The sequence below is a fragment of the Actinomyces sp. HMSC075C01 genome (genome assembly GCF_001812965.1).
Lineage (GTDB): Bacteria > Actinomycetota > Actinomycetes > Actinomycetales > Actinomycetaceae > Actinomyces > Actinomyces acetigenes.
Genome location: NZ_KV810987.1, coordinates 122237 through 170441 on the forward strand (window position 1 = coordinate 122237; position 48205 = coordinate 170441).

The 48205-nt window shown below is 66.9% G+C and carries 46 protein-coding genes and 1 tRNA gene; 26 read left to right on the forward strand and 21 right to left on the reverse strand.

Features of this window, described 5'->3' with window-relative positions; genetic code table 11:
- Positions 1-12: 12 nt before the first annotated feature.
- The 6 genes from HMPREF2883_RS06155 to HMPREF2883_RS14735 all read left to right on the forward strand — a co-directional run bounded on the left by HMPREF2883_RS06155 (position 13) and on the right by HMPREF2883_RS14735 (position 10345).
- Positions 13-2130, forward strand: coding sequence for a PQQ-binding-like beta-propeller repeat protein (locus tag HMPREF2883_RS06155; RefSeq protein WP_070659742.1), 2118 nt, complete (start codon positions 13-15; stop codon positions 2128-2130).
- Positions 2127-3344, forward strand: a complete 1218-nt coding sequence (locus HMPREF2883_RS06160; protein WP_070659744.1) for a hypothetical protein — start codon at positions 2127-2129, stop codon at positions 3342-3344. Before HMPREF2883_RS06155 ends, HMPREF2883_RS06160 begins: the two co-directional genes overlap by 4 nt.
- Positions 3345-3368: 24 nt before the next feature.
- The gene (locus tag HMPREF2883_RS06165; RefSeq protein WP_070659746.1) at positions 3369-5576 is read left to right on the forward strand and encodes a hypothetical protein; all 2208 of its coding nucleotides are present in this window, start codon (positions 3369-3371) and stop codon (positions 5574-5576) included.
- Between the two features lie 405 nt (positions 5577-5981).
- Positions 5982-6782 carry a hypothetical protein gene (locus HMPREF2883_RS06170; protein WP_256277363.1) on the forward strand — a complete coding sequence of 267 codons (801 nt, stop codon included), beginning with the start codon at positions 5982-5984 and terminating at the stop codon, positions 6780-6782.
- Between the two features lie 150 nt (positions 6783-6932).
- Positions 6933-9113, forward strand: a complete 2181-nt coding sequence (locus HMPREF2883_RS14730; RefSeq protein ID WP_176747156.1) for a hypothetical protein — start codon at positions 6933-6935, stop codon at positions 9111-9113.
- Positions 9110-10345, forward strand: coding sequence for a hypothetical protein (locus tag HMPREF2883_RS14735; protein ID WP_141759049.1), 1236 nt, complete (start codon positions 9110-9112; stop codon positions 10343-10345). The genes HMPREF2883_RS14730 and HMPREF2883_RS14735 overlap by 4 nt, the downstream gene beginning before the upstream one ends.
- A gap of 107 nt (positions 10346-10452) precedes the next feature.
- On the opposite strand, the gene HMPREF2883_RS06180 is transcribed toward HMPREF2883_RS14735, so the two are convergent.
- The 5 genes from HMPREF2883_RS06180 to HMPREF2883_RS06200 form a co-directional block, all read right to left on the reverse strand.
- On the reverse strand, positions 10453-11436 hold the full coding sequence (locus HMPREF2883_RS06180; protein ID WP_070659748.1) for a ribokinase: 984 nt from the start codon (positions 11434-11436) through the stop codon (positions 10453-10455).
- A 29-nt stretch (positions 11437-11465) separates the two neighbouring features.
- Positions 11466-12458, reverse strand: a complete 993-nt coding sequence (locus HMPREF2883_RS06185; RefSeq protein ID WP_070659749.1) for a LacI family DNA-binding transcriptional regulator — start codon at positions 12456-12458, stop codon at positions 11466-11468.
- A gap of 51 nt (positions 12459-12509) precedes the next feature.
- A complete protein-coding gene (locus tag HMPREF2883_RS06190; protein ID WP_070659750.1) occupies positions 12510-13961 on the reverse strand; it encodes a uridine transporter UriT in 1452 nt (483 codons plus the stop codon).
- Positions 13958-14908 carry a uridine-preferring nucleoside hydrolase UriH gene (locus HMPREF2883_RS06195; protein WP_070659752.1) on the reverse strand — a complete coding sequence of 317 codons (951 nt, stop codon included), beginning with the start codon at positions 14906-14908 and terminating at the stop codon, positions 13958-13960. The genes HMPREF2883_RS06190 and HMPREF2883_RS06195 overlap by 4 nt, the downstream gene beginning before the upstream one ends.
- A gap of 114 nt (positions 14909-15022) precedes the next feature.
- Positions 15023-15934: a LysR family transcriptional regulator gene (locus tag HMPREF2883_RS06200; protein WP_070659754.1), complete on the reverse strand. Its 912-nt coding sequence runs from the start codon at positions 15932-15934 to the stop codon at positions 15023-15025.
- Between the two features lie 82 nt (positions 15935-16016).
- Here HMPREF2883_RS06200 and HMPREF2883_RS06205 point away from each other — a divergent pair, with 82 nt between their 5' ends.
- Together HMPREF2883_RS06205 and HMPREF2883_RS06210 are read left to right on the forward strand one after the other, a co-directional pair.
- Positions 16017-17042, forward strand: a complete 1026-nt coding sequence (locus HMPREF2883_RS06205; RefSeq protein WP_070659756.1) for a threonine ammonia-lyase — start codon at positions 16017-16019, stop codon at positions 17040-17042.
- Between the two features lie 390 nt (positions 17043-17432).
- Positions 17433-18269, forward strand: a complete 837-nt coding sequence (locus HMPREF2883_RS06210) for a DUF559 domain-containing protein (RefSeq protein WP_070659757.1) — start codon at positions 17433-17435, stop codon at positions 18267-18269.
- Positions 18270-18443: 174 nt separating this feature from the next.
- Here HMPREF2883_RS06210 and HMPREF2883_RS06215 read toward each other — a convergent pair whose 3' ends face one another.
- From HMPREF2883_RS06215 to HMPREF2883_RS06240, 6 genes are all read right to left on the reverse strand, one after another.
- Positions 18444-18950 carry a DUF3995 domain-containing protein gene (locus tag HMPREF2883_RS06215; protein ID WP_070659758.1) on the reverse strand — a complete coding sequence of 169 codons (507 nt, stop codon included), beginning with the start codon at positions 18948-18950 and terminating at the stop codon, positions 18444-18446.
- Between the two features lie 188 nt (positions 18951-19138).
- Positions 19139-19567, reverse strand: a complete 429-nt coding sequence (gene dtd, locus HMPREF2883_RS06220) for a D-aminoacyl-tRNA deacylase (protein WP_070659759.1) — start codon at positions 19565-19567, stop codon at positions 19139-19141.
- Positions 19567-19998: a DUF2516 family protein gene (locus HMPREF2883_RS06225; RefSeq protein ID WP_070659760.1), complete on the reverse strand. Its 432-nt coding sequence runs from the start codon at positions 19996-19998 to the stop codon at positions 19567-19569. The genes dtd and HMPREF2883_RS06225 overlap by 1 nt, the downstream gene beginning before the upstream one ends.
- Before the next feature lie 231 nt (positions 19999-20229).
- Entirely contained in the window at positions 20230-21459 is a 1230-nt protein-coding gene (locus HMPREF2883_RS06230) for a CAF17-like 4Fe-4S cluster assembly/insertion protein YgfZ (protein ID WP_070659761.1), read from the reverse strand.
- Positions 21459-22205, reverse strand: a complete 747-nt coding sequence (locus tag HMPREF2883_RS06235) for a heme-binding beta-barrel domain-containing protein (protein WP_070659762.1) — start codon at positions 22203-22205, stop codon at positions 21459-21461. Before HMPREF2883_RS06235 ends, HMPREF2883_RS06230 begins: the two co-directional genes overlap by 1 nt.
- Before the next feature lie 303 nt (positions 22206-22508).
- Complete coding sequence (locus HMPREF2883_RS06240) at positions 22509-23630, reverse strand: hypothetical protein (RefSeq protein ID WP_070659764.1); 1122 nt, start codon at positions 23628-23630, stop codon at positions 22509-22511.
- A 196-nt stretch (positions 23631-23826) separates the two neighbouring features.
- On the opposite strand from HMPREF2883_RS06240, the gene HMPREF2883_RS06245 reads away from it, so the two are divergent.
- A complete protein-coding gene (locus HMPREF2883_RS06245; protein ID WP_070659766.1) occupies positions 23827-24498 on the forward strand; it encodes a winged helix-turn-helix domain-containing protein in 672 nt (223 codons plus the stop codon).
- 438 nt (positions 24499-24936) lie between these two features.
- Here HMPREF2883_RS06245 and pstB read toward each other — a convergent pair whose 3' ends face one another.
- The 4 genes from pstB to pstS all read right to left on the reverse strand — a co-directional run bounded on the left by pstB (position 24937) and on the right by pstS (position 29197).
- Positions 24937-25716, reverse strand: coding sequence for a phosphate ABC transporter ATP-binding protein PstB (pstB, locus tag HMPREF2883_RS06250; protein ID WP_003781705.1), 780 nt, complete (start codon positions 25714-25716; stop codon positions 24937-24939).
- A gap of 79 nt (positions 25717-25795) precedes the next feature.
- Positions 25796-27004 (reverse strand): phosphate ABC transporter permease PstA, encoded by a 1209-nt coding sequence (gene pstA, locus HMPREF2883_RS06255; RefSeq protein WP_176747157.1) that lies wholly within the window; start codon positions 27002-27004, stop codon positions 25796-25798.
- A gap of 1 nt (position 27005) precedes the next feature.
- The gene (gene pstC, locus HMPREF2883_RS06260; protein WP_070659768.1) at positions 27006-28022 is read right to left on the reverse strand and encodes a phosphate ABC transporter permease subunit PstC; all 1017 of its coding nucleotides are present in this window, start codon (positions 28020-28022) and stop codon (positions 27006-27008) included.
- A gap of 101 nt (positions 28023-28123) precedes the next feature.
- A complete protein-coding gene (pstS, locus tag HMPREF2883_RS06265) occupies positions 28124-29197 on the reverse strand; it encodes a phosphate ABC transporter substrate-binding protein PstS (protein WP_070659770.1) in 1074 nt (357 codons plus the stop codon).
- A gap of 196 nt (positions 29198-29393) precedes the next feature.
- On the opposite strand from pstS, the gene HMPREF2883_RS06270 reads away from it, so the two are divergent.
- Positions 29394-29669, forward strand: a complete 276-nt coding sequence (locus HMPREF2883_RS06270; protein ID WP_256277364.1) for a cell surface protein — start codon at positions 29394-29396, stop codon at positions 29667-29669.
- Between the two features lie 110 nt (positions 29670-29779).
- Here HMPREF2883_RS06270 and HMPREF2883_RS06275 read toward each other — a convergent pair whose 3' ends face one another.
- Complete coding sequence (locus tag HMPREF2883_RS06275; RefSeq protein WP_256277367.1) at positions 29780-30736, reverse strand: carotenoid 1,2-hydratase; 957 nt, start codon at positions 30734-30736, stop codon at positions 29780-29782.
- 312 nt (positions 30737-31048) lie between these two features.
- Here HMPREF2883_RS06275 and HMPREF2883_RS06280 point away from each other — a divergent pair, with 312 nt between their 5' ends.
- Positions 31049-31525: a hypothetical protein gene (locus HMPREF2883_RS06280; protein WP_141759050.1), complete on the forward strand. Its 477-nt coding sequence runs from the start codon at positions 31049-31051 to the stop codon at positions 31523-31525.
- 12 nt (positions 31526-31537) lie between these two features.
- Here HMPREF2883_RS06280 and HMPREF2883_RS06285 read toward each other — a convergent pair whose 3' ends face one another.
- The 3 genes from HMPREF2883_RS06285 to HMPREF2883_RS06295 all read right to left on the reverse strand — a co-directional run bounded on the left by HMPREF2883_RS06285 (position 31538) and on the right by HMPREF2883_RS06295 (position 36476).
- Positions 31538-32566 (reverse strand): NUDIX hydrolase, encoded by a 1029-nt coding sequence (locus HMPREF2883_RS06285; RefSeq protein ID WP_070659778.1) that lies wholly within the window; start codon positions 32564-32566, stop codon positions 31538-31540.
- A 12-nt stretch (positions 32567-32578) separates the two neighbouring features.
- On the reverse strand, positions 32579-35356 hold the full coding sequence (locus HMPREF2883_RS06290; protein ID WP_070659780.1) for an RNA degradosome polyphosphate kinase: 2778 nt from the start codon (positions 35354-35356) through the stop codon (positions 32579-32581).
- Positions 35357-35813: 457 nt separating this feature from the next.
- Complete coding sequence (locus HMPREF2883_RS06295) at positions 35814-36476, reverse strand: hypothetical protein (RefSeq protein WP_070659782.1); 663 nt, start codon at positions 36474-36476, stop codon at positions 35814-35816.
- Between the two features lie 187 nt (positions 36477-36663).
- Here HMPREF2883_RS06295 and HMPREF2883_RS06300 point away from each other — a divergent pair.
- The 3 genes from HMPREF2883_RS06300 (at position 36664) to HMPREF2883_RS06310 (ending at position 38773) form a co-directional block, all read left to right on the forward strand.
- Positions 36664-36740: transfer RNA gene (locus HMPREF2883_RS06300), tRNA-Lys, on the forward strand.
- Positions 36741-36869: 129 nt separating this feature from the next.
- Positions 36870-38099, forward strand: coding sequence for a tyrosine-type recombinase/integrase (locus HMPREF2883_RS06305; RefSeq protein ID WP_070659784.1), 1230 nt, complete (start codon positions 36870-36872; stop codon positions 38097-38099).
- Positions 38100-38203: 104 nt separating this feature from the next.
- Positions 38204-38773: a DUF2335 domain-containing protein gene (locus HMPREF2883_RS06310; RefSeq protein ID WP_176747159.1), complete on the forward strand. Its 570-nt coding sequence runs from the start codon at positions 38204-38206 to the stop codon at positions 38771-38773.
- A gap of 66 nt (positions 38774-38839) precedes the next feature.
- Here HMPREF2883_RS06310 and HMPREF2883_RS06315 read toward each other — a convergent pair whose 3' ends face one another.
- The gene (locus tag HMPREF2883_RS06315) at positions 38840-39274 is read right to left on the reverse strand and encodes a hypothetical protein (protein WP_070659788.1); all 435 of its coding nucleotides are present in this window, start codon (positions 39272-39274) and stop codon (positions 38840-38842) included.
- Between the two features lie 719 nt (positions 39275-39993).
- Between HMPREF2883_RS06315 and HMPREF2883_RS06320 the strand changes: the two genes are divergently transcribed.
- Positions 39994-40323 carry a helix-turn-helix domain-containing protein gene (locus HMPREF2883_RS06320; protein WP_141759051.1) on the forward strand — a complete coding sequence of 110 codons (330 nt, stop codon included), beginning with the start codon at positions 39994-39996 and terminating at the stop codon, positions 40321-40323.
- 257 nt (positions 40324-40580) lie between these two features.
- Here HMPREF2883_RS06320 and HMPREF2883_RS06325 read toward each other — a convergent pair whose 3' ends face one another.
- Positions 40581-41219 carry a hypothetical protein gene (locus HMPREF2883_RS06325; protein ID WP_070659792.1) on the reverse strand — a complete coding sequence of 213 codons (639 nt, stop codon included), beginning with the start codon at positions 41217-41219 and terminating at the stop codon, positions 40581-40583.
- A 146-nt stretch (positions 41220-41365) separates the two neighbouring features.
- On the opposite strand from HMPREF2883_RS06325, the gene HMPREF2883_RS06330 reads away from it, so the two are divergent.
- The 11 genes from HMPREF2883_RS06330 to HMPREF2883_RS06385 form a co-directional block, all read left to right on the forward strand.
- The gene (locus HMPREF2883_RS06330; RefSeq protein ID WP_141759052.1) at positions 41366-41620 is read left to right on the forward strand and encodes a helix-turn-helix transcriptional regulator; all 255 of its coding nucleotides are present in this window, start codon (positions 41366-41368) and stop codon (positions 41618-41620) included.
- Between the two features lie 96 nt (positions 41621-41716).
- Positions 41717-42139 (forward strand): hypothetical protein, encoded by a 423-nt coding sequence (locus tag HMPREF2883_RS06335; RefSeq protein WP_070659796.1) that lies wholly within the window; start codon positions 41717-41719, stop codon positions 42137-42139.
- Positions 42136-42615 (forward strand): hypothetical protein, encoded by a 480-nt coding sequence (locus HMPREF2883_RS06340; protein ID WP_070659799.1) that lies wholly within the window; start codon positions 42136-42138, stop codon positions 42613-42615. The genes HMPREF2883_RS06335 and HMPREF2883_RS06340 overlap by 4 nt, the downstream gene beginning before the upstream one ends.
- Before the next feature lie 319 nt (positions 42616-42934).
- On the forward strand, positions 42935-44776 hold the full coding sequence (locus HMPREF2883_RS06350) for a ParB N-terminal domain-containing protein (RefSeq protein WP_141759053.1): 1842 nt from the start codon (positions 42935-42937) through the stop codon (positions 44774-44776).
- A complete protein-coding gene (locus tag HMPREF2883_RS06355) occupies positions 44773-45696 on the forward strand; it encodes a hypothetical protein (protein ID WP_141759054.1) in 924 nt (307 codons plus the stop codon). Before HMPREF2883_RS06350 ends, HMPREF2883_RS06355 begins: the two co-directional genes overlap by 4 nt.
- On the forward strand, positions 45693-46331 hold the full coding sequence (locus HMPREF2883_RS06360) for a hypothetical protein (RefSeq protein ID WP_141759055.1): 639 nt from the start codon (positions 45693-45695) through the stop codon (positions 46329-46331). The genes HMPREF2883_RS06355 and HMPREF2883_RS06360 overlap by 4 nt, the downstream gene beginning before the upstream one ends.
- On the forward strand, positions 46328-46615 hold the full coding sequence (locus HMPREF2883_RS06365; RefSeq protein ID WP_070659814.1) for a hypothetical protein: 288 nt from the start codon (positions 46328-46330) through the stop codon (positions 46613-46615). Before HMPREF2883_RS06360 ends, HMPREF2883_RS06365 begins: the two co-directional genes overlap by 4 nt.
- The gene (locus tag HMPREF2883_RS06370) at positions 46612-47016 is read left to right on the forward strand and encodes a hypothetical protein (RefSeq protein ID WP_070659816.1); all 405 of its coding nucleotides are present in this window, start codon (positions 46612-46614) and stop codon (positions 47014-47016) included. The genes HMPREF2883_RS06365 and HMPREF2883_RS06370 overlap by 4 nt, the downstream gene beginning before the upstream one ends.
- The gene (locus tag HMPREF2883_RS06375; RefSeq protein WP_141759056.1) at positions 47013-47402 is read left to right on the forward strand and encodes a hypothetical protein; all 390 of its coding nucleotides are present in this window, start codon (positions 47013-47015) and stop codon (positions 47400-47402) included. Before HMPREF2883_RS06370 ends, HMPREF2883_RS06375 begins: the two co-directional genes overlap by 4 nt.
- Before the next feature lie 18 nt (positions 47403-47420).
- Positions 47421-47816, forward strand: a complete 396-nt coding sequence (locus HMPREF2883_RS06380; protein ID WP_070659822.1) for a hypothetical protein — start codon at positions 47421-47423, stop codon at positions 47814-47816.
- Between the two features lie 76 nt (positions 47817-47892).
- The coding region (locus HMPREF2883_RS06385) for a single-stranded DNA-binding protein (protein WP_141759059.1) at positions 47893-48205 on the forward strand (313 nt) is incomplete at its 3' end.

A 48205-nucleotide genomic window follows, 5' to 3' on the forward strand; every position in this document is an offset into this window, starting at 1 on the left:
CACAATAGGCTCATGCCTCCCACGCCCGACGCCGCCGAGAACAGCACCGATCAGCCTGACACCGATCCCGGCACTCAGCCAGGAGCTGCCACCTCCAGCGACGATGCCTCGACGGCGCCGGACACGGGTGAGGCCGAGGGCAAGAGCGAGGGCGAGCCCTTCCCACCACGCGGCACCCTCACGCTGCGCGCCCTGCGCTGGAGCGGACTCATCGGCACCGTCGTGCTCGCGGCGACCGCACTGGTGCTGCGCCGAGAGCTCAAGACGGCCAGCGGCCTCATCCCGAGCAAAGTCTCAGTACTGACAAGTTGCATGATCGTCGGAGGGGTGCTGGTCTGGCCGTGCCTCACCTTAAGGGGGAAGAAGGGCCCCATCCTGACGACGGTCATGATCACGGTCATGGCGGCCTTGGGCGTGACGATGTCGGCGTCTCTGATAATGGCGTGGTGGAGTACCTACCAGGAGACAGGGTTCTCCGTCCTGTTCCTGCTGGCGCTGGCTGGAGTGGCGCTCTCAGCCACGCTCTTCCTCAACGTTGTCCCACTGCAGCACTACCTGCGCATGCGCACCACCGCGGTCGGTAACAGCGATCCCGATGACCCAAGCCGCTGGGGCCACCTCCAGCGCAAGACCGGAGAGAAGACCGACAAGGGACTCCCCCGCTACGAGCGCATTCGGGTACCTCGACGCACGCGTGCCTACTTCACGGCTTTGGTCATTGCCCCAGCACTAACCCTTGGTTCAGCCCTCGCGGGAACATGGGCACTGGCCAACCCGGTCCACCACGTCATGGCCACCGCCCCCGCCGACACCTCGCTCACACCTCCCACGTCGCTGGCGCCGAACGCCTCCTGGAGCAAGGAGATCTCCTCCACCAAGTTGACCACCGTCGCGGGCGCCGGCGGTCCCATCTTCCTCACCGACGATGGCATCATGGCGCTCAACTCCAAGGACGGCAGCGTCCTGTGGAGCTACAGCCGCAAGCACATGACCTACGCCCCCGCCGGCTGGAACTCAAACCGAGGCGAGCTGGTCACCAGCCCTGACGGCAAGTACGTGGCCGCCCGGGTCCAGCTGCCCACATTCGTCGCATCTCCTCACGCCATCACCCTGGTCTTCGACGCTCTGACCGGCAGGATCGTCGTAGAGCATCAGGGTTCCGGCGGCTATCTTCAGCTGACCGACTCCGCAGTCCTCGACGACGACACCGCCTTCTCCCTGACCGACGGGTCCCAGATGTGGTCTCTCCCGGAGAGCGCCGACGCTCCTTATTCCGGTCCGGCCGGGCACTCCTCATTCCTCCTGAGGATGTCTGAGGACCGCTCCACCGAGGATGCCTCCTCCAACTCAATGATGTCAGCGGTAAACATCACGGTCTGTCCACAGAACGACCCTAGCGCCAAGGTTGAGGTTCAGCACATTCTGTCAGAACCTCCTTTTGGATCAGACCGGACCGATTACCTACTCAGTGTCTTCATCAACGGGTGGGCAGCCCGCTACACCGGCGAGGTTGATTCCTCGGGTAACCCTGTGGCTGAAACGATCAGCCTGGACGCACTGGCCAAGGTCGACGGCGCCGACACCTCAACCTTCCCACTAGGGGCGACTTCGGGGATCAACGCAGAGGCATCACGCATCTCTGGCAGTATCGTCACCTATCCCGTCATCAGTCGGGACGCGGACCTCCTCTACCCCGCAGAGAACTCACGAGCCGCGACAGTCTTCGACCCAGTCACCCGCACGGTCACCCCCGTGTCACAGGATCGGAGCCTTGCTGGCGCGCGCACTGGGATCGTTGAGACACCTGCCGAAGACGGCTCATCCTCCGCAGCACTCGTCATTCGTCCCGGTGACGGTTCACCCGGCACCACCATCCCCATCACACCCGGTTCCACATATCAGCCATCCCAGAAACTGACCGACACCAAGAACGCTCCAGCCCAGCCGCTCAGCCCTCAGGGCGTCAACCCCGAGAGTCGCACAAAGGCTGTCAGGACACCCGGAGCCGTCATCGCCATTCTCAACGCAACCGATACGTTGTACACCAGCTGTGGTGTCGATTCAGATCACCAAGACCAGACCTGCCGCAGCACATATCGGATCTTCGGCATCACCGGAGGACAGAAATGAGAGCCGCACATCCCCTGACTCCCCGCACATCCTCCACGCTCCGGCGGCTGACAGCACTCGTCGCAACCGCGACGCTCGCGCTCACCATCAGTTCATGCAGCATCGGGGAAGGCACTCAAAGCCTCGTCATCACCTCCCTCACCGCGCAGGAAGCAGATGCGTCCAAGACGCAGGATTCAAGCAGCCATATTGACAACGGACCAGCGTCAACCGCCAGCGGCACCGTCACCATGAGCACATCATACGTAGCTGGGGGGATAGGCTCCACTGCCAAAGAACTGACGACCATCGTAGTGAGTCGAGAACGTTCCACTGATAAGTTCCAGTGGGCGGTTTCGATCAAACCTGCAGTCGCCGACCAAGAGAGAACCGAATACACCAACAGCGCCCAAAGTGCGATGAATAACGCCATGGGCCGTTCGCCGTCGGGGAGCGCCGTCGTCAGTCCTGACGGTCGACACCTGTCGCTGATCCTCCTTCCCGCCGAGCAGCAGACGGGAGAGACGGCAGCCGATCTACGCACGCATGTCGTCGTCCTTGACACCAAGACCGGCAAGACGGTCAGGGACGCCAAGGTCTCTGGGGTTGTCCTAGGGCAGGCGCTCACCAACGGCACCCTCGCCGTCGAGACCGCCCAAAACTACTTCCCGGCCGGCTCCGGGAAGGGAACCATCACCATCTTCTCCCTGACAGAGACAAGCGCTCAGCCCTCTTCCTTCCCCACCGATAAGTGGCTGGTGGGCGCCACCCGGGAGAACCTCGTGCTCGCACCCGACCTTCTCCCGGACGACTGCTTCGACGAGTGCTCGATAACGACCGTCTCCCTCCTCAACACCGATGGGAGCACGGCCGGAAGCATCTCTGGAGTTACTTCAGTCCACCCCGGCGGCTGGATCCGCCGGTTCGCGAACCCCAAAGCAGCTAGCGATTATCAGCAACGCTCAAAGACAGCGTCAGAGGATGAACGGAAGTCCCTCAGCCCTTCTCGGGAGGCAGTTGAGCAGCAACTCGTCAATCCCAGCATTAAGAAGACAATCGACATCACGGGAAAGACCGCCGTTGAAAGCGGCGTGCCGACTGGCCCTGGACTGCTCGTCGAGCAGAAGGTCCCCAACGGGAAGGGCTCAACGGAGTTCAAGCCCGCATTCTGGCTCAGTTCCGCCGACGACGGCCACCCACACACCGAGAACCTCGAGCAGTTCGAGAACAACTGACATCACCACGATCGACGCACCATCATGGAATCCACACCTTCTCCGCCCACCTCGCTCTCCCCTTCCGAAGCCGAGGAGACCGTCGGCACCGACACCGAGATGTCTCCGGCGCACCTCGATCACGACGATGCCGTGCTCAGCGATCACCCACGCCTACTGGCATGCATGCGCGCCCTGCTCGCCGGCAGCGTCATCGCCTTGATCATGGCAGTCGCTCTGTTCTTCGCCTGGAACAGCGGCATCAAAGGCGTGGGTCGGGTAGCGATCACCCAGTCATGGAAACGATGCGCGCTGCTGCTGGTGCTGTGGCTCGTGGGCGCATCCGTGTGGCCCACGCCTTACTACCGCACCACCGGGGCGAACAGAATTCGGACGGGTGTCATCACCGCCCTCAAGCTCCTGCCTGTGGCCGGGGTTGCAGCAGGCACCGCCTACGCCTGCCTTCCGGTTCTGCAGCTGTGGCGGGAGACCGCATCCGCCTTCGGTGTCCGTCTGGGCGAGCTCCTGGCTTTCGCGATGGGGATCGCCGCATTCGGACTGATCGCGATGGCGCATATCGGGCTCTGGGCGGCTCGGTCAGTCGTTCTCCCCTCCGAGGAGCCACACGGTGACGAGCCGTCCCCCGAGGCTCTGGATCTCTGGTTCAGCCGCCCTCGGGGCGTCGGGTTACGGCAGCTATGGTCCCGTGCCGTTCAGATCCATCCCTTCCGCCGCCTCAGCACGGCCGCCATCGCACTCCTGCCCGCAATTGCCTTGGTGGCCGGCTTCGGCATCCCCTATCGCATGGTGAAGAGCACGCATGCCGACGCCCCCACGATCACGCAGACCACAGCACCCGCTGTCGATACCGCCCAACTACCCGCCTATCCCACATCCTTCGGAGCGCAGAAGACGTGGGTGAAGGATGTCGACGACTTCCTCGACATCGCTGGCGGGGCCGCGGGCCCGATCCTCCTCACCAGGGACACGATTACTGGGATCGACCCCGCCAACGACTCGGCGCGCTGGCAATACCGCCGTGCCGGCGCTGAGTTCCGCAGCCAGCTACTCGAGACGGATCCCGTCGCGTCAGGAGATCTGGGACTCATCACCAGTCCGAACGGGCGATACGTGGCAGTCGTTGCCACAGATCCGACGATCTACTCGTCCATGAGCCCAGAATGGCGTGAACTCGACGGCACGTCACCGGTTACGACGCTGGTTCTCGACGCCGTCACCGGGAAGGTCATTCTGGAGCATCCCCGTCAGACCGAGGACCACGAAGACACATTTCAACTCAGCGATTCAGCTCTTCTTGACGGTACCGTCGCCTACTCCCTGACTGACGGCTCACGGATGTGGGACCTCAAGGACATCCACCTCTACAAAGATACTGGACCGAATCCCGTCGCCGCCTACGCGGGCACGGCAGGACACGCGAGCTTCATTTATGGATACGATAGCGGTAGCGACTCTCTCATAGTTCTACCTCAGGCTGACCCCTCCCAGCCCAGGAAGGTTACCGGCGTCCTTCAGGAGCAGGAATTCGGCGACATCATCACTGCCAGAGGGTGGATCGGCGTCTACGACGATCGCACCCCAACACAGCATCATGAGAACGACGACCTGAAGGCACGACGAGCCCACGCCATCAGCCTGGACGCCCTCAGCGAGGCGCCCGGTGCGGACACCCGCACCTTCGATCTGGGCACAACGCTGGGCATCAACGCCCCAGCCTTTCTCTCCACCGGCACGATCTCGGTCTTTCCGGCGACGACACCGGACGGACGACCTGTGGAGACCAGAAGCCTTAATTACTCTTCAACATGGAAAGACTCAAGCAGCATCGGAACGGTCTTCAATCCTGCCACCATGACGGTGGCACCGCTCAACCAGTTTCCGCACTATGTCACAGCAGTGGGGATCGCGGCAACGAACATTGAAAACGGCACACCTGCCACCAACACAACAGATGGAAATAGCTCCGTTATCACCACAGGCGACGGCCACATCACGATCAAAACGGGTGACAGCAGGATCATTCCGCTCGCAGAAGTTGAGCCCGGATCAACCTACTACCCGCTAAAGTCAGGAGAATATAACTCCACCATGAAGGACACCGCTGTCAGCCGGGACGATTATCACTACATCTCCTCATTGAGTACTCCCGGAGCCACTCTCGCCATCGTCAACAATACCCCTAATCTCCCCATAGCATCACAGTCTTTCCGAATCTACGGGTTCCCCGGGTAGGTTGACGTGAAATCTAAGTTCCCACACAGCATTGCCTTCATAAGCCATCGAAGCACAGCGCTCATGGTGGCGCTTCCGCTGCTGCTGTCACTCACGGTGACCGCCTGCCACTCCAATTCACGTGCGTCATCTTCGAGCACGGCACCACCCATGTCACCGACGTCTCTCACAGCGGAACAGATGAAGGACTGCCAAGACAAGACGAGCGATTGGATAAGCAATCCTGGATCTCAGGATCCCTCCTACCTTCCCGCGCAGGGAGCGGACATCTGCGTCATCCAGTCATTCAACACCAAGAACCAGGAATCGACACTCATTGCACGATACGAGGCCTCTGACAAAGAGCCCGTGTGGGCTATGTCCCTGACGCCGAGGATTGCAGCCTACAGACGTCACGACAACGGCATGGATGTTCAGTCAGCGCAGAAGCTGGCCCGAGACGTCCTCAACTCCCGTACCGCAGGCTATGCAACCGTGAGCCCGAACGGGAAGTACCTCTCCCTGGTGCTGCGTCCACCGGAAGTCGCCGACGACAGCCCCCGCCCCGCTCGGCAGACACCTGTCGTCCCCGCCGAGCAGCGGACGACCGTTGTCGTTCTTGACGCAGTTTCCGGGAAGCCGGTGCGCACGGTGGAGGTCGACGGGCTGGTCCTGGGCCAGGCCCTGACCAGCGACTCACTCGCCGTCGAGACAGCTGACGCCTACTACCCCGCTGGTGCGGGCAAGGGACGTATCAGCGTCTTCTCACTGAAGGACACAACGTCGTCTCCGACGTCTTTCAACACAAGCCTGTGGCTTGCAGGCTCCGGGAAGAGCACTCTTCTCCTGTCCTCACAGCCCATCCACTTTCACGACTCCACCACCACGTCGACCGTGACGCAGGTCGATCTTCACGGCAAGCACCTGGCCTCCTTCACCAACTCCAGCGAGATCCTTCTCGGAGGGTGGATCAGGCGGTGCACCTATCTTCCCGATGAGGGTCGAATTCACTGGGAGGTCGTCGACACCAACTCAGGCACGGTCTACAACGAGGACACCGATAGCGCCGTGGCGCGACGAGTCCCCACTGGGCCGGGGCTAGTCATGAGCGAGGTTGTCATCAACGACAAGGGATACCGGGAGGCAGGCGCACCACGCTTCTGGCTCAGCGCCGCCGACGACGGCCACCGCCACACCGAGGACCTCGAGCAGTTCACGAACAACTGAGGCGCGGGCCAGGGCACGCCGACCGGAAGCACTGGGAACGACCGAAGCAACGCTAGACCGCCCCCTGGGGCGCTTTCCCTTGTACGTTCAACCGCGCGATGGCCCCGCAAACACCTGACATAGTCACGGATGGGTCACCACAATAGGCTCATGCCTCCCATGCATGACGCCGACGAGCACGGCACCGATCCCGGCAACCAGAGGGTCGGCACCCAGACAGACGCTGCTGCCTCCGGCGACGAACCCTCGACGGACCTGGACACGAGAGAAGCCGAGAGAGGTCCCGGCCGCGAAGTCTCCGAGGCCGCCCAGGCGGCAACCGACGCCGGCGACAGCGAGGGCAAGAGCGGGGGCGAGCCCTTCCCACCACGCGGTGTCCTTACCCTGCGCGCCCTGCGCTGGGGCGGAGTGTTAGCGATGTTTGCCTCGTCGAGTATCGCAAAATTACTGAGTTCGACCTACAAGATCGACATCGACGTCCTTCACACAAAATCAGTGCGCCCTTTTTCCGACTTGGAAGTAGAGGCTACCGTCGCAATGTTCGCACTACAGCTCCTCTTATGGTTCTTCGCCGCGGTCGCCAATCAGTTGAGGCGAACGGCGATGATCGTCATCGTCAGCCTCATTGCACTACTTGGTGCCGCGACAGCAGGCATCAATATTCACCACTGGATGACAGTATACGAGCGATCGGGAATCTCCATCCCCATTTTCCTGTGCCACGCAGCAGAGACCCTTGGCTTCACAACACTCATCTGCACGAGCATCATCCTGCATCGCGTGCGAACCCTACTTTCCATGCACCCTAGGCAGCTCAGCAATCCGGCCCGCTGGCGCAAGCTGTATCTCCCGGCACGTCCTCAGCCAGGCGAGAGCAGCGTCAAGGCAACCAAGCAAGCATTATTAAAACTCCAACCGATCACAAAGATAAAACTTGCTGCCATATCACTCACGCCAATCATCGCACTCTCATTGCTGACATCAACGGCACACTATTTCGTGACACCTTTTATACACAGTACCTCTGCCGGACCTCACAAGACAGCACCCATCGCAACAACAATCAACACCAAAACGAGTTGGGTCAAAGATATGGTGGGGGTCGATCACGTCATCGCCGGTTCGGCAGGACCTATTGTGATCAGCAGCGAGGGGATCACAGCATTAGAGCCAGCCCACGGCAGTACCTTATGGACATACGGAGCAACCCTTAACACACTATATGCCTTTACAAGCCCCAACAGAGACTACCTCGCTCTCAGGGTAAGAATCCCAGATGATCTGGGCATCAATTCTGATGAATACTTGTCAGCATCCGACCCACCAGAGACGACACTGGTATTTGACACTCGAACAGGCACTCCCGTCATAAGACACATGAGCCACGGCGGCAGCTTACAGCTCACAGATTCCGCCCTTCTCGACGGGGATACAGCATACTCCTTGAAGGACGGGAGGAAGTTGTGGAGCGACAGCAACGCCATTGATACCACCTTCATGGGAGCAGCCGGCCACAGTACCTTCATTGTCTCAACCTTCGAACAAGACAATGAGGACACAGATGAAGAAAAATGGGCAGGAACCTCAAGTATCGCTGTGGCTCCCGACACCAACCCGTCCGCAAGCGCCCGGATCGACAATCTCCTCATTGATCCGATGGTCGTCGATAACTTACGGTCGCGAAGCTACAGCGATGACATAGGAGCAAATCCGGTCATCATTTCTGGATGGGCCGCCCAGTTCACCAATCAGAGCGACAAGAACGGGAACCCTACCGCACAGGCCATCAACATCGATCAGGCCTCTATGAGTGATTCCAGCAACATGGACAGAATTCCTCTTGGCGCAGCATCAGGTATTAACGAAGTCGCCTCCACCGCATCTCAGACTTTGGCGACATACCCTTACTACGGTTCCGACAAGTCCATATATGACGTCATGACTGCCTGGGACACTCCACGAGTCGCCACAGTATTCACGCCCAGAGACCGGACGGCCACATCTGCAGAGCACTACCCAGGCCTAGCTTCTGCTCAGGCAGGGATCGCCCCTCGTCCAGACGGCGACTCCATCATCGCGACCATCTCCCTACGTCCATCGGACGGCTCGCCGGCACTCACTATCCCAGTCAAAGGTGACACTATCGACACGAGTCCACTCAGTCTCTCAGAGGGAGTGCGTCAACTTATGGCAGATAAAGGAGAGTCTAGGAGACCTTATGTGGATTTCAGAAGCAACCCCGGATGCACCACCATCCTTCTGAATATCAGTGGCCCTAGCGAACATTCCTCGACCTATCGCTTCTACGGAGTTACGGAGCGGAACGCATGAATTCACTGCAGGCCTCTACATCTCACTCATTCGTACAACAGGAACTACGGAGAGATGCCAGAGTATTCACTGTTGTAGCCCTTATGATTGCAGTTATGCTAACAATCAGCACCTGCCATCACCATCGCTCCTTAGATTCTACCATTGGACTTAAGATCACATCACTGGATTTCTCTACGGCTGAGTCGATAGATTCGGCCGAAAATCCCCCAAACCTCACATCGTGGAAGAACTCCATCGCCGCGAACGGATACTACATTACCGGAGTAAGCCAGTTCATAGACGAGGGAACCGGAGGTGAACCTCCCTCGCTCTCCGTGTTCGGAAGGCGATCCTCAGACAAGGGCAAGGACATAGTATGGGCAACACAGATCAAAGTGAATGATTTCACATATCCTCTTGATGCGTCAACCCACCCAGATTCTTCGAGTGAACAGTCACCGTCAACCAAGACCACCACGCTTACGAACGACTGGACACTCAGCCCCAACGGGAAGTACGTAGCATTCAAGCTCAATAGTTCAACGAAAGCTACAACGTATTTTGCGGTCGTTGAGACCTCCACCGGAGCAGTTGTCCGGACGACCCATATCACTCGCAGAATCATTGGTGTGGCACTCACCGACACACATCTTGCTGTCGAAACATCTGACCAGCCATTCCCCGGAGGAGACGGACACGCTACATTAACAGTTCTTTCTTTATCACAGCAGGACTCACCTCCAACCACTCTACCCACAACGCAGTGGCTCATAGGTGCCAGCCACAGGTCTTTTCTTGTGAGTGAGAGCATATATAGCGAACCCTGCACGGGTAACTGCACTCCCAAGACGGTCTCTCGTATAGACGGTACAGGTCACACTATCGATACCATCACTGGCGTCATCGATGTCTACTCCGGGGGGTGGATGTCACGATTTTCCGATCCAGCTGCCGCGTCATCATTACTAGCTCAAATCTACGACCCCATCGGCAAACAAGAACGTCAAGCCGCGAATGAGCAATTGGATAGCATTCGGCGGGAACTCGTGGATCCCGATTCAGGTCAACACACCGACATCACAGATCTCCTGATGAAAGAAGTCGGCCTCCCCACAGGGCCAGGTCTCCTCGCGCTCAAGCAGGTTCCCTCAGAGGACGTCAACGCCAAGTACGCCCCTGTCTTTTGGCTCAGCTCCACCGATGACGGCCACCCGCACACCGAGAACCTCGAGCAGTTCACGGACGACTGAGGCGCGTGCCGTCGAGGCCGGTCTCCTGCCACCGGACCCTTGAGGCGCACAAACATCCTGCGACGGCTGCGAACTACCTCGGCTCTCGCCCGCTCGTCGGGCCGCGCTTATCCGAAGTGCTGCTCGACTGCGGCGATGTCCCCGTAGGAGGCCTGCGCCCCCACTGAGGTCGTCGCGAAGGCGGAGACGGCCGAGGCCGCACCAGCCGCCTCTACGAGTCCTGCCCCTGCGGCCAGCGCCGCCAGCAGCGTACCCAGGAAGGAGTCGCCGGCACCGGTGGTGTCCACGACATCCACCGGGAACGGATCGACCGGGGTGATCTCCTCCCCCTCGATCACCATCGACCCACGGCCCCCCAGAGTCACCACCGCGGAGGGGATCCCCATGGCGGCCAAACGCCTCGCGCAATCGCCCCAGTCCGTGGCGTCGTCGGCCCACTCGCACTCCGGTTCAGCTGCAGTGTCGCTCACACCCGGCTTCAGCATGTCGGCGAGCTCATGCTCGTTGACGACCAGGACGTCAATGGCCTCCAGGAGCCCGGCGGACAGGACGGGGTGGAACGGAGAGTTGTTGAAGACCACGCGGGTGCCGGCGTCGTGGGCGATACGGGCCGCGGCCTCCACCGCGTCGGGGCTCACCTCCATGCACAGCCCCAGCACACGGGCCTCGCCGATGACATCCTGGTGCCGCCGCGCCGTCGAGACATCCACTGTCCCGTTCGCACCGGGAGACACCACGATGGTGTTGTCCCCAGCAGAGTCCACGGTGATGATCGCGGTGCCGGTGGCCACGTCCTCGCGCTGAACCGCGGAGGTGTCCACACCGGCGCGCTGGAGGGAATCGATGAGCAGGTCGCCGTGGCCGTCAGCCCCGACTGCCCCGATCATCCTCACGTGAGCACCGAGAAGACCGGCCTGAACCGCCTGGTTCGCCGACTTGCCTCCCGGCAGGATCACCAGGTCCTCCCCGCTGATCGTCTCACCGGGCTTGGGAAAGCGCTCCGTTCGGACCGTCAGGTCAGCATTGAGGGAACCGAAGACGGCGACCTCGCCGGATACGTCACCCAGGACAGCTCGCACACACATACGCATCAGATTTCTCCCTTTCATGTGGCATCGATTCACGGACGAGAACCGCAGGTGGACTCACGCAGGCTGAGCGAGGCCTCGTGAATCACCTGCTGGACAGCCCCATTGGGGTTCTCAATCCGCTGCAGCAGCAGCCGAACCGTCTCGGCCGCCATGCGTGGAATGTCATTCGATATGGACGTCAGTGCCGGACTCATCAGATCAAACCACGGAAGATCATCGAATGTGGCCACTCCGACGTCGGCACCGACGTCGACCCCCAGCCGCTTCATCGCGCGCAGCGCACCGAGCGTGATGACGTTGCCTCCGCAGATGAGGACATCCGGCTGGCAGTCGGCGAGGAGGCGCTCCGCGACCTCTTGAGCCTGCGAGGCGTCATGTGCGGACGACAGTACCGGGAAACCGGACCATCCGGCGGCCTCCAGCTCTTCAGAGACCACCCGAGCGCGTCCGGCGCCCGTACTGGTGGCGTCCGGCCCTGAGATCACGGCCGGACGCCGGTACCCCGCGTCGCGCAGGTGCTCGGCCAGCTCGCGGACGGCCTCTCGGGGATCCACCAGGACCGAGTCGACGTCGGCCCCGGGCAGGAGTCGGTCCACGGCCACAGTCGGGGCCTGGGCCACCAGCTCCTGCAGCCCGCTCGTGGGAGGCCCCACCGGCACCAGGATCATGCCGTCGACCCGCTGCTCGAGCATCGACAGCGCAACCCGCTCCTGCGCGGCCGGGTCCTCCTGACCATTGGCGATCATCAACAGGAGCCCCAGACGGTTCGCCTGCGTCTCCACGTGGTGGGCCAGTTCTGCGAAGAAGGGATTGTCGATGGCTCCGACGACGAGGCTGATCGTCCCCGAGCGGCCGGTCCGCAGGGAGGCGGCGTGCGCATCCCTGCGGTACCCCAGCCGCTCAGCGGCCTGACGGACGCGCTCCTTGGTCGCCTCAGGAATACCGGGCACGTCGCTCAGGGACCTGGAGACGGTCGACACCGCCACCCCCAGCTCGCGAGCAATATCCCTCTGAGTAACCATCGTCTCCCACCTCGTGGCGATTCCCCGCGCCGACCGCAGCCGCCCCGGCACTCAGCTCCCCGCGGGCCCGGCCGGCGCCTCGCCGTCGGCCGCAGCCCGGGGGATCAGCAGCGAAGCGAGGAACGCCAGCGCAAGCAGCACCACACCAGCGACGATCGTGGCCACGTAGGCTCCTCGTCCCACGTCTCCCGCAGCGGTCTTCACCGCGTACAGGATCGCGAAGGAGATCCCGGCGCCCAGGTTGAAGGCTCCGGCGTTGAGGCCCGGAAGGTAGCCGGGGTTGTCCTTCGGGGACAGCTCGATGCCGAGCCCGTTGAGCATGATGTTGCCCATGCCCGCATAGGTGACGCCGACCAGGACCGAGATGACAAGCAGCAGCCACGGCTGCGGAGTCGCCACCCCGAGGAGGAGAAGGCCGAGCCCCGCCACCGTGCCGATGAGGCCGATCCGAAGGACCCGGTGGTACCCCATGCGGCCGGCGAGGGTGCCGGCGACCGGTCCCATGACCAGTCCCGCCAGGGCGTAGGGGGTCAGCGTCCAGAACGAAACAACGTCGGCCCCCAGTGCGGCACCGAAGTCCGCATCCTGTCCGAGGGCGGGAACGATGCCGTTCATGATGGCGAAGACCCCGGTCATCGTCAGCATGGTGGTGAGCAGAAGCGCCCAGGTGGAGCGCGACCTCAGGTAGGTGGTGGTCACCAGGGGGTGACGGCTCACCGACTCCTGGCGCCAGAAGGCGACGAAGGCCACGCCGGCGACCACCAGGAGGCCCAGGACGAGCACCCAGTTGGCCTGGGCGAGCTTGCCGGCCTGGTCAATCGCGATGAGGGCCGAGCCGACCGCCACCACCAGGAGGCTGGTGCCCAACCAGTCCATCGGCATCGGGTTGTCGATCCGAGACTCGTCGGTGAGCAGGGCAACGGCGAAGGCCGCGGCGACGGCGGCCGCCATCATCACCCAGAACACCGAGGCGAAGCCGTAGCGTCCGGCGAGGAACCCGCCGGCCAGGGCATCGATCCCGGCGATACCGCCGTTGACGGCGGTGACGACCCCCAGCAGCGTCCCGTACCGCTTCGGGTCGGGCACGGCCTGCTTGAGAATGATGAGGCACAGCGGCACCGTCGGCCCCGCCACGCCCTGGACGATGCGGCCGGCGAAGAGCAGCGTGACCGAGCCAAGCACCCCCGACAGCGCCGAGATCACGCAGCCCACGGCGGTCAGGACCATCATCCAGGTCAGCAGCCTGCGCCGACCAATCATGTCCCCCAGGCGGGGAAGGAAGAGCGCGAAGAGCGCCGCCGCCGTGAAGAATGCCGTCTGCGACGTCGCGATGACGGTCCCGGTGGTCTTGAGCTCCTTCTCCATGGTCACCAGCGCCGGGCTCAGCATGGAGGCGTTGAGCTGGAAGGCGAAGCAGGCGACCAGGAGGGCCGTCATGACGGCGCCCACGGACTTCTTCGCCGCCGCCCCAGAGGCCCTCACCTCTGCCGTTGCCGGGCTCATGCGTCGACCACCTTCTGGATCCGGTCGATCGCATCAACCACGAGGCCCCAGAACCGTGGGGCGTCCAGGCGCGTAGCGACCTTGGTGTGGCAGTCCTCGGGAGCCGGTGCCCGGAAGTCCGCGACCGTCATGCCGGTGGTCAGCGAGCCGTTGAGCTCGACGTCGACAGGCACCTTGACGGTCTCGACGATCGTGGGGTCGATGAGGTAGGCGAGCGTGCACGGGTCGTGAACCGGCGGGAAGTCGAAGCCCTGCGCGTCCTGGTAGGCCTTGCGGAAGAAGGTGAACAGGCCGAGCGTGAACTGCGAGACGCTGCCGGGGACCGCCGCGATGCGCTCGGCCACCTCGTCAGTCGCCAGGGCCTGGTGGGTCAGGTCGAGTCCCACCATGACGATCGGCCACTTCTCGTTGAAGACGATGTGGGCCGCCTCGGGGTCGACCTTGATGTTGAACTCGGCCACCGGCGACCAGTTCCCCACGTGGTAGCCCCCGCCCATGAGGACGACCTCCTGGACGCGCTCGACGATACGGGGCTCCTTGCGGGCAGCCATGGCGATATTCGTCAGCGGGCCGGTGGGGACGAGGGTCACCGTGCCCGGCTCGTTGCTCATGATCGTCTCAATGATGAGATCCACTCCGTGGCGCGGATCGAGCTCCACGGCGGGCTCCGGCAGCTCGACGCCGTCCAGGCCGCTGTCGCCGTGCACGTCCGGGGCGATCTCGACGGGGCGGACCAGGGGGAGCCGGCAGCCGGCGGCGATGGGGACGTCGTGCATGCCCACGACCGTGGCCACGCTGAGCGCGTTACGGGTCACCTTGTCCAGGGTCTGGTTCCCACCCACGGTCGTGACACCGAGCAGCTCGATCGAGGGGTTGCCCCAGGCGAGCATCATGGCGACCGCATCGTCATGCCCCGGGTCGCAGTCGAGCAGAATCTTTCGTTGCATCTTTGCCTTCCTTCACCGCTGAGCGCCTCACTGCGCAAACGATTGCGTGACTCGACTTTAGCACTGTGACCCACGTCAATCAATGCTTGGTGCCGTCTTACCCGAGAGGGCGAGTCAGGGCGTCGCTGCCGCGCCCTTGACCGCGGGGCGGCGCAGGCTCGTGCGGCGGGCCACCGCCTGGCAGGCCTCCACCAGGACGTCAATGGCCAGCGGCCGGGGCCGCTCGGCGCGGGTGACCACCTCGACGCGCCGCTGCTCGCGGGCCAGCGGCCGCACCTGAACCCCCTCGTGCCGGTAGGCGCTCAGCGCCATCCCGGGCAGCAGGGCCGCCCCCACCCCGGCGGCGACGAGTGCCTGCACGGCCACGTAGTCGTCGGAGGCGTAGGCGGTCTCGGGCGTGAAGCCGTTGGCTCTCCCCACGGCGAGGAGCTCCTCGCGGCAGCGCGCGCAGCCGGTCACCCACCGGCACTGGGCGCCGTCGGCGATGCGCGTGATGCCGCCGGGGTGGGTGACGAGGTAGAGGACGTCGTCGAGCAGGTGCTCGGCCTGAAGGCCCTCGCCGGCGTCGTCGTCGACATAGGAGAAGGACAGGGCCGCGTCCACCCGCCCGCGCCGCAGCGCGTCGAGGGCCTCGGGCGGCTCGGCGTCGACGAGCTCGACCTCCAGGCCCGGGTACTGCCGGCCGACGACGTCGAGCACCCCCGGCACCAGGGAGGCCACCGCGGAGGGGAAGGCGGCCAGGCGCACGCGCCCCGCCTCCGCGCGGGCCATGGAGACGACCTCGCGCTCGGTGCGCTCCAGCAGGTCGAGGACCTCCTGGCCCCGCACCGCCAGTGCCCGGCCCTCCTCGGTGAGCCGCACGCCGCGTCCGGCCCGCGTCAGCAGGACCGCGCCGGTCGCCCGCGACAGGGCGGCGAGCTGGTGGGAGACGGTGGACTGGCTGAAGCCCAGGGACTCGGCGGCGGCCGAGACGGTTCCGAGGCGGGAGAGCTCCACGAGGGCCCGAAGCTGCTGCACATCGATCACGCCACCAAGTATGCCCTGTATCGATGGGTATTCGTCAAAAGATTCATTGGACCGATACCCCGGCTGCCCGCATCATGAAGCCATGACCGTCATCGACACCCTGCCCCAGGCTCCCGCCAGCACCCAGTCCGGCCTCGACTTCGACGCCGTCCTGCGCACCTACGAGGCCGTCTCGCGGGTCCTGCCTGAGACTCCCGCCTGGTCCTACCCGCTGCTCAACGCCAAGGCCGGGGTGGAGGTCACGGTCAAGCACGAGAACGTCCAGCCCACCGGCGCCTTCAAGGTCCGCGGCGGGGTGGCGCTCATGGCGGCGCTCAGCCCCGAGGAGCGGCGCCGCGGCGTCGTGACCGCCTCCACCGGCAACCACGCCCAGTCCCTGGCCTGGGCCGGAGCCCGCAGCGAGGTCCCCGTCACCGTCGTCGTCCCGGTGGGCGCGCCGGCCCGCAAGGTGGCCGCGGTGCGCGCGCTGGGGGCTCGGGTCGTCGTGGAGGGGGAGACGATGTGCGAGTCGCTGGCCCACGCCGAGGCCCTCGCCCTGCGTGAGGGGATGCGCATGGTCTCCCCCGGGGACGAGCCGGCCATCGTGCTCGGGCACGCCACCGTCTACCTCGAGCTCTTCCGCCGCCACCCGGGCCTGGAGGCCGTCTACGCGCCGGTCGGCTCGGGCTCCGGGGCCGCCGGCGCCTGCCTCGTGCGCGACGTCCTGGCCCCCGGGTGCCGGGTCATCGGCGTCCAGTCCAGCGCCGCGCCAGCCGCGCATCGCGCCTGGAGGTCCGGGGAGCCGGCCACCGTCCACAGCCGCACGCGCGTGGCGGGGCTGGCCGTCGGGGCGAGCTTCGCCCTCACCCAGTCGGTGCTGGGCCGCAGCCTCAACGACTTCATCCTGGTCGACGACGAGGCGATCCAGGGCGCCATCGGCCTCATGGCCACCCACGCCCACACCCTGGCCGAGGGCGCCGGGGCCGCGAGCCTGGCCGGGCTCATGGCCGACCCCACCCGCCAGGGACCCTGCGCGATCGTCTGCACCGGCGGCAACGCCGACGACCACGAGCTCGCCGACATCTCCGCCGGAGCCGGCGTCGGCACCGACGCGGTCCTCAGCTGCTGAAGCCGGCCACCCCCTACCTGACGGCCGGTTGGGGACCACTCCCCGTTGAGCCGGGAATGCCAGCCGAGTGACACTCAAGCGAGGGCCGGGAAGCGCAGTCGGGGGCGCATACCCGGCCCTCTCCTCTTGCCCCAGCAGCACCGACCGGCCTCGCCGGGGCGTGCCACCACCCCGAGTGTCCACAGAAATGACATTAGCCCGCACAAGCCACCCGCCCACCACCTAGAACCACGGAATCACGCGGTTTTCAAGCCAGCACCAACCTTGTCGGGCATCCAATGTCATTTCTGTGGACGTCAAGCAGGAGACGCGGCTCGTCAACGCCGGAAGTTATCCACAGGGACCAGCCACTTCCTAGCGCCTCAGCTCCAGCAGTCCAAGAATTGTCTCATGGACGACAATGTGCTGACCCGCATCGGCGACGCGCTTGGCGCCGTTGCACAGGCTGATCTACATCTGAACCGTACCGGGCGCCGCCGCCTCCAGGCCCTGGTAGACGCGGGAGAACTCAAACGGTACCCGCACGGAATCGTAGCGCTGCCCGGCACCGACCGACGCATCCTCATCGCCCGCCTTCACCGAGGTCTTATCACCTGCGAGCATGCAGCCGCCTACTACGGCCTTCCGCTCCCTTCTCCACCGCGCAGTGTCCATGTTCTGACTCCGCAAGGACGTCGATTACCTCCGTTATGGGGTGAGCACAGACACGAGACTCGTGGGCGTTCCGTCCTTCGGCTGGAAGACTTCCCGGTTGTCTCCCTCGCCCGCTGCATCGCCGATCTCCTGTGCTGCGCAGAAGAATGGACGGCTCTGGTCGCCGCCGACGCCGCCCTGCATCGGGGCAGAACGACTCGCCAGCAGGTATCCGCATATCTGCGCGGTCCCCGCCGTGTTCTTGGCCGGAATCGCCTGAAACGCACCAGCGATCGCGCTCGCAGCCCACTGGAGACCCTGGCCAGAGTTCAGCTGCAGGACGCTGGAATAGATGTTTCCGACGGCATGGTGATCTCAGACGTTGGAGAAGTGGACCTGGTGGTGGCCGGGTGGCTTGTCATCGAGCTGGACGGCTACGAGTTCCATTCCGACCGTTGGCCCTTCCACCACGACCGGGAACGCGATCGCGAACTGGTCCGGCAGGGTTATACGCCCATCCGCTTCACGTCCAACAATGTGCGTTCAGGGAAGATCGTCACCGATGTCCAACGGATTCTCTCCACCCACCCATAGGCGATGCATGGAATCGACATACCTCGCCCGGCCACGCCCGATGTCCACAGAAATGACATTGGATGCCCGACGACGTTGGTGCTGGCTTGAAAACCGCGTGATTCCGTGGTTCTAGGTGGTGGGCGGGTGGCTTGTGCGGGCTAATGTCATTTCTGTGGACACTCACCGCGGGAGTCAACGCCCAGCAGCGCCCGCGTGCACGGCGGGACCGGCCGCAGCGGGCCGGCTACAGCGCAGGTAGGCGACCGTCGCGGCCAGCACCAGGATCCCGCCCACCCAGAAGTGAGGCATCCACAGAACCAGCCGCCACCAGCCGTATCGAGAGAGCGGCTCTCCGGACATGATCGTCGGGATCGCCGGCACCGAGCCGGCAATCCCGTAGGCGATGAGCAGGACTCCCGAGACCCACCCGAAGGCCAGGCGCATCCAGCGCGGCACCCTGATGATGTCCGGGCGCAGGAGGGCGAAGCCGAAGACGACGAACCCCAGCTTCACCAGCCCGGAGACGAACACGACCACGACGAACCAGGTGGGCCGCTCCTGGGCGAGCCGCAGCCCCTCACCCTGGAGGACCGTGTCGACCAGCCATGGGGAGCCCAGCGCCCAGGACACACTGATGCAGCCGAAGACGGCCCACCACATCATCATGGCGACCACCACCGCCCGCGAGCGCCCCGTCATCTCAGCGCCTTCTGAACATCGCATCGGCCACGGTACTGCATCGTCGTCGCCTCCTTCGGCCTAGGTCCTGTTGCCTATGTCCGGGGCAGGCCGGTTCTCGCCGACGTCGCGGTCGTACCTTGAGGCGCGCGCTCGAGGGGTAGAGAGTACGAACACGCGGTCACCTCACCCCAGTTTCGCAACAGGCCCTATTCGGCCTCGATGAGGATCGTCACCGGACCGTCGGCCTCCATGTCGATCTTCATATCGGTGCCGAAGCGGCCGGTGGCCACCTCCAGGCCGCGCCCGCGCAGGTTCTCGGCCACGGCCTCCACCAGGGGCTCGGCCACCTCGCCGGGGGCCGCCTTGTTCCAGGTGGGGCGCCGGCCCTTGCGGGTGTCGGCGTACAGGGTGAACTGGGAGACGACGAGCACGGGCGCCCCGACGTCGGTCACCGAGAGCTCGCCCTCCAGGAGCCGCAGGTCCGCGATCTTGCGGGCCACGGTGGCCACCTGCTGTGGGCCGTCGTCGTGCGTGGCGCCTACGAGGACCATGAGGCCGGGCCGGGTGATCTCGCCGACCACCTCGCCGTCGACCCGCACCGCCGCCCGGTTGACCCGCTGAATGACCGCGCGCATCAGCGACCAGCGCTCCTGCCGCGCCCGTCATGCCCCGGTCGGCGCTGGGAGGCCCGCCCCGGGATACGGATCGAGGAGCGCACTCGCACCGGCGCCAGCGTCTGCAGGGCGGGGCGCACGTCCACCAGGTAGACGGCGCTGGCCACCACGGTCAGTAGACCAATGAACGACATCCCCGTCGACACACCCGCGACGTAGACAGCCAGAACGGCCTCATACGCCAGGAAGGTTCCGACCACGGCCGCCACCGCATTGACGACGAGCCAAAAGTTCCTGCTGCGCTTGCCTGCCGCGGCGTAGTACTGAGTCGGCCGCAACGCTGAGTCAATGAGCGCCCAGACCCCGAGGACAGCAGCGAGGACCTGCGCTGCGCACCAGAGCATGGCAACGGCCAGCGAGAGGTAGTGCTCAATGAGAAAAAGGACGCTCATGCGCACAGGCTACCGGTCGCCGGTCACCGAGCCCAGACAGGCGGCCACGCCCAGCGAGAACAGTTGACGCCTCACGCAGCGGCCGGCAGCCGTTGCTTCAGCCTCGAGCCGACAGCGACTGGCCACCGCGGGTGACAGCCCCCGGACCGTCACCGGGCAGACGTCGGGCTCGGGTCCCAGAGCAGCCGGCCCGGGCTCGGGACAGCCGAATCCAATCGGGCTCGGGACCGCTCAGAGCCGCAGGCCCTTGCGCAGCTCGGCGCCGGGCCGCTCGGAGGGACTGGCCTGGGCGCGTCCCTCGGGGGAGACCAGCACCTCCTGGGCGGCGTCGACCCTCCCGACGGGGACGGTCTCGCCGGTGGCCTCGTCGGCCTCGGTGATCTCCACGGTCAGCTGCTCGCCCACGGGCACGGCCCGGCGCAGCAGAGCCAGGGCGATGGGGCCGAGCTCGTGGTGACGCGCCACGGAGGTCACGGCGCCCACGGCCCGCTCCCCCATGCGCACGCTCGCCCCCGGTCGGGGCAGGTCGCCGACGAGGCCGTCGAGCTGGAGGACGGTGAGGCGGCGCGGAGGCCGGCCCAGGTTGAGGGTGCGCGCAATCGTCTCCTGGCCCGGGTAGCAGCCCTTCGTCAGGTGCACGGCCGTGCGCAGCCAGTCCAGCTCGTGGGGGATTGCGCGGGCGTCGGCCTCGCGGACCCAGCGGGGGCGGCCGGCCTCAATGCGCAGGGCCTCCCAGGCCAGGGCACCGGCCAGGCGCCGCCCCTCCTCTGCGGCGAGGAAGGCCCGCGCCACGGCATCCACGCTCCGAGCGGGCACGAGGACGAAGCCGGCCCGGTAGCCCTGGCCGGGATGCGGCCGGTCCGCTCCGACGTCGTAGCTCGTGCCGCCCTCGACGACGCCCGGCCACGGGTCGCGCCACAGGCCGATGAGTGAGCCCTGAGGCTCGGCGGCGTCGGACGCCTCCGGTGAATCGGAGGCGTCCGGCGCGGTGTCGCGCGCCGCCTGGGCCAGGGCCTCGAGCCCCTCCCCCAGGGCGCCCAGCGCCATGACGTCGGGTCGCTCGGTCACCTCGACGCGCAGCATGAAGCGCATGGAGTCCAGGAAGGTCGCCAGCGCTTCGCCACTGTCGGCCTCCGTGACGAGCCAGAGCGTGCGGCCGTCGTCAAGGGCCGCGAGCGCGTGGGTGATGTGCCCCTGGGCGTCGAGGAGCAGCGTCTCCGCGCCGCCGTCGCCGGGCTCCAGGGCGGTGAGCACCTGGCTGGACAGGGTGGTCAGCCAGCTCAGGCGATCCGGCCCGGTGACGGTGACGACGTCGCGCGCCAGGGCGCAGGCCGCGCGCCCCTCGGCCAGGGCGGCCTGCTCGCGGCCGGGGTCGCCGAAGTGGGCGGGTACGGCCTGGTCGGGGTCGTCCGGGGCAGAGGCGACGGCGCCGGGGCGGGTCAGCAGCGAGGAGGGGAGCATCAGGCGTTTGGCTCGGCGTCGTCGGAGGCGGGCATGGAGGAGTCAGAGGAGGTGGAGGACTCGCCCTCCGGCTCAGCCGGGTCGAGGGCGGAGCCGGGCTGGGCGGCGGGGTCATTCACGTCGTCGACGCGGCCGAGGCGGCCCGAGGCGTAGGTGGTCACCTCGCTCTGGCCGAAGGCGGCCATGTCCTGGGTCCACATGAGGTCGCCGCCCACGAGCCCGAACATGCGGGTCATCTCCTCCACGGGGACGGCGGTGCGGGCCCGTCCCACGGCCTGGGTACCGACCTGGGCGCGCGGCCCCTGGATCCAGCCCTCCCAGACGGCGACGTGGCCGGCGGGGTCGGCCGAGACGAGCTCGAGCCGGGTGACGGGGGTGAGCGGACCGCCGGAGCCCTTGGTGTCGGCGTCGTCGGTGGTCTCGGCGGCGTCGGGCTGCTCCTGGCCGACGGGTCGCCAGTAGATGGTCTCGGTGGACCAGATCTGGGCGGGGGCTAGGAGGGAGGCACCCTGGAGGCCGGGCATCTCGAAGTCGAGGTTCTTGGAGCGGGTGGCATCGACCGTCCAGATGGTGGTGGTCTGGCGCAGGTAGGGGCCGCCGTCGTGGTCGAAGGTCATCTCCTGGTAGACGGCCTGCTCGGGCACGGTCTCGCCGTAGGTGAGGATGCCGTAGCCGCGCCAGGTGCCGGCCAGCCAGGCCAGCGGGTAGAGCTCGGGGGCCAGGTCGTCAGGAAGCGTGAATGCCATGCCCGCAGCCTACGACGTCACCCCGGGCCGCATCATGCGCGCTGCCCGCCCGGGCCGCGAGGATCCGCCGGCGCCCCGTGCGTCCACCGCATCCCGGAGCCGCAAATCCGGGCAGAATCGGCACCTCGGTGTCCAAATCTGTGACAAAGGCGGTGAGGAGCGCTGAGCGCGCCAGACGAAACCGCATGATTCTGCGGTTTCTTAGCTTGACCGCAGGGCTTCGGAGCCTCTTTGTCACCGATTTGGACATTCGGGCGCCGTGACGCGGCGTCCTCGGGGCCTCGCTGGGCCGGGCGACCGCCGTCAGCCGGCGATGAAGCCGCCCAGGAGGCGGGCGATGGCGTAGACCGGCACGCCGACCGACAGGATCGGCACAAGCGCGGAGGCCACCGCCGCCCGCCCGCCGGGCACCCACCGGTGGGTCCACAGGACACGGTTGCCCGAGGCCATGAGGACCCCCGCCACGAAGCCGACGACCATGCAGGCCACGGCGCTCTGCAGGGCCGCGGTCGCGCTGATGTGGGACAGGCCGAAGAAGCCGGCCGAGGCCAGCACGTAGCCGGCGCCGCCGGCGAACAGGGCTGGCACCGTGACAGTGAGGGCCTCCAGCATCCGGGCGCGCACGTTGAGGACGGTCAGGACGGCGCCGACGAACAGCGCCAGGCAGGTGGGCACCACAATGGCCGGGTCGGCCAGTCCCGGTTCCAGAGCGCACCAGGCCGAACCGGAGACCGCCACGAGGCAGCCGGCCACCGTTGAGGACAGGTCCTCGACCAGGTTGTGCCGGCCGTCGCGCCGCAGCATCTGGCCGACGAAAGCCAGCAGGATCGAGAAGGCCATGACCAGGCCGGCCACCCCCATGTCGTCGAGGAGGTAGACGCTGACGGCGGCCGACAGCCCACTGATCGTCATGACGATCGTGCCGCCCAGGTCGTGCCGGGCACGCACGAGTGCGGGCCAGCCCTGCGCGGCGGCCGGCACCAGGACGGCCACGAGGGCCAGCCTCACCCAGCCGGGCAGGACCGAGCCGACCGCCAGCAGCAGCGGCACCACGCCCGCGAAGGCGAGCCGGGTCCAGGCCGGGTCCACCAGGCCCGGCTCCTTGGGGCGGTTGGAGGCGCGGCGGGTGGCGTAGCCCAGGTCCTCGGTGAGGTCGACGTCATCCCCTAAGTCCGCTGAGCGGGCCGCTCCCGGAGCACCGGAGGAGCTGGCCGACTCACCGGAGGTATTCGAGTCGGTCGCGCGTGCGGCGGGCCCGGCCGAGACGCCGGAGTCACCCGTGCTGATGACGCTGGCCCAGTCCGCCGCGCCGCCGGCGGCCGTCGGAACGGCTGCGGCAGGGGAGTGATCGCGCGAGCCGCGGGAGGCCCCGCGGGTGCGCGCGGCCGGCTGGGCTCGTCGGTGGTGGGTAGTCACAGCACGCATCGTCCCACACCCGGGCGGCCGCGGCGCCCACTCCAGCCCCGCCCCATCATCCTCCTGGGTGGTCAGTATCTGGACAGTCGTTGCCCCAGGGGATTTCACCCGCGACCAGGTGTGGTTGACTTGTCCCAACAGTATCGCCGCTGCTCAGTTCGACTGCGCCGGCGAGTCCAGATCGCGAGCCGCGGGAGGAGCAGCCATGCGGATCATCATGTTCACTCGTGAGAGTGAGGCCACTGATGTCCTGCCGGCAACCGCCTTCCTCGACTCCCCGGTAGAGTGCCTTCCCCCGATGCCGTCCTCCTACGCGGAGGTGGACAGCGCTGACGTCGTCATGATCGACGCCCGCGGGGACCTGACCCGCGCCCGTGCTCTGTGCCAGCTGTTCACCGGGCCCATGGACTGCCCGCCCATCATCCTCATCGTGGAGGAAGGCGGCGCCGCCGCGGTGCAGATCGACTGGGGCGCCGCCGACTTCGTCATGGCCGGCGCCAAGCCCGCCGAACTGTCGGCCCGGCTGCGGCTGCTGCGCGCCCATGTCCCGGTCGTGGACGAGGTCGACGACGACCGCATCGACGTAGGCGATCTCGTCATTGACGTCACCGCCTACACGGCCCGACTGCGCGGCACGATCCTGGACCTGACCTACAAGGAGTTCGAGCTGCTGAAGTTCCTGGCCGCCAACCGAGGGCGGGTCCTGACCCGTGACGCGCTCCTGCACGAGGTGTGGGGCGAGGACTACATCGGCGGCTCGCGCACGGTGGACGTGCACATCCGTCGCCTGCGCGCGAAGCTGGGCACCGAACACGACAACCTCATCGGCACGGTGCGCAACGTCGGCTACCGCCTGGACGCCCCCGAGGACGCCTGAACGCACCAGTTCCGGGAAGGCCCGGACAGAGCAGATCCAGCCAAGGGCAGACCAGACGCCCGTCCGCCGGGTGGATTCACTGCGTGGACACCGCCGCGGCCCAGAGCCCGGGCCTGTAGACTTTTATGCGGCGTCGGGCCGTGACGGGCCCCGGGCTCCAACTCAAGCCGCCGCGAGCGGCATTCGCGCCGACTGGCGCTCTCCGGCCCGACGTCCCCCTCTCCTGAGCGTCCTGTCGCCCGCCTCCCCCTCGTGACCGCACCGCCGCGTCACGCAAGGCGCCCAAAAGTGTCACTCCGGGCGACTTTTACCTGCGCGGCACCAGCTCCCGGACCGACGTGTCACACGCTGACCTGCATAAACGTGAATCAGGGTGCGCTCAGACCGGCCTCAGGCGACCTGGAAAGTCGCCATTCGTGACACCTGGCCCCTCGATCCTCAGCCGAAGCGGCCGGAAATGTAGTCCTCGGTGGCCTGCTGGCTGGGGGCGGAGAAGATCTTGTCGGTGGAGTCGTACTCGACGAGGTGGCCCGGCTTGCCGGTCGCCTCCAGGTTGAAGAATCCGGTCATGTCGCTCACGCGCGAGGCCTGCTGCATGTTGTGGGTGACGATGACGATCGTGTAGTCCGTCTTGAGCTCGGAGATGAGGTCCTCGATGGCGAGCGTGGAGATGGGGTCCAGGGCGGAGCAGGGCTCGTCCATGAGCAGGACGGCGGGCTTGACCGCGATGGCTCGGGCGATGCACAGGCGCTGCTGCTGGCCGCCGGACAGTCCCAGGCCGGGCCGGTCCAGGCGGTCCTTGACCTCGTCCCACAGGTTGGCTCCGCGCAGGGAGGCCTCCACCAGGTCGTCCGCGTCGGACTTCTTGATGCGCCGGTTGTTGAGGCGCACGCCGGCCAGGACGTTCTCGGCGATGGACATGGTGGGGAAGGGATTGGGCCGCTGGAAGACCATGCCGATGGCGCGGCGCACCTGGACGGCATCGACGCCGGGCCCGTAGAGGTTGACGCCGTCGACGATGACCTGGCCCTCGACGCGGGCGCCGGGGATGGTCTCGTGCATGCGGTTGAGGGTGCGCAGGAAGGTGGACTTCCCGCAGCCGGAGGGGCCGATGAGGGCGGTGACGGACTTGGGCTCGATGACGACGTTGACGTCCTTCACGGCCAGGAAGTCGCCGTAGTAGATGTTCTCGCCGATGACGTCGATGCGCTTGGACACGTCGGTTCCTTTACCTGAGGTGGACTGCTGAGGGCTCTGGGGCGCTGCGGGCGCGGTGGTCCCGGCGGCTCCGGCCGGTCTAGCGCCGGCCGCTCTTGGGGCTGAAGTACTTGGAGATGAGGCGGGCGGCGAGGTTGAGCAGCATGACCAGGATGATGAGGGTCAGCGCCCCGGCCCAGGCCCGCTCCATGGCGGCGGCCTCCCCGCGGGAGTACTGGTCGTAGACGAGCACCGGCAGGGTGGCCATGGAGCCGTCCAGCGGGTTGGTGTTGGTGCGGATCGTCAGGCCCACGGTGATGAGCAGCGGGGCGGTCTCGCCGATGACGCGGGCGATGGCGATCATGACGGAGGTGGTGATGCCGGCCACCGCGGTGCGCAGCACGACCTTGACGATGGTGAGCCACTTGGGCACGCCCAGCGCGTAGGAGGCCTCGCGCAGGTGGGAGGGGACGAGCTTGAGCATCTCCTCCACGCCGCGGATGACCACCGGCGTCATGAGGACGCTCAGGGCAACTGCCCCGATGATGCCGGCCTGGTAGCGGGGGCCGGCCACGATGAGAAAGATCGAGTAGGCGAACAGCCCGGCCACGATCGAGGGGATGCCGGTCATGACGTCGACGAGGAAGGTGATGACCCGAGCGATCCAGCCGCCGTTGTACTCCACGAGGAAGACGGCGGTGAACAGCCCCAGGGGCACCGAGATGAGGGTGGCGATCCCAGTGATCTGAAGGGTGCCGACGATGCCGTGGTAAAAGCCGCCGTTGGAGGCGTCGGCGCCGCGCATGTTGGTGGTCAGGAAGTCGTAGCCGAAGCGGGCCGAGCCGCCCGACAGAACCATCCACACCAGGGAGACCAGCGGCACCATGACGACGGCGAAGGACAGGTAGATGAGGAGGGTCACCAGGGTGTTGCGGCCCCAGCGCTCACCCTCACGCACCCAGGAGACGGCGGTGGCGCCCACCACCCACACCAGGGCGGTCAGGGCGACGACGGCGGCGATGCTCCACCCGGCCAGCAGGCCGATCCCGCCGACGACGACGAAGGCGGCTCCCAGCGCCGCCCAGATGAACCAGTCGGGCAGGCGGTAGGAGGTCAGGGGCACGCCCTCGATGGTGGGCGGGTCGGCCAGGGGATCGACGGGGGCTGCCGGGGCCTCGGCGGCCGCGAGCGCGGCCTTGAGGGACTTGGGCGCGGGGGCGCCGGTCTCGCCGGCGGTGGGCTCGGGGCGGGAGGCCGCACCGTCGGAGGCCGCGCCGGCGGTGGGCTCGGGTGTGTTCGTGGGCGTCATGTCAGCTGGCTCCTGAGAACTCGGAGCGGCGCGCGATGATCCACCGCGCCAAGGAGTTGACCGCGAAGGTGATGATGAACAGGACCAGGCCGGTGGCGATGAGCACGTTGACGCTCAATCCGTAGGCCTCGCGGAACTGCGAGGCGATGTTGGCGGCGATGGTCTGGTGCTGGCCGGCCTGGAGGATGCGGAGGTTCAGCCCCATGCCGGGCGAGAGGATCATGAGGACGGCCATGGTCTCCCCCAGGGCGCGCCCGAGCCCCAGCATGGAGGCGGAGATGATGCCGGAGCGACCAAACGGCAGGACGGCCTGGCGGATCATCTCGTAGCGGGTGGCGCCCAGGGCCAGGGAGGCCTCCTCCTGGAGGGTGGGCGTCTGGAGGAAGATCTCGCGGATGGTGGCGGTGATGATCGGCAGGATCATGACGGCCAGGACCAGGGAGGCGGTGGTGATGTTCTTGGCCGGGGCCGTGTAGTCGGCGAACAGCGGGATGAAGCCGAGGTGCTCGCTCAGCCAGGTGTTGAGGGGGTCGAGCAGCGGCACCAGCCACAGGAATCCCCACAGGCCGAAGACCACGGAGGGGATCGCGGCCAGCAGGTCCACCATGTAGCCCAGGGCCTGGGCCAGGCGGCGCGGGGCGAAGTGGGAGATGAACAGGGCCACCCCGATGCTCAGCGGTACCGCGACGCCCAGGGCGATGGTCGAGGACAGCAGCGTGCCGAAGACGAGCGGGGCCACGTAGCCCCACAGGCTGCGGTCGCGCATGAAGGAGACCGACTCCAGGGTCTCGCGCGAGGCCGTCAGGGCGGGCAGCGCCTCCCGGATGAGGAAGGCGGCCACGAGGGCGAGGACCACCATGATGAAGGTGCCGGCGCCGAAGGACAGGCCGGTGAAGATCCGGTTGCCGGTCTGCCCGGGGGCCTTGCCGGGCTGGATGATGGCGTCGTCGGCGCTGCTGGAGGCGGTCTCGGTGCCCGCTGGGGGCGGCGACGACGGCGGTGGAGTGGTGCTGGCCACGGCTGACCCTCCTCGGGGTGTCTGGGGCGGCGGCTGGGCGGGTGGGTGCTGGCTGGTCATGTGGTTCGGTGCGGCGTCGGGGTGGTCGGCCGGGCGGCGGCTCAGGCGGCGATCTTGTCGATGGCGGCGTTGATCTTCTCGCGCATCTGGCGGGTGATGGGGGCGCAGCCGGTGGCCTTGGTGGAGGCGTCCTGCCCCCGGGTGGAGGCGGCGAAGCGCAGGTAGGCCTTGACGACGGCGGCGATCTGGGCGTCGTCGTAGCGCAGGCGGGCGGCGAGGTAGGAGACCAGGACAATGGGGTAGGCGCCCTCGGCGTCGTGGCTGGGCTGGTAGAGCAGGCGGGTCTCGTCGGCCTCGGCGCCCAGGGTGGCGGCGTCGAGGGCGGTGGCCGCGGCCTTGGCGGAGACGGGCACGTAGGCCCCGTTGGAGCCGACGGCGACGGTGCCCAGGGTGGCGGGGACCTTGGAGGCGTCGGCGTAGCCGATGGTGCCGGTGGCCGCGGAGACGGTCTGGATCATGCCGGCGGTGCCGTCGCCGGACTGGCCGCCGCGCAGTGGCCAGGTCTCCTCGGGCTCGTGGGGCCAGGCCTTGGGGGCGACGGTGGCCAGGTAGGTGGTCAGGGCCTTGGTGGTGCCCGAGTCGTCGGAGCGGCCCACGACGATGATCCGCTGGTCGGGCAGGGCGGCGCCGGGGTTGAGGGCGGCCAGGGCGGGGTCGTTCCAGCGGGTGATGGCCCCGGAGAGGACCTTGGCGAGGACCTCGCCGGTCATGTTGACGTGGGACTCGCCGGTGAAGCCGGGCAGGTTGTAGGCCACCGCGATCGGGGAGATGTAGAGGGGCAGCTCGACGGCGCCGCCGATCCGGCTGATCTCGTCGGCGGTCATGGGGGTGTCGGTGCCGGCGAAGTCGATGGCGCCCTCGACGAGCTTGGTGCGCCCGGCCCCGGAGCCGCCGCCGGCGTAGTCGACGGTGGCGCGCAGGTTGGCGCCCATGAAGGTGTTCATCCAGGCGTCCTGCGCGTCGGACTGGGAGGTGGCGCCCGCGCCGCGGATCTCCCCCACCAGGTCGCTGGAGGCGTTGGGGTCGGGGGCGCCGGCGTCGCGCCCGCAGGCGGTCAGCGCGGTCAGGGTGGCCACGCTCAGGGCGCCCAGGGCGCCGCGACGGGTCAGGAGCACAGGCTCTCCTCGTTCAGTCAGAGGGGGTCGGGGGTCCAGTCGGATACCGGGTGATTGTCAGGCAGCGGTCACGATAGGCGCCCCGGATGAAGGTTCCGGGTGACCGGGGTAAACGGCCGGTAAACACCTCCCGTGAGGACGGTCATATTTCGATACGGTGGTGGGGAGACGACCGCTTCAGATGAAGGACATCGACATGACGCATGACAGCAACCTCACGATCTCCTCGCGCCCCGCGTTCTTCTCCGTGCTGGCGGCGCTCAACACCTCGGTCATCAGCTTCTTCGTGCTGTGGAGCAATGCCGACACCGCGGCGGTCAACCGTGCCGAGGAGCACGGTTTCGACCCCAGCCAGCTGTTGCCCCACGACATACCGTTCTGGTTCGCCGCGCACGCCTCACTGCTGAGCCTCCTGGCCCTCGACGTCCTCACCTTCCTGGCATGGCGCAGGTCCCGCTCACAGGCGACGTAGCAACGGCATTCCCTCCCAAGACCCTGCTGCACGGCAGTTCCGAGACCGTGCAGCAGGGCCGAATAGAGCGCAGTAAGCCGGAGAGAGGCTATGCGAGAACCATTAAACGGTCAGCTCTTCGGGAAATGGTTGAAGAGGTCGTGCGGCCCATTGTGCATGACACGTGTGTCCATGGACTCAGTGACCGCCCATCCGACCTGCCGTCCCTCCCGGTCCAGCACGCGGCTGAGCCCCTCGAAGAAGGTGTTCATGTCACTGCTGATAATGTCCTTGTCACTCATCGGGACCAACCGGTACCAGCCATCCTTGACCGGGACCTCGTAGTCCCACCCCCATGAGACCCAGGAGTCGGCGGGGGTGCGCAGATAACCGTTCTGGATCACCCGGAACCCCGGATAGCTCGTGGTCACGCCTTCTCGATCCAAGAAAGTGCAGACCTGGTAGCCGTTCCCGAAGTTGTAGGTGTTGAGCCGGTCACCGTCGGCGAATCGGAAGGAGGTCCATTCCCAGCTACGAGTCATGAATTCCCCCCACTGTCGGTCCACCCATCCTTGCCCGGTGACGTCGGTCCGAACCTCGTCCCCCTCATCATCCGTATACCGCAGCCACCCGCGGAAGGGGAGGCGAGGAAGAGAGTAGTAGAAGCTGCGCTCGCTCTGACCACCCTCTCGAATGAAACCATCCTTATCGAGTGAGTCGCGCATCCACATCACCTCCTCTGCGCCGGAGCAAGTCAGCTCGCACTCGTAGATATCAGTACGGGCCCGCACAATCAGGTTGTCACCCTCATAAGCTAGGTCGATGTCATACTCACTCGGACCGCCGCGCACAACCAGTGCGTTACGGGACTCGTTATGCGCCGCCAGCGGGTCGACCAGACTCAGCCCGTCCCCGCCTCGTACCATCGCGTCGGTGTAGTCGCTCAGATGAGCGGAAGTCACTATCGGCACGAGGTCTGCCGGCAGTTGCTCGGGGTGCCCTTTCGTGATCTCATTCCTGTATGTTTCACCACTGAAATTAAAGGAGCACAGGAACAGGAAGTACTCGTGCCCGTTGGCTCCGCTCAGAGGAGCCGTAAAGTAGTGCCACTCGAGGAAGTCTGGGCCGAGCGGCGGTGGAGCGCCCACTCCTGGGCGGCTGAACGGCGCTGCCCGGTGGCGAGGTCGTAATCGAGGTATGCCATGAGAATCACCTTTCGTCGATCGTTCAGCGGTTGCTGGTACGGGCAAGACTCGCCCCTCCTCCGTCTGTGAGACAATCGCAGGCAGGAAAGTGGAACACTCGGGGGCACTGTGTATCGGATCAAAGATGACAAACGAGTGCGAACATCCGCCCGGCTCATCTACACGGGCCTCATGCGATGCTTGGGATCACAACGCTTGAGCAGCCTCACCGTCACTGACGTTCTGAGGTCGTCCGGGGTGGGGAGAGCAACTTTCTATCGGATCTTCGACTCGCTGACCGATGTTTTGGCCTACGGCTGCGAGCAGGCGTTCAACGAAGCGATATCACAAAGTCGACAGGCCTCCACCACCTACGACGCCCTCGTCGCATTCACGTCGGTCTGGCTCCGGGAGAGTGACCTGCTTGAAGCGGTTGTTAGAGAGGGGCGCGTGGGAATCCTCATCGAAGCGCATGCTGCGCGAGCTGATGAGCTAGGGCTCCTTCGACGTCGCACGGCCACCCGCGGCGACGAAGTCGAGCATGAGACTGATGAGTTCGCCGTCGCGATGCTCAGCGCGACCATGGCGGCAACACTTGTCACCTGGGTGCGGCGCGGCCGACGCGACAGTCCTACCGAACTGGTCGATCGCATGCGCAACGGGCTGACCGCGATGACGCATATCTTCCGTTAGCGGCCGTCTCCGTCACCGACCCTCGGACAGGACCGGGCGCTGCTTCTCGATGGCGACGGCGCGGATCTTGCCGCGGGGGCGGCGGGCCATGTGAACCACGAGGATCTCACCGGTCTTGAGCCAGGGGTCCCGGTCGGGCACGGAGCGCAGGAGCTTTCCGGGGGCGTACTGGGAGACGACTCCCATGATGGTGGGCAGGACGGGCCGGTGGGTGCACAGCGCCGTCGGCTCCTCGCGCACGCGCAGAACCTTCTTGACCACGGAGCGCACGCCCTTGGGGCTCTGGGCGTGGGCCATCTCGGTCAGGGCCCCGGCCGTCTCCAGGTTCAGGCCCGCGGCCGCGGCGTAGGGGGCGACCGTGTCCACGCAGCGCTTCCAGGGGCTGGTGATGACGCGCCCGACCCCGTAGGCGGCCAGGATCGGGACCAGGGCGCGAGCCCGGGTCTCGCCCTGGTCGTGGGTCAGGGGGCGGGTGGCCTCGTCGGTCTCCTTGTCCCGCTCCTTGGGGCGGTTCCACACGGAGCGCTTGACGGCGCGGCCGTGGCGCACGAGGACCAGGGTCCAGGTGTCGAGCTTGCCGTCCTCCCACAGGTCGACGAGCTCGCCGAGCAGGTCGCGGTCGTAGGAGTAGGTCAGGCGCTTGCGGGCATGACCCACGCGCAGCCACTCGACGCCGTCGATCTCCTTGGCCGAGGCGGGCTTGACGGCGCAACGGGCGGCGACGGCGGCCGAGGCCTCGGGGGCGACGCGGGCGGCCCAGTAGTGGACCTCCTTTCGCGAACCGTCGCCGATCTTGTAGCGCACGCGGCTGAGGGGCTGGCCCAGGATCACCTGGACGCCGGTCTCCTCAGCGACCTCACGTACGGCGCAGGTGCGCACCGACTCGCAAGACTCGACCTTGCCCTTGGGAATGGACCAGTCGTCGTAGCGGGGACGGTGGACCAGGAGCACCTCGAGGTGCTTGCCGTTCTCACGCCACACGAGGGCGCCGGCGGCCTTCACGGTCTCGCGCGATCTGTTCTTCTTGCTGGAGGGGCTCATGGCACGGCCGTCTCAGTGCCGGCCCTTGACGCGCGAGCGCGCCCGGGCCATGAGGCTGTCCTGGATGTCCTCGAGGCGGTTGCCCTCGGCGTCGAGGAGGCGACGCTCCCAGGATCCGTCGGGCTGGAGGTGCCAGGAGGCGACGTCGTCGGAAGCGCAGTGGGTGACCAGCCACTCGAGGTCCTCGACCATGGCGGGGTCGGTGATGCGCACCAGGGCCTCGACACGGCGGTCGAGGTTGCGGTGCATGAGGTCGGCCGAGCCGATGAACAGCTTGGTCTGGCCGCCGGCCGCGAAGGCGTAGATGCGCGAGTGCTCCAGGAAGCGCCCCAGGATGGAGCGCACGCGGATGTTCTCGCTGAGGCCCTCGACGCCGGCGCGCAGGCCGCAGATGCCGCGCACGACGATGTCGACCGGCACCCCGGCGCGCGAGGCGCGGTAGAGGGCGTCGATGACGGTCTCGTCGACGATGGAGTTGACCTTGATGCGGATCCAAGCGGGCAGGCCGGCCTTACGGTTGGCGATCTCCTGCTCAATGTGCTCCACGAGCCCGTTGCGCAGGCCGCGGGGGGCCACGAGGAGACGGCGGAAGCGGGCGCGCGGGGCGTAGCCGGAGAGCTGGTTGAACAGGGTGGTCAGGTCCTGGGCGACGTCGCGGTCGCAGGTCAGCAGCCCCAGGTCCTCGTAGCCGCGGGCGGTCTTGGGGTGGTAGTTGCCGGTGCCGACGTGGCAGTAGCGGCGCAGGCCGTCGGACTCCTGGCGCACGACGAGCAGCAGCTTGCAGTGCGTCTTGAGGCCGACCATGCCGTAGACGACGTGGACGCCGGCGCGCTCGAGCTTGCGGGCCCAGGAGATGTTGGCCTCCTCGTCGAAGCGAGCCTTGATCTCCACGATGGCCACGACCTGCTTGCCGGCCTCGGCGGCCTCGATGAGCGCGTCCACGATCGGGGAGTCGCCGGAGGTGCGGTAGAGGGTCTGCTTGATGGCCAGGACCTTGGGGTCGGCGGCGGCCTGGGCCACGAACTCCTGGACGGAGGTGGAGAAGGAGTCGTAGGGGTGGTGCAGGAGGACGTCGTGCTCGCGCATGGCCGCAAAGACGTCCGGCGCGGAGGAGGACTCGTAGGCGGCCAGGCCCGCGGCCGTCACCGGCACGAAGCGTGGGTACTTCAGGTCGGGGATGTCCAGGTCGTGGAGCTGGTTGAGGCAGGTCAGGTCCAGGGGGGCGGGGAGCTCGAAGACGTCGTCGCCCTTGAGGCCCAGGGCGCGCACCAGGTAGCGGCGGGTGAAGGAGGAGATGGTGTCCTCCACCTCCAGGCGCACGCAGTCGCCGAAGCGGCGCCGCTCGAGCTCCTTCTCCATGGCCTTGAGGAGGTTCTCGGCGTCGTCCTCCTCCACCTCGAGATCCTCGTTGCGGGTGACCCGGAAGAGGTGGTGCTCCAGGATGTCCATGCCCGGGAAGAGGTGGTCGAGGTGCTGGCCGATGACGATCTCGATGGGGATGACGGCGCAGCCGGCGGCCTTGTCCGCGGCGTCGAGCTCGCGGCCGGGGACCTGGATGAGACGCGGCAGGGAGTCGGGCACCTTGATGCGGGCGAAGTGCTCCTTGCCGCTGCGCGGGTTGCGCAGGATGACGGCGAGGTTGAGGGACAGGCCCGAGATGTAGGGGAAGGGGTGGGAGGGGTCGACCGCCAGTGGCGTGAGGACCGGGTAGATCTGGTGGCGGAAGTAGCGGGTCAGGCGCTCCTGCTGGTCGGAGTTGAGCTCGTCCCAGCCCAGGATGTCCACGTTGCGCTTGGCCAGGGCCGGGCGGATGTCCTCCTGGAAGAGGGCGGCATGGCGGGCGGTGAGCTCCTTGGTGCGGCTGGTGACCTGGGCCAGGACCTGGTTGGCGTCCAGGCCGGAGGCGCGCACCGGGGTGATGCCGGCCTTGATGCGGCGCATGAGCCCGGCGACGCGCACCATGTAGAACTCGTCCAGGTTGGAGGAGAAGATCGCCAGGAACCAGGCGCGCTCCAGCAGGGGCAGGGTGTGGTCCTCGGCCTGCTCCAGGACGCGCTCGTTGAAGTCCAGCCAGGTCAGCTCCCGGTCGATGAAGCGGTTCTTGAAGGACTTCAGGGGCGGCAGGAGATCCTCGGGGTCCGCCTGGGCGGTGTCGGCGGAGGCGGCCGAGGCCGCGGCGTCTGCCGCGGCGCTGGCACCGGTCGCGCCGGCCGAGCTCTGTGAGGAGGCCGCGGAGGGGGCGCTGTCGGAGCCGGCGGCGGGGCCCGAGCGGGGGTCGCCGCCGGGAGCGGGCAGGCCCCGGTCCCCCAGCGCCGTGGTCGACGAGGTCGCCTGGGCCTCGGCGGCGGACGGGGCCGAGTGCGAGCTGGCGGAGGTGATGGAGGAGGGGGCGATGGCGGGGGTCGCGGTGCCGATGGGGCCGGGGGCGGGGGCCTCCTCGCCGTCGACGATGTCGTCGAAGTCCTCATCCTCGTACTGGGGGCCGGAGTCGTCGGCGAAGTCGCGCGGGTCGGCGACCTCGATGACGTGCTCCTCCTCGACCGTCTCCTCGGAGCCCTCGGGGTCGTCGGGGTCGGCGACCTCGGCGGAGACGGCCGGCCCGCCGGTGCTCGCGGCCTCGGGCGAGACCGCCGACTCGGCGGCCTCCGTGGCTTCCGCGGCTTCAACAGTCTCGGCCGCCTCGGCGTCGTCGGTCACCTGCCCGAGCTCCTGAAGGTTGGGGTGACGCATCCACCCGCCCAGGAAGCGGGAGAGCGGCGTGGGGGCGGAGTGGGGCGCGTCGTTGGTCATGGCCACATGGTCCCACGTCCGGGCAGCCTTGTGGGGCGGAGGTCCGGTCCGGTTCGGCGAATATGCGAGGCCCACCGCTCCCGCCCGTTCTGGGGACTCATGGCCGATAGGCGACCCCGCTGCGCACTCCTCCCCATCGCGTGCGGCACACTTCCCTACTCCTCACGGCGATTCAGTCCTCACGCAGCGGCTGTTCGGCAACCGCATCCGAGCGTCAGCACCACTTTTCTGCCCGCAGCGGCGGCGATGCACGCGGATACTGCGCCGACGCAGCGTTCATGATCTCGCCGATGGTGCCGTTGGTGTCCAAATCGGTGACAAAGGAGCCTGCGCACTCTTCACGCCTTCAACAGAACCGCGGAATCATGCGGTTTTGATCCGTCCACGAAGGCTTGCTTCGGGCCTTTGTCACCGATTTGGACATCTCGCGCCCGGATAGCCCCTGCGCAAGGCCCTCTCAGTCGAGGAGTCCGGCGGCGGCGCGGCGGGTGGCGTCGGTGAGCTCGTCGGCGGTGGCCAGGAGGGCGGAGTCGCGGCGGGTGACGCGGTCGGCGAGCTCGTCGGTGTCGTCCTCGATCCACACGGGGTTGGAGCCGGCCGCCAGGGCGCGCAGGAATCCGGCGGTGGCGCTGAGCAGCGGGGCGATCTCGGTGACGGAGCCCTCGACGCTGCCGGCCAGGACGGCGTCGAGACACTCGCGCAGGTCGGTCGGGGAGGGCACGGGGCGCGCCTCGCTGAGGGCGGACTCGAGGCGGGCGTTCGTGGTGTCGTCGGCCTCGGTGAGGTCGACGACGGTGGCGTAGCGGCGGGCGACGAGCTCGGGGTCGCGGCGGATCCACTCGCGCACGAGGAACAGGCGCCACAGGGTGCCGGGCAGGGTAGTGGCCGAGGAGTCGGCCCACAGCTCGGCAATGTCGTCGATGCCGTTGGTGGCGACCGCGGCGACGATGCCGGAGCGGGTGATGGGGTCGCCCTCGGTCTCGCTGCCGGGGAAGCCGCCGATGAGCGCCTGGGCGGCGCGGTGGGCGAGCTCGGAGGCGACGGCGGTGTCGGTGCTGCCCTCGATCTGTTCGGCGGCCTCGGGGTCGAGCCGGGCGGGGCGGTGGAACTGGCGGGCCATGGGGACTCCTCACGCGGTGCAGGCGCGCCGGCGACGACGCGCAGACCCATTGTCTCGCGGGAGCATGGGCGCTCCCCCGTGGGTTCACTTCCGGCCGACGGTGAGGCCGGTTCGACACGGCGGTCGGTTGTCCGGCTATGCTGGCCCCTGCCGATGGCGTCTGGACTCTGCTTCCGGCCGTCGGCACGCCCCCTTAGCTCAGTTGGTCAGAGCTGCGGACTTTTAATCCGAAGGTCGTGGGTTCGAGCCCCACAGGGGGTACCAACGAAAAGCCGTCACACCGCGGAATACCAGCGCCTCCCCCTCCTCACTAGAGACGCCCATGTCGGCTATTTCCGGTATCCTTTGGCTACACGATGGGCTACATGGTAGCCAGCCAAGGAGGAGCAGGGGATGGGCGCAAGACGGGGCAAGGGCGAGGGATCCGTCTACAAGGACGCCCAGGGTCGGTGGGTGGCCGCAGTCCCGCTCCCACCGGACCCAGCCACCGGCCGCCGGCGCCGCAAGGTATTCCGCACCCGTTCCAAGGTCGAAGCACTGCGCAAGATGCGAGAGACGCAGAACGAGCTCGCCCGCACCGGGAACGTCTCCACCAACCGCCCTGTGACCGTTGCCGAGTGGATGGAGCAGTGGATCGACCAGGACGTCGCCCCGATCCGCAAGCCCGCCACAACAGCCGACTATCGCTCCCTCACCCGCACACACATCGTCCCAGCTATCGGTCGCTGCCGGATCGACCGCCTCTCCTCCAGCGACATCCGAACCCTTCATCGTCACATCGCTCAGTCGGGCAGATCTTCCTCCACCGCCGCCAAAGTCCACCGAGTCCTGCGCGCCGCGCTCGCGGCTGCCGAGCGTGAGGGAGTGGCACCCAGGAACGTGGCGCGTCTGGTGAAGGCTCCGCCGACGTTGTCGCAGCCGCCTCGTGCGATGAGCGCTGAGGAGGCCCGCAGGTTCCTGAGAGCGAGGCGCTCACGAGGCGATCATGCGAGATGGTCGTTGGCGCTCATGATTGGAGAGCGTCAAGGCGAGGCGCTCGGCCTGCAGCTCGATCACCTCCACCTTGACGATGCGATGCCCTGGGCGGATCTCGCCTGGGAACTGCGCAGGGTGACTTGGGAGCACGGGTGCGGGATCAAGGCTCTGGGAGCCTGGCCATGTGGCTACCAGAGGGCGGGCGACTGCCCTGATCGTGAGGCGCCGGTCCCGTCGCACATGGAGGCAGAGCAGGTTCACGGCGGCCTGTGGCTCCTGCGTCCCAAGACCGTTGGCTCACAACGCCGCGTCGCCTTGCCGCAGGTTCTGGCCGATTCGCTCGCCGAACATCTTGAGACTGCTAGGCCAACCAGGTTCGTCTTCGAGTCACAGCCAGGGGTCCCCGTCGATCCTCGTCGCGATCACGAGGACTGGAAGACGGCGCTAAAGGAGGAGGGGCTGCCTCCGATGAGGCTGCACTCGGCGCGCCATACGGCAGCAACGCTGCTGCTCGAGGCGGGCGTCTCGCTGAGGACCGCACAGGAGATTCTTGGGCAGACGCAGGCTCTGACGACGGCCCGCTACCAGCATCCCAGCCTGGAGCTCCAGGCTGCCTCGTTGGAAGAGGTTGCTGGCGCCATCACCTGATGTATGACTCCCCCATCCCTGTTCCCATCTGCTGAAAGGAAAATCTCAAATGGATCGATTACCCCCATGGGGCAACGCCCCTGTACCTATATGATGGTGATGTCGTGAGCACGGCCGCAGAGGAGGCGAACCATGACGGTAACGACGGTGTCCGCAGCGATCCGGTCCGGCGCGACTCGGGGGTTCCGCCTCGCCGTGAACCCGAGCGTGGGGAACTACAGGCGGTTGAGGACTCCTCAGCGAGACGTGACGTCGAAGGCGTGGGAGTCAGTTGGTCGCAGCCTGTCCTCGGCGATGCAGACGGAGAGCCGCTCGCAGGCATCCAGTCGTCGTTCCAGCTGACGCAGGCCTACACCGGTCCACTTCCTGCGCCGAGCGATTTCGGCGCCTTCGAACGGACGCAGCCCGGGGCCGCGGATCGCATCTTGACGATGGCTGAGAATCGACAAGCCGCCGAGATTGAGAACCAGCGGCTGACGACGCGGACTGAAGCTCGGGCCTTCCTTGGTTCGGCCTGGGCTGTCGCCTTTCTCCCTTGGGGGCTTCTTGTGGCGACAGTCATCCTTGGGATCTACGGCCAGCCCGTTGCCGCGACCTTGACGGGAGTAGCCACAGCCGTATCGGCTGGCCCCCAGATCATCGCGGCGAGTCGCTCCAATAAGCCGAACAGCTGACAGACAAGACGGTGAGGCGGCCCACCACCCATCTCGGGCGGTGGGCCGCCTCACCGTTCCTGGGGCTTAGCAGGCGAGGTCGTGCGCCAGGCCAAGGCGGGAGTACTCGACGTCATCGAGGAAGGCGAGGCGGGTTCGCAGGGTGTCGACGTCGACCCAGAGCAGTTCTGCGGCCTCGAGCTCGCTGCGTGCCTGGGTGAGTGCGTCGGCGAGCTCATCGATGGGGATGAGGCGTTGGGCGGCTTCACGTGCGACGTCGGCCTCGACGTCAGGAGGCTGGCAGGTGCTGTGCCCGCGCTCGAGGTGGATGAGCTCGTGGACGAGGGTGCATCGCGCTTCGGCGACGGTCTGCTCGACGGTGAGCCAGATGGAGGTTCCGTCGGTGCACCCTAGGACGGTGGGTGGGAGGGAGTTGGTGGGCCAGACGTCGGTGTTGGGATGGGCTGGGAGCAGGGTGCTCCAGGGGCGCTGCGTGCGCGCCCCGCAATCTGTTTGGGACATGTTAGTTAAGGAGGGGGAAGGCCCGGAGGGAACCGGACAGGTGAATAGGTGGGCTCATCTTGCCCCCGCACCGTCTGACATGGGCCGATTAGACCGTCTTATTTGAGGTTGTATCTAAATTGTTACCCGTAAGTTAGTCGCCTTCAGGCTGCACGCCCAACTCATGCTCACGGCGGGCCTTCTCCGCCTCCCACTCGGGACGGTGGGCCACGACACGGGCCGCAGCCGCAGCAAGCGGCGGTGGCGGGGGTGCGTCAGGGCGAAGCGATAACACTCGTGCGTCACCGGAGACACCCGCATCACTCCCCGAAGCTTCACGGGTACCGTTACCTGGGCTTAGTGAAGGTGCAACCGAACCGGTACGGTCCGAGCTCGAACGAGTCGCCGCCGACGCCACTTCCGCTTCAGCAGCGGCTATGAACTCCGACCCACTCCGGCCGATCGCCCGCGCGATCGCAGAGATCTCACCAACCGTCGCAGGAGGCGTTCCGAGGCGCAGAATGATCGAAACCCGGTTCTGCGACATGCCAGCCTTCTCGCCAACATCCGCGTGCTTGGCGCCGGTCTCACGCACCGCGTCAGCAAGCAGTGACTGGGTTAGGTGATCGACGGGCCTGAGCTGCTTTGCACGTGCCATGGCTCCACAGTGACACAGCCGTTACCAAAGCGCAACCGAAGTAGGTTTGACATGAACCGAATTGGGTTTCATCATGTTGCCCATGACCTCAAACCCAATTCGGTTCGCCGACCTCGACCAGGAGGTGTCAGGCGTCGTCCGAGCCGAACTCGGACGCGCCCGCATCAGCCAGGGAGAGATGGCCTCCGAGATCGGCATGCATCCCAACGTATTCGGCCGCAAATGCCGCGGCCAGGTCGCCTTCTCCCCAGCGGAACTTGCCGTCGTCGCGGAGCACCTCGGCCTCACAGCCGCCACGCTCACCGCCGACGCGGAAGAGCGCTTCTTCAACACATCAACAGGCTCGCACGTCATGGACACAGCGTTCGCGGCTTCTTCTCCGTCGGCTACTTCCGGTGAGGAGGTGGCGTGATGCCTGACGTGACTGGATGGTCCGAGGAGGAGATCCTCGACTACGAGAACGGCTTGGCTGCGCAGGAGTCTCTGTCTTCCCCTCGGCAGGAGGCCTACCTCGACGCGTACCGCGTTGCCGCTATGCGGGCCATCGACGAGGGGCTCGGCAGCCAGTGGCTCAGAGACGAGGAGCACCGGCTACGGCACATGACCGTTCCCTGCCTCATCAACTACTCCACCCACGGGACAGGATCGTCCGTGTCCGGTCCCGAGATGTCAGCCTCGTCTTCGGGCGGTCTTGATCTTGCCCTGGCTTATGGAGAAGCGCTGCTGGAAGACGTCGCTGTGCGGTACCCCGGAGTCGGTCTCAGCAGTGATGGTGAATCGCAGGTCGAAGTGGTAGTTGCTTCGGATGCCGACGAAGCCGTCACTGACGACGACGGTTTGGTGCTTGCGGCTGCGTTTGATGTGTTCCTGGAGCGTGCCCTCGAGACCGAGGGGGAGCTTGCTGAGACCGGGCACAGTGTCGGCGCTGCCTGTAGCTATGACTTCGTGTCCATCGTCGACAGAGATGGTCACGTGCATCGCGGGGTGTGCGCTGTCATTGACGACGGTGACGGCGGGAGGCTCACCCTCGATCTCGATTTTCCAGCGGTACTGGATGTGGTCCGTAGTGGCGGCCAGCGCCCGCTCGGCGACCGTGTTCGCGTCGCCGGCTATGCGGTTGCCCTCCTGGGCGACGCAGGTTGCCTTCTGTGCCTCGGCGAGGCTCTTCGCGGCGACATCGTTGGCCTTCTCGGTGAGGCGGTTCGCCTCCTTCGCTCGCTTGTTCGCCAGGCCCGCAAGAAGCAGTCCGCCGATGCCGGCGACTCCGCTGACGATATCGATGATGAGACCAGGATCGATGCGGCTCATGGCTCCTCCCAGGTAAAGGACAACAGCGCTCAGAGCGGGGACTCGGGTCAGCCGCCAACGGATAGTGGCGACAAGTCTATCGACGAGGTCTCTGTTGGCTCCGTCAGCACTGACCATCAGGGCCTGCTCGACGATAGGGGCAAGCGATGAGCGCGATGACACTGGACGCGCTCGCGGAGCGCCTGGATCGCCTTGAGAAGCTGTTGCTGGCGGGCGCCGTGGAGGAAGTGCGCACTCTCAACGTGACGGAGGTGTGTCGCCTGACCGGGCTGCCTAGGAAGGCGGTGCTGGCTGCCATCCGGACAGAGGATCTGCCCTCGATCGAGTTCGGGGAGAGGACCAAGGTGGTCCGCCCTCATGACCTCGACCTGTGGATCGAGAGCCACGAGCTGCGCGGGTGACCGCGTGCACCTGCCCTGGCAAGAGGGCGCCCCGCGCTGTGTGCGTCAGCGGCGGGGCGAAGGAATCAACCAATGAATCCGCGAAGGAGTATACCCATGGAAACCCGTTACACACCGCGTCACCAGCGCAGGTCCCGGCTGTCAGCCATAGCCGTGTCTGTTCGTAGGGCCCTGCGTCTGCGCCGGGAGTACCGAGAGGTGAGCATTCTTGATGTCCTGGCCGAGGAGCGCGGAAGCGTTCCGACGCCGTCCCTGTCGTCTCGGCAGGCCCGGTGGGGCGCCGTCCTGCTGGCCTTGGGAGCCCTGCTGATCTTGGGGAACCTGGTCGTTTGCCTGACCCGAGCGTGGGCCTTCTCCGGGCTGGCGATCCCCGCCGTCGTCCTTGTGGGCACCGGGGTGATCATGCTGGAGCTCTCACCGGAGGCCGGCGTACGCCCCTGGTGGGAGGAGCCTGGCATCGGTGACACCAGTTCTGTTGAGGCTGCTGGCTCGGATGACCCGTCGGGGGTGGCGGCATGAGCCGGCGGAGGTCTACGAAGATCGACTGGTCCCACGGCCCGGTCCAGTGCGTCGCCCGGGGCTGTACTACGATGCTGCGTCCCCGCAGCCAGCGCGCCGAGGGCGAGTGGGCGAACACCGTGCGACACAAGAGCTATGGCATGTGTTTCAAGCACTGGCAGCAGGCCGCCATAGCCGAGGAACGTACCTCCGCGCGGCTGCGTACCCGTTGGGGGAGACCTGAGATGACGATCCGAGGCTCTGCGGCGACGGTGTTCTGGCCGCTGCCGGCTGAGGGGACCTGGCTCGGGCGGGAGAAGCGGGATCTGGAGCGCTGGGCGCGAACGGAGCTGGAACGCCTCAGCTACCGGGTGACGGGACAGGTGGTGTTCACAGTTCATCACGGCCAGGACCCGTTCATCTCAGCGGTCTTCCGCGTCCGGGACATTCCTCCTCACCAGCCCTCACGAGCAGCACGGACGGCGGTGGCAGCGTGAGTGGGAATGTGCAGTCGGGGCGGCGTCGGGATCTGTGGCAGGCGTTGACGCCTTTGCAGCAGTCAGAGGCGTTGCGGTTGACGGTGGCGGTGATTGCGTCCGCCGTGTCGGGGTCGGCGCAGGCGGTGGCGTCCTGCCTGGCTGAGGCTGGGCGCGTGGCCCCCCAGGTGGAGGCCCATGTGCTGTGGGCGGCGCGTGAGCTGACTGGGCCGATGAGGCTGGTCGGTGACACGGAGTCGGTGTCGTCGAGGTGGCTCGAGGAGGGCGCGCGGGTGCGCGCCAGGCAGCGCAGGGCCAGTGTTCAGGAAGGACTGTTCTCATGACTGCGACAGTGAAGCGGCCGGTGATCGGCGTCGACGACGAGCAGGCCCGCCTGGTGGTGTTCGCGCTGCTTGATGCGGCCGGCGGAGAGCCGGCGGTGGAGATCTCCCAGGCGGTGCTGGCCCAGAGCACCGGGCTGGACCGTCGGACCTTGCGCCGGGTGCTGGACCGGTTGGAGGCGGCCGGCTGGGTGGGCGTGGAGCGCCCCGCGACCCCTAACAGCCCGGCTGTATACGGTATCGCCGGCCTGGCGCAGACCTGCCGAGATGTGGGTCTGACCCCGCCGGTGCCCGTCTCGCCGGCCGTGGTGGAGCAGGGCCCCAGGGTCCTGTCCCGCCAGGAGGCCACCCACCCTCTGGACCATGTTGTGGAGGGGGCCCGCTACCTGGTCAACCCCGAGTACCTGCAGGCCGGGGAGAACGTGCGCCGTGACCTGCGGGCGGGCAAGGGCTTCCTGGAGACGGTCCGCGCTCACGGCGTGGTCAAGGACATCGACGTCTACATATCCCTGACGGGCATGGTCGTACTGGACGGTCACCGCCGCCTGGACGCAGCCCTGACCCTGCACCTGGAGAGCGTGCCGGTGCGGGTGGTGCGGGTCGATGACGAGGCCGAGCGGATCGCCAGCCAGCTGATGGTCAATGACGAGGCCGAGCACTGCAACAGCGCGGAGCGGGCCGACGCGATCCAGCAGCTCGTGCTCCTGGGCGTACCTGCCCAGGACCTGCGCAGGCGGGGTATCCGGGGTGAGGAGGTCGCGGCCGCCAGGGCCGTGGCAAGCGCCCCGCAGGCCGTGCGCCAGGCCGCCGTCGAGCGCCCGCAGATCGACCTGGTTGGGCTCGGTCACCTGGCTGAGCTAGCCACCGACGCCGTGGAGGACTCACCGGTGGTGGCCAAGGCTGTCGCCGATGCGATCGAGCGGCCCGACCAGGTCGAGCACATCGTCGCTCGGGCTCGTGCCGAGGCCGAGGAGGAACGGATCTTGGCCGACAAGCGCGCTGAGCTTGAGGCCCAGGGGATCCGGGCCATTGAGGATGCCAAGGAGTGGTCCCTCTATGACAAGGGCCAGCGCCTGGACTCCCTGGTCGATGAGCATGGTGAGGTGCTGACCGAGGCGACGCACTCCTCCTGCCCCGGCCACGTCGCCGTGGTGTACCCCACCGTCACCTGGGAGGGTGACCAGCGCAAGGTCACCGGGACGCGGGTCGCCTTGTGGTGCACCGACTGGAGGGCCCACGGGCACCGCAACCGGTGGGCCCGCAACACTTCCGGGGCGACCTCAGGGCCCATGGAGGAGGAGCAGCGCAAGGCCAGGACGGAGAAGATCCGCCGCAACAAGGCCATGGACGCCGCTAACGGCGTGCGCCGCCAGTGGATCCAGGACCGGCTGCTGACCTCGGGCACCCGCCTCCCGGCGGTGGCCTGGCGCTCCAGGCTGCCGCTGTACCTCTTCCCGGTGCTGCGCTGGACCCACATGAGGGTGTCGTCCACCGCCCTGGAGAAGGGCAGGGAGCGGCTGGCCTGCGACCTGCCCTCGCTGAGGGCGGTGCTGCCGACGGCACCTGCCGCTGAGGTGGCCCTGCTGACCTTCGCGCTGGCAGCGATGGAGGGCTCCATCGAGAAGGACACCTGGACCGACACCAGGGGCGTGTCCGCCATGATGACCCGCCTGCACCTGCGCTTCCTCGAACAGCTCGGCTACACCCTCTCCGACGTCGAGGCCGACTACTGCCAGGACGTCGAGGATGCCACCGACGCCAGCGACCTGCACCAGGTCCCCGGCACCAAACCCACCACCAAGACCACCAGGACGGACCAGGCCGAGGAGGGCCAGTCATGACACCAACAATGGCACCGGGGCTGAGGGCCACGGTATCGGCCGTGTGCCGAGCAGAGGACCTGACCGCAGCGATCAAGGCGGTCATCCCGCACGTGGGCAAGGAGAAGGACGGCGGCGGGGTGGAGCGCGTCCGCGTGGTCGCCGACGTCGAGCGCATGCGCCTGGCGCTGGTCGCGACCAACCGGCAGCGGGCGGCGGTCGCGCTGGTCCCGCTGCTGGAGGTCGACGACCCCACCGAGCAGGGCACCGAGACGGACACGACCGAGGGCCTGGACTTCACAGCCCCGGCGCTGAAGGTCATCACCCAGGTGTTCAAGTCCACCGGCACTGAGCGCCTGCGCCTGGATATCACCGCCCAGACCCTGCAGGCCACCGACGTCGACGGGCTCCTGGAGGGCCGCACCATCCGTATCCGCGCCCAGGGCGAGTACTTCGACGAGAGCGGCCTGGACCGCGTCGACGGTGCTGCCACTGTGCTGCGCGTGTGCGCCGAGCCGGTAGCCCAGGAGGCCTCCTTCCTGATCCCCGAAGACCAGCTCGCCGCATGGAAGGCCACGGCCACCGCCCTGGGCGGCCTGCCCCTGGTGGCCACCGCCACCGGCCACCTGCTGGTGGCCTCCGGGGCGTTGGAGTCCCTGATGGGCCTGACCGTCCTGGCTACCGGCGACGCCTACGGCACCAGCGAGGTGTCCCTGGGCGTGCCCGCCTGCGACGGCCCCGCCGTTGAGGCCCTCATGGACCTTCTCCTGGATGGCACCCCACCCGGCGGAGAGCCTGCCCGCGAGGCCGAGCACACCCTGGTCACCGAGATCCAGCACTGGATCCGCACCCAAACCAACCCCACCAGCACCACCGAGACCTCCGGGAACACCGAGGGTGACGAGGGCGACGAGGGCCCGTTCGGGGGCGACGCGGCATGAGAGTGCACCTGAGCATTGACGCCGACCTGTCCGAGGGCATGGAGATGACCGCGACCGCTCCGGCGCCCAGCGTTGACGCGACCAGCCGGGACGGCGTCGTCGCCGGCCAGCGCCGTGAGGTCCGCGTGGTCTCCCAGATCCTGAAGATCATCACCAGCTACCTCGACGGTGACGACCTGGACCATGACGGTATCGACGAGCTCACCGACCAGGGAGTCCAGTTCACCGCCCGCACCCTGCGCACACCGATGGCAGGTGTCGCCGGCATCAGTGACGCGCCGGCCTGGTATGACCGGCAGCGGGACGGTGAGCTGACCGCCCTGGACCTCGTGGCCGGCCACGCCTCGCCAGCCAACGGGCTGGTCCTGGTCGAGGTCTACACCGCACAGGGGCATGAGGCGTGCCGTGCGACCACCCGCCTCCTGGGCGAGGAGGACGTCACGTTCACCGAGATGTCCGCCGAGAGCCACCAGAGCCTGCTGCTCTCCCGGGGCATCACCACCACACCGGCGGTCGTTCTGCGGGCGCCGGGGTCGGGGCGGCGCATCATCACCTCCTGGCAGGGTCACCGCCCAGACCTCATCACCCGCTACCTCACCGACGACGAAGTCCCGTTCGGGGGTGACGCGGCATGAGGATCACTATCCGTGTCGAGCTCGATCACCAGGATGGGATCGAGGCGACCCTGACCGCTCCCTCCCAGTCCGTCGACGCTTCCTCCCGCTCCGACGTCGTGGCCACCAAGGACTGCGAGGTCGCCCAGGCATTCTCCTTACTGAGCTTCCTCGATGACGCCCTCCAGGGACGTGTCCGGGGCGGCGACTCCTTGGGGCAGTGGCTGCGTGACAACGGTATCCGGGTCGACTTCGGCCCGCTCAAGCCTGCCCCCACGAGCCAGGTGCAGGAGGTGGCCTCATGAGCCCGGAACCGGTCTGGGAGGCGGTGATCCGCCTTGCTGCCAGTGACGTGCTGAACCTCAACGACCGGGAGCACTGGCGACTGAGAGCCAACAAGAGCAAGCACATTCGTCAGCTCGCCAAGCAGATCGCAAGGGCCTCGCGCGCACCGCACCTTAAGCGCGCTCTTCTTACTGTCGAGATCGCTTTCCCTGACCGTAAGCGCCGGGATCCGCACAACTGGATGGCCACGGTCAAGCCCATCGTCGACGGTCTGGTCAAAGCGGGTGTCCTGCCCGACGACGACGCCGAGCACCTGCTCGGCCCGGACCTGCGCCGTGCCCCAGCCGTCAGCGAGAAGAACCTGGGGCAGTCGATGTACGACTTCCGGCTGCGTCTCTATGACAAGGAGGTCCAGCCGTGAGTGCCTCAACAGCAAAAGGTGCCCGTCGAGTGCTCATCGACTTCTCCTCCGGCCCCATCCACTGCCGCTCCTGCGGCGCCGTCATGCGCCCCAGTAAGGGCATCACCAACGGCTGGCCGGCCTCGACCGTTCCCTACGGGCGCGCCGGTGAGTGCAGGAGCTGCGTCACCCCGGCGACAGCCGAGGCCGGGCACGCGGATGAGGCTGAGACTGCCACCGCCGTCGAGCAGCCCCTCTCCCCCACCAAAGCCGCTCCGACACCCAACGCGGTTCCTCGACGTCGACCGCGCCACCGTTTCGACTACCGGCCCCCGACGGAGAACCTCTGCTTCTCCTGCGGACGCCCCATCAACCCCCTCACTGGCGAGTGCCGGTGCTCCGACTGACCAGACAAGGAGACCTTCATGTCCACTTTCACCGTCGAGGCCATCAGCGCAGCTGAAGTCGTCGGTACCTGGCGCAAGTTGCCCATCACCGTCCAGGCAGCCCAGCTGACCGGCGATGCGGTTCATGACCATGCCGTCTACCAGTGGATCGAGGACAACACCCTGGGATCCTTCGATCCACTGAAGGTTCTGGAGGGCCGCGTCCCCGCGCCAGCCAACGGTGTGAGCATCGACCCCGCCACTGGGCACTTCCTCGTTGCTACGGCTGAGGGTGTCATGCATGCTCCCCAAGGGTGGTGGATCATCCGCGGCGTCGCCGGGGAGTTCTACGCCTGCGATCCCGCTGTTTTCACCGTCACCTACGAGCGAGTTCCCCAGTTCGTCGGTGCTGAGAACGAGGCTGGGAAGGCATGAGCGTCGCCGTCATCGTCGCGGCCGTGGTCGTCCTGGGCCGCCGCCTCGCCCACCACCACTCGAGGGGGTGCAGCTGATGGCCGGTGAGACCGTGCTGACTCTGGTCGGGAACCTCACCGCGGACCCCGAGATGCGCTTCACGCCCTCCGGGGCAGCGGTGGCCTCCTTCACGGTCGCCTCCACGCCGCGTACCTTCGACCGCCAGGCCGGCGAGTGGAAGGGCGGCCAGGCCCTGTTCATGCGCTGCTCGATCTGGCGCGACGCCGCGGAGAACGTGGCCGAGTCGCTGACCAAGGGCACGCGCGTCATCGTCCAGGGCCGGCTGGTTCAGCGCTCCTACACCACTCGTGAGGGCGAGAACCGCACGGTGGTGGAGATGCAGGTCGATG

What these genes read in the sequence shown, in the direction of transcription:
- HMPREF2883_RS06155 (WP_070659742.1), top strand. Translation starts at nt 13, where the DNA reads ATGCCTCCCACGCCCGACGCCGCCGAGAACAGCACCGATCAGCCTGAC.
- HMPREF2883_RS06160 (WP_070659744.1), top strand. Translation starts at nt 2,127, where the DNA reads ATGAGAGCCGCACATCCCCTGACTCCCCGCACATCCTCCACGCTCCGG.
- HMPREF2883_RS06165 (WP_070659746.1), top strand. Translation starts at nt 3,369, where the DNA reads ATGGAATCCACACCTTCTCCGCCCACCTCGCTCTCCCCTTCCGAAGCC.
- HMPREF2883_RS06170 (WP_256277363.1), top strand. Translation starts at nt 5,982, where the DNA reads ATGGATGTTCAGTCAGCGCAGAAGCTGGCCCGAGACGTCCTCAACTCC.
- HMPREF2883_RS14730 (WP_176747156.1), top strand. Translation starts at nt 6,933, where the DNA reads ATGCCTCCCATGCATGACGCCGACGAGCACGGCACCGATCCCGGCAAC.
- HMPREF2883_RS14735 (WP_141759049.1), top strand. Translation starts at nt 9,110, where the DNA reads ATGAATTCACTGCAGGCCTCTACATCTCACTCATTCGTACAACAGGAA.
- HMPREF2883_RS06180 (WP_070659748.1), bottom strand. Translation starts at nt 11,436, where the DNA reads ATGCGTATGTGTGTGCGAGCTGTCCTGGGTGACGTATCCGGCGAGGTC.
- HMPREF2883_RS06185 (WP_070659749.1), bottom strand. Translation starts at nt 12,458, where the DNA reads ATGGTTACTCAGAGGGATATTGCTCGCGAGCTGGGGGTGGCGGTGTCG.
- HMPREF2883_RS06190 (WP_070659750.1), bottom strand. Translation starts at nt 13,961, where the DNA reads ATGAGCCCGGCAACGGCAGAGGTGAGGGCCTCTGGGGCGGCGGCGAAG.
- HMPREF2883_RS06195 (WP_070659752.1), bottom strand. Translation starts at nt 14,908, where the DNA reads ATGCAACGAAAGATTCTGCTCGACTGCGACCCGGGGCATGACGATGCG.
- HMPREF2883_RS06205 (WP_070659756.1), top strand. Translation starts at nt 16,017, where the DNA reads ATGACCGTCATCGACACCCTGCCCCAGGCTCCCGCCAGCACCCAGTCC.
- HMPREF2883_RS06210 (WP_070659757.1), top strand. Translation starts at nt 17,433, where the DNA reads ATGGACGACAATGTGCTGACCCGCATCGGCGACGCGCTTGGCGCCGTT.
- HMPREF2883_RS06215 (WP_070659758.1), bottom strand. Translation starts at nt 18,950, where the DNA reads ATGACGGGGCGCTCGCGGGCGGTGGTGGTCGCCATGATGATGTGGTGG.
- dtd (WP_070659759.1), bottom strand. Translation starts at nt 19,567, where the DNA reads ATGCGCGCGGTCATTCAGCGGGTCAACCGGGCGGCGGTGCGGGTCGAC.
- HMPREF2883_RS06225 (WP_070659760.1), bottom strand. Translation starts at nt 19,998, where the DNA reads ATGAGCGTCCTTTTTCTCATTGAGCACTACCTCTCGCTGGCCGTTGCC.
- HMPREF2883_RS06230 (WP_070659761.1), bottom strand. Translation starts at nt 21,459, where the DNA reads ATGCTCCCCTCCTCGCTGCTGACCCGCCCCGGCGCCGTCGCCTCTGCC.
- HMPREF2883_RS06235 (WP_070659762.1), bottom strand. Translation starts at nt 22,205, where the DNA reads ATGGCATTCACGCTTCCTGACGACCTGGCCCCCGAGCTCTACCCGCTG.
- HMPREF2883_RS06240 (WP_070659764.1), bottom strand. Translation starts at nt 23,630, where the DNA reads ATGCGTGCTGTGACTACCCACCACCGACGAGCCCAGCCGGCCGCGCGC.
- HMPREF2883_RS06245 (WP_070659766.1), top strand. Translation starts at nt 23,827, where the DNA reads ATGCGGATCATCATGTTCACTCGTGAGAGTGAGGCCACTGATGTCCTG.
- pstA (WP_176747157.1), bottom strand. Translation starts at nt 27,004, where the DNA reads ATGACGCCCACGAACACACCCGAGCCCACCGCCGGCGCGGCCTCCGAC.
- HMPREF2883_RS06270 (WP_256277364.1), top strand. Translation starts at nt 29,394, where the DNA reads ATGACGCATGACAGCAACCTCACGATCTCCTCGCGCCCCGCGTTCTTC.
- HMPREF2883_RS06285 (WP_070659778.1), bottom strand. Translation starts at nt 32,566, where the DNA reads ATGAGCCCCTCCAGCAAGAAGAACAGATCGCGCGAGACCGTGAAGGCC.
- HMPREF2883_RS06290 (WP_070659780.1), bottom strand. Translation starts at nt 35,356, where the DNA reads ATGACCAACGACGCGCCCCACTCCGCCCCCACGCCGCTCTCCCGCTTC.
- HMPREF2883_RS06295 (WP_070659782.1), bottom strand. Translation starts at nt 36,476, where the DNA reads ATGGCCCGCCAGTTCCACCGCCCCGCCCGGCTCGACCCCGAGGCCGCC.
- HMPREF2883_RS06305 (WP_070659784.1), top strand. Translation starts at nt 36,870, where the DNA reads ATGGGCGCAAGACGGGGCAAGGGCGAGGGATCCGTCTACAAGGACGCC.
- HMPREF2883_RS06315 (WP_070659788.1), bottom strand. Translation starts at nt 39,274, where the DNA reads ATGTCCCAAACAGATTGCGGGGCGCGCACGCAGCGCCCCTGGAGCACC.
- HMPREF2883_RS06320 (WP_141759051.1), top strand. Translation starts at nt 39,994, where the DNA reads ATGACCTCAAACCCAATTCGGTTCGCCGACCTCGACCAGGAGGTGTCA.
- HMPREF2883_RS06325 (WP_070659792.1), bottom strand. Translation starts at nt 41,219, where the DNA reads ATGAGCCGCATCGATCCTGGTCTCATCATCGATATCGTCAGCGGAGTC.
- HMPREF2883_RS06330 (WP_141759052.1), top strand. Translation starts at nt 41,366, where the DNA reads ATGAGCGCGATGACACTGGACGCGCTCGCGGAGCGCCTGGATCGCCTT.
- HMPREF2883_RS06335 (WP_070659796.1), top strand. Translation starts at nt 41,717, where the DNA reads ATGGAAACCCGTTACACACCGCGTCACCAGCGCAGGTCCCGGCTGTCA.
- HMPREF2883_RS06340 (WP_070659799.1), top strand. Translation starts at nt 42,136, where the DNA reads ATGAGCCGGCGGAGGTCTACGAAGATCGACTGGTCCCACGGCCCGGTC.
- HMPREF2883_RS06350 (WP_141759053.1), top strand. Translation starts at nt 42,935, where the DNA reads ATGACTGCGACAGTGAAGCGGCCGGTGATCGGCGTCGACGACGAGCAG.
- HMPREF2883_RS06355 (WP_141759054.1), top strand. Translation starts at nt 44,773, where the DNA reads ATGACACCAACAATGGCACCGGGGCTGAGGGCCACGGTATCGGCCGTG.
- HMPREF2883_RS06360 (WP_141759055.1), top strand. Translation starts at nt 45,693, where the DNA reads ATGAGAGTGCACCTGAGCATTGACGCCGACCTGTCCGAGGGCATGGAG.
- HMPREF2883_RS06365 (WP_070659814.1), top strand. Translation starts at nt 46,328, where the DNA reads ATGAGGATCACTATCCGTGTCGAGCTCGATCACCAGGATGGGATCGAG.
- HMPREF2883_RS06370 (WP_070659816.1), top strand. Translation starts at nt 46,612, where the DNA reads ATGAGCCCGGAACCGGTCTGGGAGGCGGTGATCCGCCTTGCTGCCAGT.
- HMPREF2883_RS06380 (WP_070659822.1), top strand. Translation starts at nt 47,421, where the DNA reads ATGTCCACTTTCACCGTCGAGGCCATCAGCGCAGCTGAAGTCGTCGGT.